Raw genomic sequence first — 49,710 nt, 5'->3', positions numbered from 1 at the left:
CATCACGGAACTGCACAGTGCCCACAGCATCAGCCGGAGTCACCGTCGCCGTCAGATCAACAGCCACATCCGTCGTCGCAGCAGCCGGAACAGCCAGCGCCAAAGACGTTTCCACATCAACCGGAGCTGAAGCGATATTGATGGTCGCGAGTGGACCGGCACCAGCATTCAGCGCGGCCGTGCCCTTTGCATCACGAGGCGTGCACCGGGTCGGGGCCCACTGCGTACCCAAAAGGCTCGCCTTTGCGAGCTGGGTACTGTAGTTCTTATCGTTACCGTAGGTAGCGGCATCACCGGCAGTTCGGATCTTCGGCTGAATCACACCGGATGTGCCCGCGACCATTGTGACGTCGATGGCCGGCATCCGAAACCAGCTGTCGCCGTTGGCATTTGTCGTTCCATCGAGATTCTTCTTCGTCTTAGGCGCGCGGATTCCACCTTCAGAGTTTGTACTGTTCGAGGCACCATTTCCGATCACCTGGTTGCCACCCGAGATTCGAAGGAACGGACCCGCAGCATCTTCGACTCCGGCATCGTTAATGCGGATCACGCTTGGCGCAACATTTTCCAGATTGAATGCGCTTCCTGGCACGATCGCTGCACTGACGAAGGTGGCATTGGTCGGCACGTCGAAGTCGTTTTTCAAGCGCGACAGGTTGGTAGTCGTGGCGCCCGAATCCGAGTTCGGATAAGACTGACCGTTGGATTGCATTCGGATGGTGAAGGTTTCACCGGGTGCAACCGATGCCGGAGCATCGACGGTGACAGAACTTGTCGTCACTTTGTCGACGGTGACCAGAGCCTTTGCTTGGCATGACGTCGAGAAGTTGAATTGGCTTTGGACTGCGGAGGCAGGGGTTCCGACCAGGAGCATTCCGGCTACCAGCGCGGTACCCGATATGGGCACCATGTAGCGGCGGAGTAACGGAGTTGGCATGAGCAATTCCTTCGAAAGGGGTGGCAGGGGGTAGCCGTGGGTCCTTATCGATCGCGCGATGGTCACACCATAATCACGATTACTGGAACTGGTATCAGTTTTAGAAAAAAATTGAACACACGACCAGGACGTTCGTCCTGCTAACTTTCAGTTTCGGCGAAATGCCGCCCGCAAATCGTGTGCAACTCACCTGTTGCCTGTAACTCCTTGTCGCACCGAAAACTTCGGGAAAGGTTAAGTTGAACCGGATGTTCACCACCAAAAGACGCCTTACACGGGAAGAACACCGGCACTCGGACTGGTGAGGGCAATCCTCACAAACGTTGAGGCGCAGCCAGGACATCGGTAACCGGATTCACTTTGGTTCGAAACAAACTTTGAGACTTCTTCAGGATCGACCCAGAAATTCACACCTGGCCGGGGCCGTGACAAAGAGGCCGGGGCCGTGACAGAAATTCCTGCCACGGCCCCGGCCGCATGTCGCTGTAATTAGTGTCGAGTATGTGTCAGCAAAGAACGTCCGTGCCCACGAAGGGCACCAACGCCGCAGGCACTCGAACGGTGCCGTCAGCCTGCTGGTGATTTTCGAGGATCGACACGATCCACCGCGTCGTAGCCAAAGTGCCGTTGAGAGTTGCGGCCGTCTGAGGCTTGCCGTTCTCGTCGCGGTACCGAACGCCGAGCCTCCGGGCCTGGAAGGTGGTGCAGTTGGACGTCGAAGTCAGCTCGCGGTAAGCCTGCTGCGTCGGAACCCACGCTTCGCAGTCGAACTTACGGGCAGCCGAGGAACCGAGATCTCCGCCGGCGACGTCGATGACGCGGTACGGAATTTCCATGGCGTCCAACATGTCCCGCTCCCAACCGAGGAGACGCTGATGCTCGGCGTCGGCATCCTCCGGTCGGCAGTAGGTGAACATTTCGACCTTGTCGAACTGGTGGACGCGGATGATGCCACGCGTGTCCTTGCCGTAGCTGCCGGCTTCGCGGCGGAAGCACGAGGACCAACCGGCGTAACGCTTCGGGCCTTCGTTCAGTTCGAGAATCTCACCCGAGTGGTAGCCGGCCATTGGAACCTCAGAGGTGCCGACGAGGTAAAGGTCGTCTTCCTCGAGGTGGTAGATCTCGTCCGCGTGAGCGCCGAGGAAGCCGGTACCGGCCATGATCTCGGGGCGCACGAGCACCGGCGGAATCATCATCGTGAAACCGTTGGCGACGGCCTTCTGCGCAGCGAGCTGCAGCAATCCGAGTTGGAGGAGAGCTCCGTAGCCGGTCATGAAGTAGAAACGCGAACCGGAAACCTTCGCGCCTCGCTCCATGTCGATGAGTTTCAGCGATTCACCGAGTTCGAGATGATCTTTGGGCTCGAAGTCGAACGTGGGGATCTCACCGACATGTTCGAGAACTATGTAATCGTCTTCGCCACCGGCCGGGGCACCGTCCTGGACGATGTTCGAGATCGCGCGATGCGCGGCGTCGAGTGCAGCCTGCGCGGCATGCTGCGTGGCTTCTGCTTCCTTGACCTTGGCGGCGAGCTCTTTGGAACCCTCGAGCAGCGCCGGACGCTCCTCCGGAGTTGCCTGCCCGACCTTCTTACCGAAGGCCTTCTGCTCGGCGCGGAGATTGTCTCCGGTCAACACAGCAGCGCGTCGGGACGCGTCGGCTTCCAGGAGGGCATCGACCAGTCCGGGATCTTCTCCACGGGTGCGCTGCGACTCGCGGACAATTTCGGGATTCTCGCGGAGGAACTTGAGGTCAATCACGACTAGGAACTTTACCCACTCTCCCCAGGTCGCCGACGGTCACGTCCACGCCGGCGCCAGGGAAAGTCAGGATTCCAGCAGGCTCAGATAGTCCTCGCGGCCAAACATGCGCGCTGCGTCGATCGCCGTCGGATGTCCACCGCGTGGGTCCGCTCCCCCGCTCACCAGCGCTTTCACCACCGCATCCTCACCTTTGAAGACGGCACCGGCGAGTGGTGTCTGGTTCTTGTCGTTGGCACGATTCACGTCCGCACCGCGCTCGATGAGAGCGACGACGGCGTCGGCGTGTCCGTGATATGCGGCCAACATCACCAGCGTGTCGCCACTCTCGTTGGTCAGATCGACCGGAATCCCGGCATCGACGTACGACGCCAAGGTGGCTGCGTCACCGGTGCGGGCCATGTCGAAAACTCGTCCGGCGAGTTCGATTGCGTCGGGATCCAGCGGGGTGTTGTCATCCATGACTACGAAAGTACAGATCACCGACACGAGCGTTTTGCGATGAAGGTTCGGAATCGCCGCGGAAGCAGGCATGATGGAATCGATGTCTGAAGACAAGTTCGAGATGCCGTCCGATCCCGCAGGCCCTTCGGGCTTGCCGGAGAAGAAAACTGTCTCCGCCAACCGAACCAGGCGCGTTCTGGCTGCGGTCGCCGTGGGTGCGGTTGTTGCTGCCATTGCGACAATCGCCATTTCCGGCGGGATGAGCCAGAACGACAAGCCCGCCGTCACCATCGGCGGGGGTGGCGCTCCGGCCACGGGTTCGGCCAACGAAAACGCCTTCACCTCGGCGGGAGCGGGCGATTGCCTGAATTGGACTCCCGCGACGGAGTCAGGCGGCGACCGCACCGACATGGCCAAGGTCGCTTGCGACAGCGTGCACCGTTTCGAAGTTGCCGGCCCTCTCGATCTGTCGGTCTTCCCGGGCGCCGAATTCGGTCCCGGATCGCGATACCCCGGGGCACTGCGGTTCGCGGAACTACGCGACGAGCACTGCACACCGATCGTCAACTCGTACCTCGGCTCGCGGTTCGACCCCAAGGGCAAGTTCAGCGTCGGCCTGATGTTCCCGAGCGAATCCGCGTGGTCGTCGGGTGACCGTTCGCTGCGATGTGGTCTCCAATTCTCGACGACGACGGGTGAGCTGCTGCCGTTCGCGGGCCGTGTCGCCGACCAGGACCAGTCGAATGTCTGGGACGTCGGCACCTGCATCGGAATCAATCTGAATCTGCCGACCGATCCCGTCGACTGCACGAGCCCACACGCCTACGAGGTCATCTCGGTCATCGACCTCGGCACGCAGTTTCCCGGCACCATGCCGTCGGTCGAAGATCAGGACCGGTACCTCGAAGGCGTCTGCACTCAGGCCGCCAACGAGTACTTGGGTTCTGCCGAAGCTTTGCGCAACAAGACACTGACCTTGTTCTGGGACAACATCGCGTTGGAAAGCTGGCTTGCCGGCAGCCGACGCGTCAACTGCTCCATCGGCAAGGAAGTCGAAACCGGCGGGTTCGCTGCCATCACCGGCAGCGCCAAGGGCGAGATTCTCATCAATGGCGTGGCTCCGGTCCCGCCTCCCGCAGCACCGGAAGGTCGGTCCTTGCCGACGCCGTTGCCCGGCGCAGCTCCTCCGTCGTAAATCATGACGGTAACCATGACAGCCGACCGGTTCGAGGACTTGGTCGGCGAAGCTCTCGATCTCATTCCGCCGGAATTGGCGAAGGCCATCGACAACGTCGTTGTGCTGGTCGAACCGCGTGACGAAGAGGAACCGGGACTGCTCGGGCTGTACCAGGGCATTGCTCTCACCGAGCGCGATTCTCAGTACGGCGGCTACCTGCCCGACACGGTCACCATCTATCGCGACGCGATTCTCGACATGTGCGAGTCCGAAGAAGAAGTGGTGCACGAGGTGGCGGTGACGGTCATTCACGAGATCGCCCACTATTTCGGAATCGAAGAGGATCGTCTGCACGAACTCGGCTGGGGCTAGGAAAAAACTCGTCCGTTTTCAAGGGAACCGATACGTGCCCGGACGCATCTAATCTGATGCGGGGCCCTTGTCTCGCACATTGGACTGTCTCGCACATTATTGGACCCGTCAACTAGGAGTTCGGCACTATGCACGTCGATCCTCACGCCCTCTTGGCAGCTGCCGCAGAACTCGAAGCGGCGTCGGAACGCTTGCGCGGAGTCGTTTCTACGACGCGTCCCGCCCGTCAGGTTCTGCCGGCCGGCTCTGAAGAGGTGTCCGCCAATGCCGCCAACTACTTCAATTCGACGTCCGAAAGCCTCACGTCGTCAGCGAGTCGTGCTGTCATCGAACTCGAGAATGCGGCCGCAACTCTTCGTAGACATGCCGCCGCCTACCAGCTCGAGGACCAGCGGACACAAGCGGATCTGGCTTCGGCACCAGTCTGAGCACACCGCGCTTCGGCAACAATTTTGCATTTGCAGTCAACTTCCTGGGGGGAAGAAAAATGGTCGGCATCACCGGTGTCATCTGGTATCCACGCGGCGCAGCGCCCAATTCGGCTGCCCTGATCGCCGGTGCTGGTCCGGTACCACTGACAGTTGCCGGCGACGCCTGGGCTGCTGTGGCAGCCGGACTCGGAGACACGGCGTCGACGGTCACGCGGGTGATGGCGAATCTACGAACCGGCTGGTCCGGTGATGCTGCTGACGCCGCGTTGACCAAGTTCGGCCCTTTTCAGGAGTGGGCCGCACAATCTGCAGCGCTCGCCCTGACAACCGGCGGTAAAGCGCAGGTTCAGGCGACGGCGTACACCGTCGCAGCCGTCATGATGCCGCCATTGCCGGAAATCATGGCAGTAGACACAGCCAAAATAGCCGCGTATTCCCTGGGTGGCGCGTTGACCGGTGCAGCTGCGGCTGCCGAGACTGCCGCGGAACTACTCAAGATACAAGCTGCGGCGGCTATGGAAACCTACGATTCCGCTTCAGCGCATCTTGCGGTTCGGCAAGAATTCAACCCTCCGCCGTCCATCGCCACCTCCGATATCGCCGCGCAAGATACCCGGCAAATTGCCATGGTGGGCCCGCCGCCGATCAGTGCCTTCATCGAGCCGGTTCGCACCGCCGCGGCGGCAATCGCATCAGTTGTGTCCAATCCGGCATTCGGCGCTGCCGTCTCTCAGGTCGGTACGGCTCTCGGTGGCACGGCTCTCGGCGGCGTCGCAGCTGCCACCAACGCTGCCGCCGCCGCTGGGACTACCGCCATTACCGCCGTCGGCGCCGTATCAGCCGGCGCGGGACTCGGGACTGGGCTGGGCACCGGCGCGGCCTCACCGCTGAGCTCACCACTGACTGCCCTCACCGGACTGGCCGGCGGTACCACCGGCAGGCATGCAGCGGCTACTACCGCCGCGGCTGCTGCGACCAGCCCCTTCGGTACAAGCTCTGCCGCCAACGGCGGAGTGGGCGCCGGCAGCTCCCCACGAGTCGATGGCGCCGCGAGCCAGATCACGCCGCGTGCCGCGTCAGCAACCCCTCCAGGCGCAGTCATGAACGCGGGCTCTGCCGACGCTCTCCGCACCGATACCGTCCGCGCCGATCCCGCACGCGCCTTGTCGGGATCCGGGTCCGCCCCGATGGGCGGCGGCCGTCATGCTGCAAAAACGGACGACGATTCCGAAGATCACGACACCCCGGACTACCTCAAACACTTCGAGCATTTCGCCGACGGCCGGACGATCATCCCATCGGTAATCGGCGCTGCCGATGAAGACGTTCAACCATGATTGACCTCGGGATATCAACCAGCACTGACGCTTTACCGCCTATCAGCGTGACGGCAGCCGAGATCGAATACACCCGCGAACGACTCGGACTCGATGTGCTACCGATCGTGCTCGGCGGGACCGCCCGCGTTCGTTCCACATCCGAACGTGAGTCGTCAATGCGCAGTGCTGCAATGTCATTGAGCGAACGCGGCCTACTTCCCGGCGGGGAGATCCATCATGACCTCGGCTCTAGACTGCAAGTGCTGACGCGACCGTCGTGGGAACTCGCAGTACGCGGTCAGGGCCCTGGAGCGATCGCCCGAGTATGCATCGCAGCAGATGAATCATTGTGCGTAGAAGCAACTTACAACGCAGTAGAAGGAATATTTACGCTCGGCAGCATCGACACCGGCCCCACCGATGCGATCGCGCGGACGGTGGGCCCGTCCAATGCCATGCCAATCGCCGTCATCAACGCACCGACGCAGGCACTGGCCGTCGCATTCGATATCGGTCCCGGTACAGAAGCAGTCGTCTCAGCACTTCTTCAGGCTGGTGTTCCGGCGACCGAGGCCGGTCAACTCGGCAGCGCCATCACCACGTGCACGGCATTTTACGAGATTGCCGGCATTCCACATGTACTCGATTCCGCGCACAGCCCGGTAGGAATCGTGACGGTCTACGACACCGCGTCTGGCCGCCTGGTCTCGTCGTTGAGCACTTCGGCCGACGGCACTGACTGGAGTTCGATCAGTTCCGGAACGCCAACTCGACTTCGCCAAGCAGTAAACATGCTGGTAGCGAATCTGGAAAGCTGCTTAGCGACCTCCCCCAGGTAACCTCGGGTAGTCCCCTCAACGCCCGGAGTTCTACCGCAGCATGCTTTCACCCAACCTCATCAGCAGTACCGTCGAGCCCCCGCACAACACACGAATAACCCAATACCGTCAGGACCTGAACGGCCTAAGGGGCCTCGCCATCGCTTTGGTGGTCGTCTTCCACGTGTGGTTCGGCAAAGTGTCCGGCGGAGTCGACGTCTTCTTGGTGCTGTCCGGCTATTTCTTTGTCGGTTCGCTGGTACGCCGGGCAGAGCGCAGTTCCCAACCGCCCCATCCCCTGCCCGTACTGCGCCGAGTCTTCGTGAGGCTGTTCCCGCCGATCGCGGCCGTTGCGCTACTGACGGCAATTGCCGGCCTGTTGCTTTTGCCGCGCACTCGATGGGCAGATCTCGCCGACCAACTGACAGCGGTACTGGGCTTCTTCCAGAACTGGCAGCTTGCACTCACCGCAAGTGACTATCTTGCCGCCGACGGTTCGGTATCACCTCTCCAGCATTTGTGGTCGATGGCCGTTCAAGGTCAGTTCTATCTGCTTGCCATCGCCGTAGTTCTCACTACTGCTTCAGTTGTTTCACGCACCAGGCCAGAACTTCTACGCGCCACTCTCACGCTTGTCTTCGCCGCATTTGCCGTCGGTTCGTTTTTCTACGCCATGGCGATGTCGTCACACGATCAAGCCTGGAACTACTACGATTCCGCGGCCCGCTTGTGGGAACCATCGGTGGGCGCTCTCGCTGCATTGATGCTTACGCGCTGGAACGTCACAAGGGTCGGGGCGTGGCCTCCGGTTCTGCGAACAATTCTCGGCACTGCCGGCCTCTTCTCCATCCTTCTGGGCGGATTCTTCCTCGATGGCGCACAACAATTCCCCGGCCCGTGGGCGCTGGTTCCCACGCTTGCTGCCATCGCACTGATCGTCAGCGGGGCTGGCAAGGGTGACAAACCTTGGACCGCAGCGGCTCTCGCGCAACCCGTCTTGGGCTGGCTGGGCTCGTTCGCCTTTGCACTGTATCTGGTCCATTGGCCGATCCTGATCTTCACCCTGGCCGTAACCGGGCGCCCCGAGGCAGGCTTCTTCAGCGGGGCATTGATCATCGCGGCATCGATTGCCGCAGCTTATGCACTGCGCCAGGCGGTCGAAGTGCCTATTGAACGCAATTATCGGGCGCGTCGACCGATCCTTCTCACGTCAGTGATCAGCGGGTTCCTCATCGTCGCCTCAATGTTCGGCTGGCAGTGGTACGTGGGAAGTCACAGCACGGGAGCGCGTGCAGCAGATACCCTCAACATCCAAAGTCACCCTGGTGCCCTCACTCTGACCGATGGTGCTAAAACTCCGCGCGCGTCCATGGTTCCGTCCATTTTTGATGCACCACTGGACCTTCCGGCCACCACCCTCGATGGATGCATCGCAGATTTCCAGCAGAGCGAGATCGTTACCTGCACGTACGGCGACGAGAATGCAAACCGCACTATCGCCTTGGTGGGCGGATCCCATTCCGAGCATTGGATCACCGCACTCGACGAACTGGGACAGAGCCACGGATTTCGTGTCGACACCTACTTGAAGATGGGGTGTCCCGTAACCGCCGGCGATGGACCGAGCGACTATCCGGATTGTGTCGACTGGTCGAACAGCGTCATCGACGAACTGGCAGCAACAACACCGCACTTCGTATTCACCACAGCCACCAGGCCCAGTCCGGACGGCCCGGGCGATGTGACGCCCGAAAGCTATGTCAACGTGTGGCGGGAACTGGAGCAGAACGGAACCCAGGTTCTTGCGATTCGTGACACACCCTGGCTGCACCACGACGGAGTGCCGTACCGGGCTGTGGACTGCCTGGCCACAGCTACGTCGTCGGATCATTGCGCACTTGCGCGGCCGGACATGCTCAGCGCCGTCAATCCCGCGTCGGCGGCAATTTCAGACCTCTCGAACGTGCGCCTACTGGACGTGAGCGATGGCGTCTGTGGCCCGGAACTGTGCCGCGTGGTCGAGGGAAATGTGTTGGTGTACCACGATTCCCATCACCTCACGGCAAGTTACGTCCGAACCTTGGTGCCGGAATTGGAACGGCAGTTGGGGTCGGCTACCGACTGGTGGTGAACCGGTTCAGCCCATCACGTCGTCGGCGCCCGGTATCAGTCTGTGCTCGAACGGCGGGTTCACCGTTCCCCACCGCAAGCAATCCCAGCCGCCGTCGGCGCGCGGAATCAGTTCGACACTTTCGGTGTTCGCCAGATGATTGTTGGCCGCAAACAGTCCGGGGATGCCCGAAAGCTGAGCGGCAACCAGCCGGATGGCGGCGCCGTGACTGACTACGACGATGTCGCCGTTGCCGGACGGATCGTCCAGGAACTCCTCGCGCAGCGAGTTAATCACGGGGACATACCGTTCCAGGACGTCATAGGCGGTCTCACCGCCGGGGATACGCTCCCCGAGGTTGCCGGTATGCCAATGATGAAAGGTCTCGACAAACAGACGGTGCGCCTCTTCGTCGGTGCGATCTTCGAGGTCGCCGGCTTGCACTTCATGCAGACCGTCACGCACGTCCAGCGAAACACCAGCCGCTTGTTCTACGGCTCCCGCTGTCTGCCTTGCCCGCAGCGCCAACGATGACACCAAAGCCAGTGGCGGCGTCGCAGCCAGGCCGACGCCCAGGGCTTCGGCCTGAGCCAACCCCGCCGGGGTCAACTTGGCACCGGGCAATGCAGTATCGAGACGCTTGGCGACATTGGCTTCCGTCTGGCCGTGCCGAACGAGGATGAGCCTGCCGGTCATCGCTCCCCCTCTCCGCGCTTGAGGTCTTCGATCCACGAAATAGCTTCTTCGTCCGAGGGAGGTTGCGGGCCTGTTGAATTCGCAGTTGCCCAGGATCCCAGGAAACGGACGCCGGACTTTCGATGCAAGGCACGCATCGCCTCGGCGACCAGCGAGTCCTCGACGTGCCCGACGCAGTCGACGAAGAATCGGTAGGTCCCCAGCTCTGTACGCATCGGCCGGGATTCGATTCGTGTCAGATCGATTCCGCGAGCGGCAAATTCGGAAAGTGCCGTAACCAGCGATCCGGGAGCGTTGTCGAGATGCAAGACCAACGCCGTGCGGTCGGCCCCGGTCCGGGCCGGCACGGGGGCAGCCTTGGTGACCAGAACGAAGCGCGTCACCGCGCCGCCCACGTCGGCGACGTTGTCGGCCAGACTGGCAAGATCGAGCATCCGGCCGGCCAGCGCGGTGGACACCCCAGCGTCGACGGTTCCGGCCTGTACGTCCAGGGCCGCACCGGCATTGGAGGACGCGAGCACGACCTCCGCGTTCGGGAGATTAGCTGCGATCCAACCTCGGACCTGGGCGCTCGCATGAGGGTAGGCGCCGATGGTGCGCACCTGATCTGCGGTGACACCGGGCCGAGTCAGGATCGAGAAGCTCACCTCGATCTCGGTCTCCGCGACAATCTGCAGGGGCGAACCCAGCGCGAGGGAATCGAGCGTCGGCGCGACTCCGCCCTCCACCGAATTCTCGAACGGTACGACGGCACCGTCCACAACACCGTCGCGAACCAGATCAAGCGTCGCCGGTGGACTGCCGGCGGGCACTCGTTCGACGGGTCCGTCGAACGTGCCCTCGGCCTCGAACTGGGCGAGCGCTATCTCCGTGAAGGTTCCCGACGGACCGAAATACGCGATTTTTGGCACGTCTCAAAGATTACGCACTCCGGTGCCACTGCTCAGCTCAAACCCGCCGCCCGAAGTGCATTTTCGACGGACTCCGGATCGGCAACTTCGATCGTGAGCAGAACTTCGCGCAATGCCGTCGCTGCTTCAGGGATCAAGCCGGCCAATTTTTCCGGCTTCGGATCGAGGATCGCCGCGCGGGCGTCGTCGCCGCGTAGAGCTGCCATGGTTCCGCACAGCAGGGCGATGACCTCGGCCGTATCCGCTGCTCGGGCTACAAATCCCACCGATTCGTGGGCCACTACCGCGAGGAAATCGGCGATCTCGGCCGGCGAGCGCCCCGACGCGAGACCCGGAATCCGTCCGCCGGCGCACAGGAGCGCCGCTGATTCGGCGGGGGACACAATCTCGTCGCCGCCGTCGACATACACCGCGAGCGGCGCGGACAAGTTCAAGGCGATGGCGTCGTCGATCTGCTCGGCGGTGCATTCCAGATCGAACCGAACAGCTTCAAGCTCGGCCGGCAGTTGCGCGGGATCGATGTCGAGAAGCACTACGACGCGTCCGACGGATTCGGCCTCGAACAGCGTCGACGCCGGTACGACGCGTGACGCGTCGAGCAGGAGTCCGTCGAGGAGTCCGCGGGATTGTTTCGGGGGCAACCCGAGAGTGAGAGGTATGGCCACCCCTCCACCGTAGTTCAGGTGGATTTTGCCGAAGTCTTGCGATTCACCTCACCACAGCTTAGGTTAGGTTTACCTCATCAACAGATGGGTTCCGGAGATTCACCCGCCGAGGGGGCAGCATGGAAACACGAACCAAAACCGGTCCGTCCACCGCCGAACGTGTGCGTAGCGCCTGCGTACGAGCACAGGACGCGGTTCTTGCGATCGAAGGCAGCGAGCCGACAGTCACGTCGGTGCACCACCTCCGGTCCAACGGCGACATCGTTGTTGCAGTGCCCGCGACGTCCACCGCCACGGCTCTGGCGTGGAGCGCCGGCAACGGCGGCCTGCCCGCAGTACTCGAACTCACCGACCACGCACCACTAGCTCTACGGGAACCCGTCCGCTCACTCGTCTGGTTGCGCGGCACGCTGCACGCCGTGCCCGACTACGAATCGCGAGTTCTCGCCGACGACGTCGCCTCCGAGCATCCGCACCCCGCGCTCCTCGACCTCGGCCACACGTCGGTTCTCCTTCGCCTCACTCTCGAGTCGGCGGTCGTCGCAGATTCCTCGGGCGCCGAACCCGTCGCCGTGGACGATCTTCTCGGCGCCCAGCCGGATCCGTTCTGCGAAATGGAAACAGCCTGGCTGCAGCACCTTGACGACGATCACAGCGACCTTGTGGACCTGCTCACACGAAAGCTGCCCGCGTACCTGCGCACCGGACGGGTACGTCCGCTGAGCGTCGATCGCTACGGACTGCGATTGCGCGTCGAAGACCACACGGGCGATCGCGATTTCGCGATGCCGTTCGCCCAACCCGTCGACGATGAAATCTCGTTGAGTCGCGCAATCCGCATCCTCGTCGGCTGCCCGTTCCTGAACGGTCTGCGCAACGGCTAGCGTTGCGCGGGTGAATGCCCGCGAAACTGTCCGCTCGTGGTTGGCTCCGCCCGCTCCTGCCGGGCCGACGCTCGATGCGTCGGCGCGCCGCGGTGTCTGGATCGAAATCACGATCGTCCTGCTGGTCACGTTCGGCCTCAGCGGTTTGTCCGGCATCTTGTCGCTTCTCGAATCTTTGGCGACGCCGGTGGCAATGTCCGATCAGACGGTGGCTCTCAATCCGTCGCGAGCGGCCATCGACTGGATCGACCTGGCACGCCAATTACTGAGCGTTGCAAGACTTTTCGCCTGGGCGGCCCTTGGCCTCTACTTACTGTGGCGCGCTGGAATCGGCCCCACCGCAGCGGGCCTCACGCCCAAACCGAAACTACGACGCGACATCGCCCCCGGTTTCGGACTGGCCGCACTGATCGGGCTTCCCGGCCTCGTCTTCTACCTCGTCGCACAAGCGCTGAACATCAATCTCACTGTTCAAGCGAGTGCACTCGACGACCACTGGTGGCGCGTCCCGATCCTGATTCTGTCGGCGATCGCGAACTCCAGCGCCGAGGAAGTTCTTGTTGTCGCGTATCTGATCAGCCGGTTGCGTGCCCTCGGCTGGAGCGAGAACTCCTCACTCCTCGCGTCGTCACTTCTGCGGGGCAGCTACCACCTGTACCAAGGTTTCGGCGGGGGTGTCGGCAACGTGATCATGGGCCTCGTTTTCGGCCGATACTGGCAGCGAACTGGTCGGCTGTGGCCGTTGATCATCGCGCACGCTCTCATCGACATGGTCGCGTTCATCGGCTACGCCCTACTGCGCGATCACGTGGGCTGGCTGCCGTGACCGGTACCGTGAACAGGTGACCGGCGACTCCGAAAATCCTCAGCGCCCGCCGCGGCCCGTCCCACCGAACCAGGGTCGGCCGCGTCAGGGCCCGCCTCCTCGTGGGCAGATGCCGCCCCGCGGTCAGGTGCCGCCGCGTCGGCCTGAACCAACGCAGGTCATCCGGCGTGACGGCCGCCCGCCCCAAAACCAAAACCGGCCACCTCAGAACACCCCACCCCAGAACCAAGCGTGGTCACAAGCCCCGGCTCAGCCGAACCGTAACGAGTGGGCTCCCACGCAGCAGCCACAGCAGTTTCGAGGGACACCTCCCCCGCAGCAACGTCGGCAGGCGCCCCCGCCGCCGCCGCGGAGAACTCCACCCAACCAGCCCCCGCCTCGTCCGCAACAAGCCCGTCCGCAACCACCCAAACCGCGTCGACGACGCCATTGGGGCCGACGCATCGGCATCACCGCATTGGTGTTGTTGCTGGCGTTTGTCGGAGCGATCTTCTACGTCGACAATTCGCTGAATCGGATCGACGCCCTGCCCGACTACTCGGGCCGAGTGGCAGATACTCCGGGAACCAACTGGTTGATCGTCGGTTCCGACAGTCGCGACGGCCTCACTCCGGAGCAGGAGCAAGAGCTCGCGACCGGCGGCGATACCGGGCCCAAGCGCACGGACACGATCATGTTGGTTCACGTCCCCAAGAGCGGGAAGACCACGATGGTCAGCATTCCGCGCGATTCGTACGTGCCGATTCCGGGTGAGGGTTCCAACAAGATCAATGCTGCATTTGCCTGGGGCGGTGCACCTTTGCTGGTGCAAACCGTCGAGCAGGCGACGGGTTTGCGGATCGACCATTACGCCGAGATCGGATTCAGCGGTTTCGCGGGCATCGTCGACGCTGTCGGCGGGGTCAACGTCTGTCTGCAATCTCCGATCGACGATCCGTTGGCCGGCATCAATTTGCCGGCCGGCTGTCAGGATCTGGCGGGCAAGGATGCGCTCGGATTCGTGCGTACCCGCGCCACTGCCATGGCCGATCTGGACCGGATGAACAATCAGCGCCAGTTCATGTCGGCGTTGTTGTCGAAGGCCACCAGTCCGACGACCTTCCTCAATCCGTTCAGGCTCTGGTCCCTCGTCACCGATGCGGCAAAATCATTGCAAGTCGACAAGAGCGATCACATCTGGAATCTGGCTTCACTGGCGTGGGCATTGCGCGGCGGAATGACAACAACGACGGTTCCCGTCGGCGGCTTCGATTACGTCGACGGTGCGGGCGATGTCCTGTTGTGGGACAAGACTCGTGCGTCCGCATTCTTCGATGCCCTTGCCAACGACCAGCAGATCCCGGCCGATCTGATCACAGTCGGCTGAGCCACGTAACTCCCGTGATCGGGCCTCCAACCAGTAACCTGATGGGATGACACAGGCGAAGAACTCGAGCGAATTCACCATCCTTCTGCGTGAGCAGATCCGCAACGAGTTCACGGCGTCGCAGCAGTACATCGCGGTTGCGGTGTACTTCGACTCGCATGATCTTCCGCAGATGGCGACGCGTTTCTACAGTCAGGCCGACGAAGAACGCGGCCACGCCATGATGATGATCCAGTACCTGCTGGACAATGACCTCGACGTCGATGTCCCCGGCATCGACGGGGTTGTCACCAAGTTCGAAAACGTCCGTGAGCCTGTCGAATTGGCGTTGAAGCAGGAAAAGACGGTCACCGAGCAGGTGACTCGTCTGGCTCGCACTGCCCGCGACACCGGAGACTACTTGGGCGAGCAGTTCATGCAGTGGTTCCTCAAGGAACAGGTCGAAGAAGTTGCCAGTATGACAACTCTGCTGTCCATCGTGGATCGGGCGGGAGACAATCTGTTCCATCTCGAAAACTTCGTTGCGCGTGAGATGAACAATCCGGTTGTCGCGGACGCTACGGCCCCGAAAATCGCGGGCGCCGGAGCCTGATTTATTAGGGGCGCTTTAGTTTGGAAACGCTTACCACAATAAGGCTGGACTTGGATGACATAGCCTCTGACCTGCCCTATTTTGGTATTCATGACTTCTGGCGATTCTCACACGACCAAATTCCATGCCCTGCTGCGAGACCAGATTCGTAACGAGTTCAACGCCTCGCACCAGTACATCGCGACGGCTGTTTATTTCGACAATGCCGATCTTCCCCAGCTTGCCAAGCACTTCTACAAGCAGGCTGTGGAAGAGCGCAATCACGCAATGATGATCGTGCAGTATTTCCTCGATCGCGACATCAATGTCGAACTCACGGGCGTCGACGCTGCCAAGTCCGATTTCAAGGATGTGCGCGAGCCGATTGCGCTTGCTGTCGTCCAAGAAAAGACCGTCACAGAGCAGATCGTTCAGCTTGCCAGCACCGCCCGTGAAGAGGGCGACTACCTGGGCGAGCAGTTCATGCAGTGGTTCCTCAAGGAGCAGGTCGAGGAAGTTGCCAGCATGTCGACGCTTCTCACCATCGCGGATCGTGCGGGTGCCAACCTGTTCGATCTCGAAGATTTTGTTTCCCGCGAGATGAGCACGGTCAGTGACACCACGGGCGCACCCGCTGTAGCCGGTGGATCCGTCTAACCCAGCGGTTCACTTCCCGCCAGCAGGATCGAGCTGATCAGTTCGGGGGCGTCTGTCATCGGAACATGCCCCAGCCCGGGCAAGATCATGAGTTTCGCTTGCGGGAAGGGCTTTTTCACGCGCTTCGCCTGGTAGACGGGCAAGATCAGATCGCGTCGACCCCACGCAACTGTCACTGGCACAGTGGGATCCACGATCGGGGGCAGCGTGAATTTCAGGTCGACACCGAGGTCCACCAGTTCGTTGGACACGAGCGAGCGGCAGTCGGCCAAAGCCGCCGCATAGTCGACGTGACTCGGGTGGGCAAAGAATGCGCCGAGAGCTGGATAACGAATCATCTTGTACCGCATTGCCTGTGGCATTCCGTCGCCCATGAGGCGGGCAGTTGCCCGGAGGCCGCGAAACATGTTGATGGCACGGACCTGATCCAGGTGATTGACAAAAAATCCGGCCGGCGAGAGCGCCGTTGCGGAAGCAACATCACCGCGCGCCGCGAGGGAGAGTGCGATCCATCCGCCGAGAGAGTTTCCGGCGACATGGGCGCGCTCTCCTTGCGGCGTGACCTCGGCAATAAACTCGCTGACGTCGTCGATCAACTGTCCCATGACGTCCGAACCGAGTTCGGGAAGCGGAGATTCACCGTGCCCGGGAAGGTCGACGGTGACGACGCGCCGATACGGCGTCAGCTGATCCAAAAGCGAATCCCACGCCTGGCGCCGATGGACTATGCCATGAACAAGAACAAGCGTGGGACCGCTACCGGAGATGTCGTGCGACAAGGTCATTCGAAAATTTTATACGTGACCTTGCGTAACGTCTAGAGAATCAGCGCAACGTGACCTGACGGCCACGCAGTCCGTCACGCGAACGCAGTTCGGCGGCCGTCAACGGCGCGTCGACAGCCAGTGCCTGAGCCAAGCGATCGCCGAATTCGACGGTTGCTGCCACCCACTCGTTGGCGTGCTTCTCGCGGTCCAGATCGAAGACCGGAACCAGCAGTCCGTGGGTACGGAAGGAGCCTGCGAAACGCGAGCCTTCACCCAGGTTCAGTCCACCGGCAGCGTGGATGCGGGCCAGTGCCAGCATCAGATCGTCTTCGCTCTCGGGGCGCACCCAGCGCAGGTGAGCCTTTTCTCCGGCGTCAACCCACCAGGCAGCAACAAGGCCGTCGCCTTCGAGGCGGGCCGACGGCATGATCGCAGCGTTTGCCTGCTCGACAGTCGCCTTGACCTGAGCGTCGGTTTCGGTTCCTTCAGGGATCCACCAGTTGAAGTCCTGGTAGACGGTGATGTCCAGGAGCGCCGTGGGATCAACGACGGCGGTGACGGCCGGGGTGTCCGTGCCGGGATCGGCAGCGGGGAGGGCGTCGCCGGGAGCAGCATCCTTGACCCAGGTTGCCGCAGCGGCGAGGTCTGCACCCAGATCATCGGAGTACGCCTGCACCTGCACGCCGACAAAGCCGGTCGCGGTGTCGCCTTCGTCGCGCACGAGCGCGGCAACTGCGCCCGGAAGCACTGTTGCGATGGTGATGGGACGGTCGGTTCCGATGACGGGCAGCGGAGCCGTAGCCGAAGGAACGAACTCACGCATCGCGACCAGGTCGCACTCGGCTGCGAGGCCTGCGAACGGGCGGCTCACCGTGCTGGTTGCTGCCTCACGCTCTGCCTGGCGGGCGGCGAGCTTCTCGGCGCGCCCACTGTCTACCTTCGGTCCACTGTTTCTTTTGCTCTTCTTAGCCACGAGGGCAAAATCTACACGCTACCTAGCCATTCTTTTGTCCGACCGGGGTGATTGGTGGCCACCCAGCTGACTCCGAGTTCGCGGCACAGGTCCACATCAGCTTTGCCGTCGACGGTCCAGCAGTACGTGGCACGTCCGGCGGCCGCAGCACGGTCCACCAGATCGGGGTGCTCTCGCAAGGATTTGATGGACGGTCCGATCGCGGTGGCGCCGACGGCCGTCGACGCTCCGCCTCCCAGGTACCGCGACGCGTCGCCGAGGAGAACCGTCGGCAGCAGCGGTGCCGCCCGGCGCACTCGCCACACCGCACTTGCCGAAAAAGACATCACGACAGCCCGGGAGTGATCGGCGGACGGCGGCGACGCAATTCCGAAACGGTGCAGCTCAGCAAGAAGTTTTGCTTCGACCAGTCCGCCGAATCGCACGGGATGCTTGGTCTCGATGAACAGTTTCACCGGACGCGAGAAGTCCAACGCCAAGGTGATGAGGTCTGCCAGCGTCAGAAGTTCAGCCGGTTCGCCGGTGGAACCGAAGTCCAGCTCGTTCAGGGAATCGAGAGTCATTTCGCTGACGATTCCGGTGCCACTGGACGTGCGGTCTACCTTGCGGTCGTGGACGCAGACGAGGTGACCGTCGCGGGTGAGCCGGACGTCGCATTCGAGCCCGTCAGCGCCTTCCTCGAGGGCGAGTTCGTACGCGGCGAGCGTGTGTTCCGGCCGGGCGGCCGACGCCCCGCGGTGGGCAACAACGAGCGGACCTCGACGATCAGGGCTCACAGCGCCGCAGTCTCTTTCTCTTTCGACTGTTCCAACACCGAGCGCGGTACCGGCACCCACCGGGTCGCAGATTCCGGTTCACCGCGCCAATCCTTGTGCTCGATACGCCTGACCACCAGAAGTGTCAGAGCGGCAGTGAGCGCGGCGATCAATGCAATGAAGGCTGACAGGAGTACACCGTCGGCCATTGCCTGCAGCCCCGGCCGCGAGCGCCAGTACGCATTAACGACCAGCAGGAGGCCACTGAACGCCCAGAACCCCCACCAGATCTTGACCAGCCTGACCCCACGAGGATCTCGGCGAACGAGTTCCAGCAGATACATCGCCGGCATCACGAGGTTGAGCACGGGCAGCGCGCAGCCGAGGATGATCTCGCCGCGCGAGCGTGGGTCCGTGCGTTTTTCACGGGCGTACTGCTCTCGGCGTTGGCGTAGCAACCAGCACACCGCCGCGACGGCAGCGAGAACAGCGCAGAGCAGTCCGCCGAGTTGTGTGAAGTACACAGCCGCATCGGACACCGTCAACAGCACTTGGGGGATCAGACGGGTCTGGTTGCGAACCAGGATTGCGTATCGGCCGATCTCCGCAAATACGGCCAGACCGTACAGAACTGTGGCAATCGTGAGCAGTGAGCCGAGGCGATCGGCCATTCGTTCAGCCCGTGACTGAAAGGCCGGCGTGGTGTCGACGACATCTGTGAGTCCCCATTGCGGGACGGCGTCGTAGTGGGGCGTCGACAAGTTCTGACGCGGGGGGCGTGGATCACCGACACCGCGCGGCGCGTTGGGCGTGCGCGCAATCCATCGGAAGCCTCGACGGCTGGGCGGGAGATAGGCGTCGGAGCGAACCGGGACGAGCAGGACGCCGCTGCAGCGCGGGCACCATTGCGCGGGCGGTCCGATGACGGGCCATCGTGCGGCGCACCGTGCGCAGACCTGGATCTGGTTCACGAGTTCGATTCTGTCACGCCGTATCGGTAACGGCAGCAAATGGTTTCGTGATGTTCTGTGACCGAATTTCCGTTATCGACGCCCAGATTGTTCCAATAATGTGACCTGCGCCACCGTAAAACTCGAGTTATCCACATTATCCACAGGTTCATCCACAGCTTGGGATGAATCTCGAGACCTTTATCCACAGGTCAGAGCTAGGCGAACGGGAGGTTACTGACAGGTGTTAGCGAACCATGCACAGGCTCGAGGATGAATTTGACAAACGTTCAAATTCCGTGTGGATTTGCGCCCGATGAGACCCGCACAGATCACGTCTGAAGCCACTTCACGGTTCGTTCTACCGTCGGCGCTCACGCTGATCGTTGTTGCGCTCGGTGTGCGGGCGTGGGTCGCGTCGCAGAACTACTTCTACTGGGACGATCTCATTCTGATCGGCCGGGGAGCACGATTCCCACTCTTCTCGAGTGAGCTACTGCTCTACGACCATGACGGACATTTCATGCCCGCCGCATTTTTTGTCACCGGACTCGTCACGCGTATCGCCCCCTATCACTGGGCACTGCCCGCCGCGCTGCTGATTCTCGGACAGGCGCTGGCATCACTCGCGTTGTTGCGCACGCTCCGATTGGTACTCGGATGGCGCCCCGCACTGTTGATTCCACTCGTCTTGTACCTGTTCATTCCGCTCACCCTGCCGGCCTTCGCGTGGTGGTCCGCAGCGCTCAATGCGATTCCGCTGCAGATCGCTCTCGCATGGGTGTGCGGTGACGCCATCCAACTCGTACGGACGGGCCGCCGACGCTATGCCGTCTCGGGTACGGCCGTTTTTGTCGTGTCGCTGCTGTTCTTCGAGAAATCGGTGCTCGTACCGTTTGTCGCTCTGGCGTTCGTGATTCTGTACTTGCGCACCCAATCCGAGGAATCCCCGATTCGCAGCGCCTTGAACAAGGCCAAGGCCCTGTGGATACCGAGCGCGGTTGTCCTTGCCGTATGGATTCCGGTGTACCTGATCGCCGTCGAATCTCCGGTCACCGGTAACGGCCGCAGCATGTCCGCCGCGCTTCTCCACCATGGCACCTCACTCGGGACGCTCCCGACGTTGCTGGGCGGGCCGTGGCAGTGGGAGCGGTGGATTCCGGGGCCGGCGTGGGCTGATCCCCCCACTTTTCTGGTGATTCTCGCGTGGGTCGCAGTGGCGGCGGTCTTCGTGTGGACCGTGCGCTCGCGCCGGGGCGCTGCCTGGATCTGGACCTGCGCCACAGCATATTTCCTGGCTTCGGTTGTTGCGATGACAGCTACTCGCACCGCCGAAGGCACCACGTACGAATTGGCACAGACGTTGCGGTACTTCACGGATTCGGCGACGGTATTCGCCCTCGCGATCGCCCTGTATCTCGCAATCCCACAACGCCCAATGCGCGTGACCGCAAGGGCAGCAACCATTGCGTTTTCAGTTCTGTTCATTGCCAGTTCCCTGTTCTCGACCGCAACCTTCGTCAATATCTGGCGTGAAAGCCCGACGCGTGTCTACATCGACAACGCACGTGTTTCGTTGGCGGACAACACCGATGCGCCGCTACTGGATCAACCGGTCTCGATCTGGGTTCTGCTTCCCATCGCGTATCCCAACAACATGGCAAGCAATCTCCTTGCGCCACTGCCGGATCGACCCGAATTTTCATCCAGCACACCAATTCTCCGGGTGATCGACGACAGCGGACGCGTCGTCGACGCCGAGGTGACCTTCACTCGCAGGATCCCCGAAGGCACGGATCCGCAGTGCGGAACGCGCGTCGAGCAGCCCACCGAATTGCCACTCGACGGACCGTTGACCGGCTGGGGATGGACTGTCCGGCTCAATTACCTTGCGAGCGCCGACGGAACGATCGACGTGTCCTTGACCACCGGCGATGCCGTCTCCGTTCCCGTGAAGCAGGGCTTGCATTCGACATTCGTGCAGGTTGTCGGCAACGGAACGACGGTCAAGGTCGTCCCGAGGACGCCCGGGTTGTCACTCTGTTTTGCCGCTGGACAGGTCGGCGTCGTCGTTCCCGTGACAAAATAGGGCGCATGGACCTGCGCATATTCACCGAACCCCAACAAGGTGCAACCTACGAACAACTTCTTACAGTCGCCCAGAGCGCCGAGCGACTCGGGTACGGAGCGTTTTTCCGTTCCGACCACTACCTGGCAATGAATTCCGACGGCCTCCCCGGACCGACCGACGCGTGGATCACTCTCGCCGGCATCGCCCGCGAGACGTCGACGATCAGGCTCGGCACCTTGGTCACGTCGGCCACGTTCCGTCATGCCGGCCCGCTCGCCATCTCCGTCGCTCAGGTGGACGAGATGAGCGGTGGCCGCGTCGACCTCGGCATCGGCGCGGGCTGGTACGAGGAAGAGCATCAGGCGTACGGCATCCCGTTCCCTTCGCTGCGCGATCGTTTCGAACTCCTCGAGGAAACCCTCGACGTGGTGACCGGATTGTGGCGCACGCCCATCGGTGACACATTCGATTACGACGGTAAGCACGTACAGATCAAGAACTCTCCGGCACTACCGAAGCCACGCCAAGCGGGTGGCCCACCCATTCTGATCGGCGGCACCGGCAAGAAGAAGACGCCGGCTTTGGCGGCTCGATTCGCGAATGAGTTCAATATTCCGTTCATGTCTCTCGACGGGACAAAAGAGGTGTTTGCGCGCGTCCGTCAGGCTTGTGTCGATATCGAACGCGATCCCGATGAACTGGTGTATTCCAACGCTCTTGTTCTGTGCTGTGGCCGCAACGAGGCAGAAATTGCCAAACGCGCCGCTGCTATCGGACGGGACGTCGGCGAGTTGCGTGAAAACGGTTTGGCGGGAACGCCGTCCGAGTTGGTAGACAAGCTCGGCACTTTTGCCGAAGCCGGTTCAGAGCGCGTGTACCTGCAGACTCTGGATCTCAGCGATCTTGATCATCTCGAACTGGTGGCCGCCGAGGTCATGCCGCACGTCGCCTGACAGAGGCGATCGGGGCCGGTGTCTACAGTGCGTTCTCGTCGAGGAACGTACGAAGATCCCGGTCCCATTGCGCCACCCGTATGCGGTCCAACCACACTCGTACAAGCATGAAACCGATGGTCAGCAGTGCCATCGCACTGAGCCAGGTGAATATCCCCGTCACGACAGCAGCGACATCGACCGCAGTCTGGGTCAGCGGCGCAATAGTTTTGTCGCCGTTGTCATCGACGTAGATGTCAACGAGTGAACCGGCGGGAGTGGACGAGTCGACGGTAACGTCGCCGCGGTGGACACTGCCGTTCCAGTTCCACTGCGCCGGCGCATTTTCTACAGCAGACGGTACGTAATCAGCAGTGACCACGTCTGATGCCGCCGAGTCGCCCGTCGTTGTGGCAGTAACGGCGTGGATGTGAACTGCTTGCTCGGCGAGCAGCGCATTCTGGCTGGCCCCCGTTGCACTACCCGCCCAGATAGCGAGCGGGAGCAGCAGGATTGCAAAAATGATCAGACCGAAGGACATGAATCCTTCGATGCGGTCACTTCGCCTGACCATCGGATCGTGACCCACATGAATGGTGCGTCGGAGCAGCGACGCCGTTGCTCGCGTACTACCGGACATGATTGCTCAGTTCTCTCGACGACACACTCTGGTATCGAGATTCCCTTTGTTTCGACCTAGTTGCAAGTATTAACGATCTAAATCACATGTGTCCTCCGGCACCGGCTATTTCTGAGGTGGAAGAATATCGGTCTGCGCTGGAACCTGATCCTGTCGCAGAAGTCCGACGGGGCAACTGACGCCGGTGGCATGTACGGGGCAATATCCGCCGGGGTTTTTTGCAAGATATTGCTGGTGATAGTCCTCGGCGTAGAAGAATTCACCCAGCGGGCCTATTTCGGTCGTAATCGCGCCATATCCGGCGTCCTTCAAGCGTTCACCGAAAGCGACGGCCGACGCGTGCGCAATCTTTTCCTGCTGCTCCGACGTCGTGAAGAGCGCGGATCGGTATTGCGAGCCCTGGTCGTTGCCCTGACGCATTCCCTGCGTCGGATCGTGGTTCTCCCAGAAATGGGCCAGAATCTGCTCGTACGAGATGACTGCCGGATCAAAAACCACCAGCACTACTTCGGTGTGTCCGGTTCGCCCGGAGCAGGTTTCCTCGTACGTGGGATTGGGGGTGAATCCACCCGCATAACCGGCGGCGGTGCTGTAGACGCCCGGTAGCTGCCAGAACTCCTTCTCCGCGCCCCAGAAACACCCCATACCGACGACGACGGACTGCATGCCTTCCGGAAACGGCGGTACGAGCGGATGCCCGTTGACGTAGTGGGCGGCCGGCACCGGCATCGCCGTCTCACGCCCGGGTAGTGCGTCCTCCGGGCTGATCAGTGTGGATTTTGCGGACGCTCGCCCGAGGATGTCGTCGTACCAGCTCATTCTTGGATTCTACGCGTGATCGGTTCTCTCGCCACGCTGTCACAGCTCGGGCTCCCGGCAGTTCCACCCATCGGTATCCGAATTCGGCGACAACACCGGTGACAACGAGGAAGAGGCCGACCGCGAGCGTCGGACCCACCGTGGGGGCAGTGTTCTCGACGACGCGATACAAAATCAACGTGTGGACGAGGTAGATGAGGTAACTACGCGTCGCCAGCCATTTCACGGCAGCCCAGCGCGTCGGGGCGCCGTCGTAGCGGCCGATGAGGACAACGGCGGCGGCCACCACGGTGATAGTCCACAGGTAATGCTCGCCCGCCCAGTAGACGCGGAACTCGGTGGCCACGAGAATCACCTGAATCTGCGCCAGAACCGCGACGATCAGCCACCGGCCCGGCGCCAACCGCGCCCACGCGAGGTACATGATCTGGCCGAGGAACACCGCCGGTAGTGTCGCGGCGATCTTCGACAGCATCGGGATCGTGTACGGCATCGGTGCGTAGATGTTGTACAGCAGAACCAGCGAACACAGCGCGGCTCCGCCGAGCGGCATGATGATCGGCCGCATCCGCAGAATCGGCCGAGCCGCAACACAGGCGAGGTAGAAGAGAAATTGGACGGTTAACGTCCAGGTCACGCCCAGTACGGCCACTTCGGGTTTGAGAAAGAATCCGCCGAGAAAGAAGCTCATCAGCGCTTCGGTATTGGAAATTCCGTCCTGTCCGCTGAACATCCCGTTGATGCCGAGGCGGACCAGCAGAATGGCGATCGCGATGGCAACCCAGAAAGCGGGTAGGAGTCGACTCAGTCTGTTGGTCAGAAACTTTCCGGGGCGATCGCGGATCGCGGATCGTGTCACCAGAGCACCGGTCAACATCATGAACGTGGCGACGCCGACAAACGACAGGTGCTGATTGAGCTGGGCCGGTTCGATCAAAGCGCCGTAGACGACGTCGATCAGCCACCAGCCGGACCCGAGGTCGTCGATGACGTAGAACGAGATGTGGGAGTAGATAACGGCCGCCACAGCGAGTGCGCGCAGCAGGTCAGCGCCCGGAAGATTCACCCGAGGCGGGGGCGCCTCCGATGACTCCGGGAGAAAAACTGGTGCAGGCATCGAGCAAGTTTAAGGTTCCGTTCACCGGTTAGACGAATTTCCGCGTGTCGGATTGCTGCAGATCACACAGTTTTCGTTTACCCGAACTTTATTTTAAGGTGAACACTACCTGCGCTGAACTGTTGCAGACCGTGTACGAATGTTATTGGGTGGATACCCGAAGAATGATCCATCCGCATTCGCGAAAGAAGCCGGGCTCACAAGCCCACAAAGAAGGGACCCTCGTGTCTGTTTACACGCTGCCGGAACTCCCCTACGACTATGCAGCCCTCGAGCCGCACATCTCGGGCAAGATCATGGAGCTGCACCACGACAAGCACCACGCGGCTTACGTCGCCGGCGCCAACGCTGCACTCGAGAAGCTGGCCGAGGCTCGTGAGAACGACACCATCGCCGCGCAGGCCAACCTGCTCGAGAAGAACCTGGCGTTCCACCTCGGTGGCCACACCAACCACACCGTTTTCTGGAACAACCTCAGCGCTGACGGTGGCGACAAGCCCGAAGGCGAACTCGCCGCAGCGATCGCGGACAACTTCGGTTCGTTCGATCTCTTCCGCGCTCACTTCTCCGCTAACGCCAACGCCATCCAGGGCTCCGGCTGGTCCATCCTCGCGTGGGATTCCATCGGCGCACGCCTCGTCATCGTCCAGCTCTACGATCAGCAGGGCAACATCTCCATGGGCCTCACACCTCTGCTGATGCTGGACATGTGGGAGCACGCTTTCTACCTCGACTACCAGAACGTCAAGGGCGACTATGTCAAGGCATTCTGGAACATCGTGAACTGGAACGACGTCACGGCACGCTTCGAGCGCGCTCGTACCCAGACCGCAGGTCTGATCGTCTAATCACGATCTTCATGCTCTAGTTCGTCCTGCTTTACGCGGCGGCGCTCCTGAACCAGGGGCGCCGCTGTTTGTATCAGTAGTGCGCCGCCCAGGAGTGCAGTCATGGTGCCGAAGATCAAAGCGATTGTGCGGGAATCCGTTCCACCGGTTGCCGTTGCCGTCTGATTGACCGCCACCGGATCCGACAGGACCGACGTCAGTTTGATCTGCTGCGGAGTTGTCATTGCCGGCAACCCGGCCTTTGCGGTGTCGAGTCCGGTCACCAACGAAGTGGCAACACTTTTCAGCGTCCCGAAGCCCTGCGTGATCTGATCCGTCACGCCGGCGAGCATCTGCGGCGCCTGATCCGCGATCGGGATCAGTCCGTCGTTCAATTGCCCGGCAGCACTGCTCAATTGGTCGCTGGCGCCCTGCAATTGGCCGACGGCATTGCGAACCAGATCACCCAGCGCCGTATCCGGCCCGACCGATCCACCCAACATGCCCGGGACAGCACTCAATTGCGCATTGAGCGCACCGAGATCCGCACTCACACCTGCGAGTTGCGTCGCAACGTCGGGCGGAACCGGCAGCCCGTTCAATGCATTCTGCAACGAGTCGATACGAGCCTTCAGATCTGCGGTCGACGACGTCGCCTCCCCCAAGGTCATGCCGAGCGAGTCTGCGCGCGTAGCCAATTCCTCCGCTGCGCCCGACGCCTCATTCACCACCCCGGAGACTTGACTGGCAACACTACTGAGCTCCAATGCTCCCGATCGCGCCGTTTCCAAGTACGGCAGCAACGTGTCTGCACTGGCCTTGACCTGGTCGATCGACTTCTCGGCCCCACTTGTTCCGGCCACCAACATCTGTGCGGTGGTCAGGTTTTGATCGAATGCGCGGCGCGCTGCCGACGTCTGTGCCATCAGCCCTTTGATGCCGTCCGCCCCGACCTGGGTGGATACCGCACGTGAAAGTTCAGCCGATTTCGCACTGTCCGATCCCTGAACTTCGAGATCGACGCTCGCCTGCCTCGGATCGGCGCCGAACATCGAGGCCACCGACTCGCTGAAGTCTTCCGGCACAGTCAATGTCGCAAAGTAGTTACCACCGGGACCGTCCACGACCTGGAAGTCGAAATCTTCGCTCTTGCCCAATGTTTCGACCAGTGTGTCACCGGCACGCAGTTCTTTGCCGTCGAGCTTGGTTCCGGCGTCGGCATTCACGATCGCGACTGTCCGCGAACTGTTCTCGCCGCCGGTGAACCACACCCAACCGGTTCCGGCGACGGCACCCAACACCACAGCAGCCAACCCGCCCACGGCCAGTCTCCGTCCCATCGACGACGGCTGGCTGTGTGCGGGTTCAGTGCTGTGCTCGGCGCTCATGGCCGAGACGGTAGATGCACAACTTGTAGAAATACTGAGAGAGCTACGGGGGATCCTTCTCGAGACTTGCCGGAAGGCCTTCCTTGTCGCTCTCCTCGGGGAGTTCCTCGGGAACTTCCTTGGGAACTTCCTTGGGACCGCTGATCAAGATGTCGGCCCATCGTGTTGCCGGGTCGATGTCGAGCAGCACCGCCTTGACCAGCAGCGACAATGGTATGGCCAGGAGCGCGCCCAATGCGCCCAGCACCCAAGACCAGAAGACCAACGACAGGAACGTCATAGTCACGGAGATTCCGACGGCGTCACCGACAAATTTGGGTTGGATGATGGATTGGATGACGAAGTTGATGACGGAGTAGACGACGATCACCCACAACATCAGCCAGGGACCGCCTTGGAGCAGTCCGAGCAGCGCCGGCGGAATGACCCCGATGACAAACCCGATGTTGGGAATGTAGTTGGTGATGAACGAGAGCAGCGCCCACAGGACAGGTAGCGGGATCCCCATCAACCACAGTGCCCCGCCGTCCAGTACCGCGACGACGAGCCCGAAGACCGTGGATACCACCAGGTATTTGCGAGTTCCCGACGCGAAAGTAGAAAGAGCGTAGGAGATTTCGGGTCGTACCTCGGCCAGTATGCCCAACCGGGAGCGAATGCTCATACCGTCGAAGGCCATGAAGAGCAGCAGCGCAAGAATGAACACGAGGTCGGAGAGCACACCGAGCAAGCTCTGCAGTGCGGTCTCGACAACTGTCAGGACCTTGGTGAGATCAACACTGCTGACTGTGTTTTGGATCTGCTGCGTATCAACTCCGAAGTCGGCCAGACTGGTTCGACCTTGGTTCAGCAACTCGCCCATCTTGTCGGAGTACTCGGGCAAAATTGTCGCCAACTGAGCCGTCGAGACGACCAACGACGCAACCAGTCCGATCAGGATCAGATACACCGTGACCAAGGCCCCGAGCATGCCGATCCATTTGGGCCAGCCGCGCTTCTGCGCCCAATCTTGTATCGGCTGAACGGCGATGGTCAGCATCAATGCCAGAAATACCGGGCCCAGAATTCCACTGAAAGACTTCATTCCGGCTACGGCAACAACGGTCGCAGCTGCGCCGAGGAGCACGATCAGGCCGCGAGGAATCGACCAATGGCCACTGTCGGAAACAGTCGGAACGAGGACGGGGTCGGCCGGGCGCTTAGAGAACACCGGCTTCCTTTGCCCGGCTCCGAATCTGGACTGCGCCCACGATCAAGAAGATGCCGAACAATATCGCGTACCAGCCCACCAGCCAGATCAATCCGAGAATGCCTTCCCCCGGCACGATCAGGAGGATGATTCCCAGGATCACGGCGAGCACCGAGGCAGCCATCAGCCATCCCCAGCTTGAACCTGGCAGTCCCTTGAGTTTGAAAGCTCCTACTACACCCACTATTCCGAAAAGAATGGCATAGAACGCGATGATGTACAGGAGAACCAGGGCCGTGATCCCCGGCCAGACCAACGCGACAACACCGGCTCCCACCGAGACGACACCGCTGAATACCCACCATCCCCAGGAACTGAGATGGGTCCGGTCACGGACCGCCCTGATGACGGTGACCAGTCCGTCGATGATGGAGTAAATACCGAACAGGTAGACCAAGGCCACGACCGTGATTCCCGGCCATACCAACGCCATGACTCCGAAAACGATCCCGAAGATTCCGCGGATCAGGATCATCCACCAGATCTCTTTGCCGTACACGAGGAACGGGCTCTGTGTGACCATCAATTGCCTCCGAGCATCAGTTCGTCGGACGAATACCCGGTGCGATCCACGATCCCGAGAGCACCGAAGCCTTGGGCCAATACAGGCGTAAGAATACGTTGAATCCGGCTGCGGGGCAGGGTAACCAATTATTCTCCTTCTCCCCGCCCGGGGACTCGTGCTGAATGTAGATGTTGAGGGAACCGTCGGCTTCATACACGAGGTCGCTTCGGTCACCGATTGCGTAGCGATCAATCGGATTGTCTACGAAGAACTGTCGCTCGTTCATCATCGTCAGTGACCAGAAACCCTCGACCGGCGGGAGTTCGTCCTCCTCGAAGTGCAGTACATAGTTCTTGACCCCGGTCAGTGCATTGCCGTCGATGTCGGTGGTCGCATGCGGGTACACGGCATCCGCATCGAGATTCGCACCGAATCCCAGCCACACGATCAAGGCGCGCTGCTCGTAGTGCGTGCCGTAATGCCCGAGGCCGCGGTGCATCGTCCACCCGTTTTTCGGGGTGCTTTCGGATTCTGCGGCGATAGTGTGCAGGACGTTCATCCCTGACCGCGCAGCTCGGTCGAGAGCGTCACGAACTTCTGCCGGCCGCACATCCCAGGCAAGCCCCGAACCGATTCCGATATCGCCCAACTGATGCATGATCTCGGTGTCCTCGGGCCGCGGCGGGTTGACGTCGAGCAGAGCGTCGAGCGCGGTGAAAAACGCTCGCCCGTCCATTGCGGCAACCTGGTCGACGGGGGGCGTACGGGAATCGATCGTCGGATCGACAGAACCTTCCGGCGGCAAATAGTCCTTCGGATTGCCCGTCCACTTCGACAACGGCGTCAACCGAGTCTGATCTTGCAATGTGTGGACTTCGGCGAGATCTGTACCTCCCGAGGTTGCATAACGCGCCACGATCCAGTTCATCATCGTCGGCGAGCGGAGCAGCGTCATGCCCTTGGGCACTTCACCTTTCCACGTCGGCCCGGCCACGACATAGGGTCCGCCGGTACGTCCCACCGTCCGCGAACCCGGCACGGTGAATACGTCGCTCCACGCATCGAGGATGGGCACCAGCCAGTACCTCGTTCCGAAATCCGGCAAGGTCAGGACCTGCGGCTCCGTCGTCAAATCCAGCCACCCGGACGAATACAACGTGTCGGCGTTGGGCGAGACGACGTCCGTGAACGACGGGTCGGGAGTTGTGCGCGCATAAGCGAACTGATTGACCGGGGCCTTCATGCCGATTGGTGACGACACCGCCGTCATCACGTCCCGTGAAACCGCCGCAATCATCAGTGGGTATCCGAATATCCAGGCTTGTGTTGCCAGATCATCCAACCGAGAGCGCTTCGAGGCAGCCATGACCTGCGGTTACCACCACGCTCACCTGGACAAACCTAGGCTGGCACTCCGATGGCCTTGTGTGCCAGCACCCGGAAGGCGCATATTTCTTCATACCCAACGGAGTGTGCCGGACCTACATGCCAATACCGGATCCAAGCCAACACCCTCCGGGAGGGACCGAGATGAAAAGAAATGAAGCGATTGGAATCTCTCCGTTCCAGTCGGCCGGGGCGCTGCAGGGTTTCGTCATTTCCGGCCGTTGGCCGGACACTACAAAAGAGTGGGCTCAACTACTCGCTCTGGCGGTCCGGGTGGCCACCTTGCCGGGTCTCTTGCCGACGACGACGGTCTTCGGCGTCCGTGAAGACGTCCCGGACGATCCACAACCGGGAACCATCGGACTGGTTGTTGCCGAAGGACCCGTGCTCGGCGACTTTGCACTACCTCCCGGACGGTTCTCCGAGCACCAACCACCCGCGTTGATCATGTTGCATCCTCCGTCGGAAACGATGTCCAGCCTGCCGGAATGCGAGGGCAGCGCCTCGGGTTGCGTCCTGCTTCCGGGCCTGCCGTACCTCGGTTTGGATCACCGCGCAGCCTGGGTCGAAGCGGAGGCCGACGGGACGGTCGTATCGATGATCAGCCGGGTCGGCATCGATCCGATCAGTGATCCCGACACTGCCGTTTTGGCGATGCTCCTCGCCTGCTGACGGCAACGGTAATGCAAAAGTTCGGAGTACCAAACTTACTGTGCGCTTTGCGAATTCGAGAAACGCAGGCTAGCCTCGGTAACGACGAAGGGGAGTAGCCCCCAATCGTCAGGTCGACATACTGGTCCCGATTGTTCGTGCGCCTCGCCGAACACGACGGACCCGGCCTGGCGAACCGAAGGTCCATGATCAGAAATCTCATGGTTGTCGGTGGGCGAGACCTTCGGCCGGACACGCGCTATCTGCGCCTGCCCAGGACCGGAGGAGTAAACCTTGCTTGCTGCAATACTTTTGAGCTTCGGCGTCATCTTTGTCGCCGAACTCGGCGACAAGTCGCAACTGATGGCAATGACCTTCGCGTTGCGTTATCGCTGGTGGGTAGTTCTCGGTGGCATTACCATCGCCACCACTCTTGTTCACTTGGTTTCCGTTGGCGTCGGCCACTATCTGGGCGTTGCAATGCCCACCGCTGCCATCAGCATCGTCGGCGGTATCGCCTTCCTCATCTTCGGCCTCTGGACTCTACGCGGTGACGACCTCACCGAAGACGAGCAGAACAAGGCCGGGCGCGTCACCCGATCCGCCTTCATTGCCGTCGCATCCGCATTCTTCCTCGCCGAACTCGGCGACAAGACCATGCTGGCCACCATCACTCTCGCCACCGATAACGACTGGGTGGGCATCTGGATCGGATCTACCATCGGCATGGTGGCTGCCGACGCACTGGCAATCATCGTGGGTTCGGTTCTCGGCAAGCATCTTCCGGAAGGCTTCATCAAGATCGGTGCGGCTGTACTGTTCTTCGTCTTCGGCGTCTGGCTGCTTCTCGAGGGCATTTTCCCAGGTTCTTCCGCCGGCATCATCGGCGGCGCGATTGTCCTCGGCACCGCAGTAACGGGCGCAATGATCCGCCTGATGTGGAAGCGCGCCCACCCGGAACAGCTGCCGAAACCCACTCCTGAAGCCGTTGAACAAACTGGTAAGACCACTTGACCACTAGCGGTTGACGGGTCTACCGTCGATGCATGTTCCATCCTGTTACCCGTACCTCCGCCTCCGGCGCGGTCTTCGACCAGATTTCGGTAAAAGTCCTGGCCGGCGAGTTGGCGGCCGGCGAGGCCCTGCCCAGCGAACGAAAGCTGGCCGAGGCGTTCGGCGTTTCCCGGCCCGCAGTGCGAGAAGCAATGCAGAAGCTCGCCCAGGCCGGATTGGTAGAAGTCCGGCAGGGAGAGTCGACGTCGGTGCGCGATTTCCGCCGGCAGGCCGGGCCGGAACTTCTGCCACAACTTCTTGTTCGGGGCGGCGTCCCGGATCTGTCGGTTGTCCGCAGCGTCCTCGAGGCCCGGGAGTTGATGGGACCGCAGATCGCTGCCTTGGCTGCTCGACGCGTTTCACCGGAACACGGCATTGAACTCCACGCTGCGGTCGACCATCTTGCCGCCACCGATGATCCCGTGGAGCAGCAGAACCGCGCACTGGCATTCTGGGAAATCATCGTGGATGGTGCCGATTCCATCGCTTTCCGTCTGATCTTCAACAGTCTCCGCACCGCTTACGAACCGGCGATGACGGCCCTGGCCGCGGTCATGGTTGCCGAGGTCGGCCAGACCGACCTGTATCGAAAACTGGCTACTGCCATCACCTCACACGACGAGCTCACCTCTGCGGCTCTAGCCGGGGAGCTTCTGCGCTCGGGTACCACGGCGATCGGTGAGGCCCTCACGTTCCTGGAAGGACTGAATCCATGAGCACACCACTGAAACTCACCGATGCCGCTCGAACCTTCCGCAAGTCACCGACCCCGTGGATGATCGCGGCAATGTTGGTCGCTGCGACAGCGTCACGAATTGCGTTGGGCAACTGGCAGATCACCGATGCCCTGGTCCCCCTCGTGATGATTGTCGTATTCCCGTTTGTGGAGTGGACCATTCACGTCTTCATCCTGCATTGGAAGCCTCGGAAGGTTGCGGGCATCACCATCGATTCGCGACTGGCACGCAGCCATCGTGAACACCACGCGTCACCACGCACGGTTCCCTTGATCTTCATTCCGTGGCAGACCCTCCTGATCGTGATCCCGGTTCTGGCGGCCATCGCCCTACTCGTATTTCCTCGCATCGAACTCGCCCTGACGTTCCTGACCTGCATTTCCGTAATCGGACTGATCTACGAGTGGACTCACTTCCTGATCCACAGCGATTACAAGCCGAAAACTGATCTCTACAAATCGGTTTGGCGAAATCACCGCAACCATCATTTCAAGAACGAGCACTACTGGTTCACCGTCACCACTGCGGGGACAGCCGACCGAATGCTGGGCACCTACCCCGACCCGAAATCTGTGGAAACCTCTCCCACTGCAAAGAACTTGCACGGCGCCACATCGAACCTGTGAACCTGGCCGCCGGCTGGCAATGATCTTGAACATGACTGTGTATCAGCATTTTTCGTTGAAACTCGCCGAAACCGCACCTAGTGTCGGTGGAGTCCGAAGCGAAGAAGCGCAATTACCAAAGGATTCAACACAGGTTCAATGATGCCTTCAATAACGTCATTCACCCGATCGTCGCCAACTTCCAGCAGTTCCATCCCCAGCAGTTCATCTCTCAGGGCATTGCCCAGCACGCACCGCAAGCAACGAACATTTTCGGTAGCTGATACTCGCATACCGGCACCCTCGGGTCGTCCGTCCAATACCCTGGACGGACGACCCTGCCGCCGTTGATCAAGGAATCCGATGTCTACGAATTTGCCTGTTCACGCATTCACCGACGATGCTTTGGGCGATCTCGACGCCACGGGTGTTGCTGCCCGAATCGCATCAGGCGAGGTGACTGCTCGGGAGGTCATGGAGGCCTCGATCGCGCGCGCCGAAGCGATGCAAGGGCAACTCAACGGCCTTGCGTGCACAGATTTCGACCGTGCTCTGGTTCGGAGCAACAGGCCGACCACGGGAATTTTTGCGGGTGTCCCCACCGCAATCAAAGACAACACAGACAGCGCCGGTCTCCCCACCCAGCAGGGAAGCAAAGCCTTCACCGCGCTCCCCGCCACGGCAGACAGTGACTTCGCGAAACAGTTCCTGTCCACCGGCGCCATTTCCATCGGAAAGTCCCGGCTGCCCGAGTTCGGGTTCAACGCGTCCACCGAGTTCATGACCGAAGAGCCGGTCCGCAATCCCTGGAACCCGGCCTACTCGTCGGGTGCGTCTTCGGGTGGCTCCGCAGCACTGGTCGCGTCGGGCGTCCTCCCCTTTGCCCATGCCAACGACGGCGGCGGTTCCATCCGCATCCCTGCCGCAGCCTGCGGACTGGTCGGCCTCAAAACCACCCGGGGCCGTACTGTCGCCGATCCATCGGATAGATCCTTGCCGATTCGGATCATCTCGCAGGGCGCTCTCACCAGAACCGTTCGCGATACCGCGCGTTGGATGTCGGCGGCCGAAAGTTACTACCGCAATCCACGACTCACCCCGGTTCGCCTGATCGAAGGACCCAGTTCCACTCGTCTACGCGTCGGCGTGATCACTGATTCCATAACGGTCACCAAGACCGATGACGAAACCCGTAAATCTGTTGCAGCCACAGCGGAACTGCTCGCCGAACTCGGCCATCATGTCGAAGACGCAGTGCATCCCGTGGGGCAAGAGTTCGTCGAGGATTTCGGGATCTACTGGGGATTCCTGTCTTTCGCAATATCTACCGGCGGTAAGCAGATGTTGGGCTCCGACTTCGACAAGTCCGCTACCGACAATCTCTCGCGCGGTCTGTACTCGCTGTACCGGAAGAATCTCGCGAAGACTCCGCGGGCGTTCTACCGCCTACGACGCGTCCAGCAGCAGTATTCGGCAATGTTCCAGAAGTACGACGTCGTGCTCTCCCCGACACTCGCCCACACCACGCCGGAACTTGGATACCTTTCCCCGGCGCAGTCTTTCGAGGAACTGTTCGACAAGCTGATCGCCTACACGTCGTTCACACCGCTCAACAACATCTCCGGTGGCCCCGCAATCTCGTTGCCGCTGCACCAAACCAGCAACGGCCTGCCGCTGGCTTCCCATTTCTCGGCAGATCTCGGCGATGAGCGCACTCTGCTCGAGCTGGCCTTCGAACTGGAAGAGGCCCAGCCCTGGAGTCGAATCCAGGACTGAGCCTCTTCAAAAGTTGCCGTCAGTCTCGGGGCAACCCGAGCATGCGCTCACCGATCACGTTGAGCTGCACCTCGGTGGTGCCGCCGTAGATGGTGGTGGCACGGCCTGAGATAAGCTGCTCCATCGCCTTGTCGCTGGGCTTACCCGGGATGCTGACCGCTCCGGCAGCACCCAGTTCCGCGACGACGAACTCGGCAATCGACTGGCTGATTTTCATGGCCAGGAGCTTGCCGACGCTCGATGTGGTGCTTACATCGATTCCCGAAAGTTGTTTGAGCACAACACGGGAACCGATGAGATCGATGGACTGACTTTCGGCAACAAGCTCGCCGACGCGGTAGTGCGCGATCGGGCTGAGGTCTGCAGACTTCGCAAACTTCAGCAGATCCGTATCCGACGCATAAGCCTCCATCTTCTGACTCAGTGCGACGCGCTCACCGGCCAGCGTTGTACGCGCGACGTTCCAGCCGTCGTTCACTTCTCCGACCACATTCTCGTCGGGAATGAAGACGTCGTCGAGGAACACTTCGTTGAACAGTGCCGAGCCTGTCATTTCACGCAACGGCCGGACGGTAATTCCTGGCGTCGACATGTCCAGCACGAAGTAGGTGATGCCTTGATGTTTCGGCTTGGTGGCATCCGTGCGGGCAATGAGCATCGCCCAGTCGGAGAACTGTGCCACCGTGGTCCAGATCTTCTGACCGGTGACCTTCCAACCGCCGTCAACCTTTTCGGCTTTGGTCGACAACGAGGCGAGGTCGGATCCGGCGCCAGGCTCACTGAACAGCTGGCACCATACCAACTCGCCCTGCAATGTGGGTACTGCCAGGTCCTGCTTCTGCTTGTCCGTGCCGTGAGCAACAACCGCCTGAACTGCCCAGCCGCCCATCAGGAGTTGCGGCATTGCGATGCCGGCCGCCTTGATCTCCTGCGAGATCACAATCTGCTCGAGCGGAGCGGCGCTGCGCCCGTACGGCTTCGGTAGATGCGGCTGGACCCAACCACCGTCACCGAGAGCGATCAGCTGATCGTCTTCGTCGAGATCGACCAGTTTCGCGAGTTCGCTTGCGATCTGGCCGCGGATACCCTCAGCCTCAGGCGGCAATTCGAGAACCGATGCCCGTCCGATGCCATCGATGGCCTGCTGCGCAACACGATTGGCACGATCCTCGCGAGTCCCGAGAATGCCACGAATCGACAGCGCGCGACGGTAGTACAGGTGTACGTCGTGCTCCCACGTGAAACCAATACCCCCGTGGACCTGGATGCAATCTTGCGCCACCTGCACCGCTGCGTCGGGGACGATGACGGCGGATATGTCAGCAGCAAAATCTGCTGTGTCGTCACCCTTGTCGAGAGCACTTGCCGCATCCCACACCACGGCACGGGCCTGCTCGAGCGCAATGCCCATCTGAGCACATGTGTGTTTGACACCCTGGAACTGCCCGATGGGGCGTCCGAACTGCACGCGGGTCTTGGCATACTCCGACGCCGAGGAAACACACCAGGACATGACGCCGACGTCCTCGGCACCCAAAACCACTGCGGCGATGGATCGTACGCGAGTTGCGGTCAGGCCATCGAGCACTCGCTCGGTGCTTATCTGCACGCTGTCGGCTTCGATGCGCGCACTGCCGCGCAGCACGTCGATACTGTCCTGCACCGTAATCGAGACTGCACTGCTGTCAAGTACGACGTACCGAACGCCCTCGGGCAACGCTGCTGGTACCAGCAGCACGTCGGCATGTTCGCCGCCAAGAACAGCGTCGAGTACACCGGTTATCCGGTAGCCGCCGTCAGCAGCTTCCGCCACCAAGGGTGTACCCAAAGCAACGGCTGCCGTGCGTGTTCCGTCGAGTAGGCCCGGCAAAAACTCCAGTCCCGCCTTCGAGTCTGCGGCACCGAGAACTGCACTTGCCAGAACAGTCGAAACAAATGGTCCGGGAGAGACAGTGCGGCCCAAGGCTTCCAGAGCCACAGCGAGGGTAAGCAGACCCGCGCCATGGCCACCCTGAGCCTCGGGAACAGCGAGCCCCAGCAGATCCTGACTGACCAGCGCCGGCCAGAATTCGGGGAACTTTTCCTCGGACCGGGACTCTACTGCCGCCCGAACCTGTTCGGCAGTGATGGTGCGCTCGGCGAACGCCCGCACCGAATCCGCGAGTGCTGTGTGTTCTTCACTGAGCCCGAGACCGAGTTCGTACGCATTGCGTGCCATGGCTTTACAGACGCTCTGCGAGGTCTGCGACAGTCCAGGGACCTTCGCTCTCGATGGTGTTAACGTCATGCCAACCGGCCAACTCGGTGATAGCCCCGCCCTGAACGGCATAGACCTTGCCGGTGAGCTTACAGTCCGGCCCCGCGAGATACGCCACCAACGGCGAGATGTTGGACGGAGCAAAAGCGTCGAACTCACCCTCGGGAACTTCGGCTGCAAAAAGCGCACCCATTCCGGGGGTTGCCAAGGTCAGTCGGGTACGCGCGATCGGGGCAATTGCGTTGACGCGCACGCCGTACCGGTCGAGTTCGTCGGCAGCAACCAGGGTCAGGGCCGCAATGCCGGCCTTCGCTGCGCCGTAGTTACCCTGACCGGCATTGGGCATGAACGTGCCTGAGGCCGAAGCAGTATTGATGACCGACGCATTGACGGTCTCCCCCGCCTTGCTCTGCGCTTTCCAGTATGCGGCAGCGTGATGCAGCGTCGCAGCATGACCTTTGAGGTGAACGGCGATGACCGAGTCCCACTGGCTTTCGTCCATGCCCGCGATAAAGGCGTCGCGAAGGATTCCGGCATTGTTGACGAGGATGTCGAGTCGACCGAACTCGCCGACGGCTTGGTTGACCAGACCTTCCGCGCCGGCCCACGTCGCGACGTTGTCTGTGTTGGCAACAGCTTTACCGCCGCCGGTAATGATTTCGTCGACTACCTGCTGGGCCGGGCCGGCATCCGCGCCGGAACCGTCGTTTGCGCCGCCGAGGTCGTTGACTACGACGCTGGCGCCTTCGCGGGCAAAGAGCAGTGCATGTTCACGGCCGATGCCGCGTCCGGCTCCGGTGATGATCGCTACGCGACCGTCGAGACTTCCCATCAGTTCAGTTCTCCCATCAGATTATCTATCGGATATGACGGCTCATTTGTCGGCGATGACCGCAAGGCCGTCTTTGATGACGAGGTCACCGGCAGCGCTGGTTTCATACGAATACGAGGTCGTTCCGTCGGCCGATCCGGACTTGTAGAAGGTGGTCTCCATGTCCTGTGTCGGGAGCACGGGCTTCGCGAATCGTACTGCGAGACGGCGCAAACGCTCGGTCTTGCCGTCGGCCAGTTCCGTGAGAGCGCCCCACGACGTGAATGCCATCGTGCACAGTCCGTGGTTGATGATTCCGGGAAGGCCGGACATGCGGGCGATTTCGTCGTCGAGGTGAATCGGCATCGGATCCCCGGAGGCCGGTGAGTACCGGAACGTCTGATCCTCGTCGACATGCTGATTCACGACTGCGGCGGAGGCCGCGCCCCGAAGTGCTTCGTCGAAGCGGTGATTCGGCGCCTTCTCACCCTGACCGGCGCCGGCGTCGACCTTGCGGAAGAATGCCGTCATCCACTGCTCATTAACCAATTCGCCCTTGTCGGTTGTGGTTTCGACGTAGATGACTACAGTCGAGCCGTTGTCGCGGCCCTCGAATCCGATGGGCTTTGCCCGCGCCACCAGGTGATCGCCGGGATAGATGGGACGGTGGAACAGGAAGTCCTGCTCGCCGTGCACCAGCTTCATCAGCAGTTCCACCGGCGCCACCGACAGTGCTGCGGGTGCCATCGACATGAAGACCGGCACCACCGCGAACACGGGCGGGGCGATTTCGCCCCGCAAGTGTCGTTCGATGGGATCGTTGGTGGCAGCGGCATATTCGGCGATACGCTCGACTGTTACCTCGAAGTGTTCTGGATCAGTCCAGACATCCAGACCGGAAGTATCGAATTGGACGGTGGGTGTTGTCATGAAGTTATCCGACCAACTCGGCGAACTTCGCCAGCGAAGCCTCGAGATCTGCCTTGGCGTTCTTGGCCACTGCCTTGCCGATCGGCCCGACAATCATGGCGCCCTTGAAACTGGCATCGACAGTTGCTTTGGATCCGGCGCCGTCAGCTTCCACTGAGAGAACGAATTCAACGGTGACACCGGCCATTCCGGTTCCCCCGATCTTGACCATCTTGGGAACCTCGACCTCTTCGACGGTCCACTCGATCTTGTTGGCCATACCCATCACGGAAACGACCTCTGTGAACTTGGCGCCCAACGAAACCGTGGTGGGGAGTTCACTCTTCCAGCCCTGGTGAATGGTGAGCCATTCTTCCCAACGTGAGAGATCAGAGAGTGTGTCCCAAGTCTTTTCGGGAGACGCGGGCAGGACGGCGGAGACGGAAACGGAAGCCATGATGAAACTCCTTGAAGGTAGTGGGTTTTCGATTCAGCGCGAGTAAGGCTTGTAGGCCGTGACGACAACTGCGCCGCCGAGCCCGATATTGTGCTGCAGAGCCACTTTCGCGCCGTCGACCTGACGCTTGTCCGCAGTTCCCCGGAGCTGCCAGGTGAGTTCGGCGCACTGCGCGAGACCGGTCGCGCCCAGCGGGTGCCCCTTGGAGATCAAGCCGCCGGACGGGTTGACTACCCAGCGTCCGCCATAGGTGGTGTCGTCGGCGTCGATGAGCTTGCCGCCGTCGCCTTCGGCGCAGAGTCCGAGCGCTTCGTAGGTGAGCAACTCGTTGGTGGAGAAGCAGTCGTGCAGTTCGATGACGTCGACGTCGGCTGCCGTGATTCCGGCTTGCGCATAGACCTTTTCGGCGGCCTTACGGGTCATATCGGAACCCACAAGGCTGATCGCGCTCTTGTCCTCGAAAGTGCTGTTCATGTCGGTGACCATTGCCTGGCCGACAATCTCGATGGCGCGGGCAGCCAGTCCGTGCTTCTCGACAAATGCTTCGCTGGCCAGAATCGCAGCGCCGGATCCGTCGGAGGTAGGTGAGCACTGAAGTTTGGTCAGCGGTCCGTGGATCTTCTTCGCTTCGAGGATCTGCTCGAGCGTGTACTCGTCCTGGAACTGAGCGTACGGGTTGTTCATCGAGTGCTTGTGGTTCTTGACTGCGATCTTCGCGAACTGCTCGGCTGTGGTGCCGAAGCGTTCCATGTGCTCGAGGCCCGCGGCGCCGAACATGTACGGGGCGGGAGGCATCGCAAATTCCTGAAGCTCAGCCAGCGCGAGTAGGTGACGCATCAGCGGCTGTTCACGGTCGTCGTACATGGTGCCCAGCGAGCCGGGGAGCATCTTCTCGAATCCCAGAGCCAACGCGCAGTCTGCCTGCCCACTCTTGACGGCCTGCGCGGCGAGGTACAGAGCGGTCGAACCCGTCGAACAGTTGTTGTTGACGTTGACTATGGGAATGCCCGTCATACCGAGCTCGTAGACAGCGCGCTGACCTGCCGTGGACTCGCCGTACACATAGCCGACAAACGCCTGCTCGACCTGGCTGTACTCGATACCCGCGTCTTCGAGCGCCTTGGTTCCGGACTCCCGTGCCATGTCGGGGTAGTCCCAGTCACGGGCTCCCGGCTTCTCGAATTTCGTCATGCCGACGCCGACGACAAAAACCCTGTTGCTCATTGCCACTCCTGAAGAGACGGTATCTGTGTGTGACACGTTGTCTCACCAAAGTATGTGAGACATCGTGTCCAGTCAATGGTTGGTAGGTATCGGGGCTCGGTAGGTATCGTTCGACAAATGACGAATACAGCTGAGTCGGCGCAGCCCGACGGGCGCAGCACTCGCTGGAATGATCACAAGGAGCAACGTAGAGCGCGGATCCTCGACGCGGCCCTCGACGCCGTGAATGAGGGCGGCGCCGACATCGGCGTTCAACAGATTGCGGAGCGCGCCGACGTACCCCGTTCGGTCGTGTATCGAATCTTCAAGGATCGTGCCGACCTCGACGAACAGTTGCGGGTCCGCATTCTCGACATGATGATGAGTGATCTGACGCCCACCCTCACCCCGGCCGGAACAGTCGGGGACACGATTTCACGGGCAGTCCACACCTACCTTCAATGGATCGTGAAATATCCACGGCTGCATCACTTCTTGGGGAAGGGTTCACCGAGCACACGGACAACGGGCTCGAAGGTAGTCGGCTCCAAAGTTGTCACCGGGACGAAGACCGCCATCGCCGTTCAGTTGGGAAATCTGTTGGGCGCAATTCTGGCGAGCCGTGGAAAACCGTCAAAGATAGCTGATCCTTTAGCTTTCGGGCTCATCGGACTGGTCGACGTCAGCGTAAATCGATGGCTCAGCCAACCGGGATCCGACGTCTCGAGCACCGAACTGGCTGACTTTCTCGAGCTTTCCATCTGGCAGGTCCTCGACGGCAATCTCCGCCGGATGGGTATCGATATCACCCTGGAGACCCCCATTTCGGAGTTGTAAATCTGCGACTCGCGATGATTGCCTGATGCGCTCGGTAGTGCCCGAGCATTTCCCGGCAATAATGCCGCAGCACAGGATCTTCCACCGTCCCGAACGCCCGCTCCGATGCCGCACGATCACCCGGCCGCATATGCCGCTCCCACCACGTTTCTTCGAACAGCGCATCTGCATCCTCGGTGTGCTTTATCCACGCGGTGCGCGTCTTCCCCGATGGCGGGTTGGCGACTTCGACACTGTCGGGCGGCGGCGCACTATGGCCACCCGGAACCGTGACAGCCGTCAACCCCCTGGTGTTGTCGGTCCAATGCACTGCCCGACCATCGAGCAGCACCGGCGTCCACAACCTGTACGTCTTGAGCTGATGGTGGTGACTACACACGGCTTGGAGATTCGCCTCGACGGTCCAACCACCCCTAACAGGATCGTCATGATCGAACTCGACAACATGATCGAGTTGGCAGCGCTGAGCGGGCACCGAGCAACCCGGATACCGGCAATGCCCATCCACCGCCCGCACATACGCGGCCAACGCCGCACCCGGCGTGTAAACCAAGGCTCCGGGCGGGGGATCTTCGAATCCGCCATGCCCGTCAGGTCTTTCGTTGATTCCCGGATCGTCCTTGACATTCTGTTGCGTTCTCCGGATCCGCTCTCCGGCACTCCGGAGTCGGGCCGGGCGGTGGAACCGTCGGGGCGGCACCGGTTTTTGTGTTCGCGAAGCGGCGACTTGGGCGTGCAGGTCCGCAAAGATCACCTGCCAACTCGCATCCCAGGCAAGTTCCCGCAGGTACTCCGAGTCGATGGGACCGTACCCGGCGACGGTGGCCGGATCTGATGACATCGCCAACAACATCGCGAGGTCACACACAATGTGCAGCAACGGCTTCCGGCGCGTCGGTATCGCCGACCCTGCTACCGAGCACTCGGGTCGCCCACATTGACAGCTCAGGCGCTGCTCGCCGTGCACCAGCGCCACCAGGGCGTCGGCGCGGCGGGTGGACGCGTCCCGCGGATCATGGTTGCAGACACTGTTCGCAACTTCGGTGATGAGCGCAGCAGCTTCGACAGCCTCGTGGGCACTGAGTGTGGCCTGGAGTTGCGCGAGGCCATGGCGGTCGGCGCGAGTACGAACGTCGCGGTGCGCCAACATCTTTTCTCGCCGCACAGCTGCTGCGCCGGGGTCGAAGGCGATGAGTTGACGGTCGATGTCGCGTTCGAGTTGCCCGGGCGGCAGCCGGTGCGCGGAGGCGAGGATCGAGCGTTCCAACGCCGCAATCGCCTCGAGGGTCGCGCCGGTAAGTCCGTCGACAATTTTGCGGACTCGGGCGTAGTCGAGTTCACCGGCTGTGAACGCGGCGAGGGTGGCGGGGAGGAATTCACGGAGGGCGTCGCCGATTTCGATGTGCACTTCCGCGGTGCGGCGTGAGCAGGTGAGCATGACGGAGATTTCGTTGCATGCGATGCGCCAGGCTCGTCCACATCCCCGGAAGCATCCAACTCGGTGTTGAACCGGGACATCGACAACATAGACGCGTTCAACACTTTTTGGCAGGCGAGCATGTTCTCCGATTGCACGGTGGCGCACAGTAAGTCGGGGAGCATGGCGGGGTCGATGACAGCCTTGCCACTGTCATCGAATCGTTCCCCCACGCTCGCCCCTTCGAACATGTTTCGACTCTAAACCAACACACCGACACGTTTTTCGAATCTCACCTACCGCGGCACATCAAGGTTCCTCAGCAGGCCGAAATTTTCCGAATCTTGATTCGGCACAGCTGCAATATATTTCGCACACAAAGCACGCAGCTCATCGATCACCGCAATATCACTGGCAATGACATCGATAAGCGCATCCCCTTCTTCGAGAACTTGTCACGAAGCGCCTGACCGGGAGGGAGGATTCCGAATCCGTCGACCCACTGGAGTGCATTAGGCAGATCTACGTCTGTGGAATAGTACGGCTGCCGCACGGGCGAGTGACTCAAGCGAGCATCGATGTCCTCGGAGAACCGTTCGATCAGACCACAGAGCTTGAGGCGATAGAGGTTCGACAGACAACTTGGTTCAGCCCGGCTGACGGTTGGGCTGAACCAAGTTGTGCGCCTTGTAAATGGCTGGGAAATCCGATCTGTCTGCTACTCGGCTTCCTTGACCCATCGTGAGGCATAGACAGTGTTCGGGCCGAAGATTCGTGGACGATCTCGTCGATCGTATCCAGTCCGTTTTGGCTGTTCGTCATGATCACAACACTCTTACCTGTCTCGGGGTAGGCGATGAAGAAGGCCTTGAACGAGCCGTTGTCACCCCAATGCCAGATCGCGTTTCCGAGTTCGTTGTTCTGCAGGCCGATGCCGAGGCCCCACTTGATGTGGTCGATCGATTCTTGGTCACTGCCGCCGTGGTCAGCGCTTCCGGCTGCGGTGAACATCATGTCGCGGGTAGCCGGCGTGAGTCCCTCTCCCTCGAGAAGTGCGCCTCGGAGGAAATTCGAGTAATCGGTGGCAGTTGTGCGCAGGGTGAAGGCGATGTTCGGGTTGGTGAGAATGCGGAGCGCTTTCGGTGTGCCGTCGGCAGCGTGCCCGACAGCACTGACTGCCGCGAAGTCCGGGTTGTAGGCCAGATTGCTGCTCGTCATCCCGAATCGGTCAAATACGCGTTTTTTGGCAAGCTCCGTGAACGGTGTCCCGGTCAGCGACTCGACGGTCTTCTGCAGGTAGTAGAAGCCCTCGCCCGAGTAGGACCACTGGGTTCCCGGCTCAAATATGGTACTGACGGGGGTGGTGTCCAGATCGGGACCCGAGGGTGCTGCCGCCCAGCCCTCCATGCCGGAGGTGTGCGTCAACGCCATTCGTGCGGTGATCTTGGCTGCGGTCGGATTGCCTGCGATACGGGGGTATTCGAAATATTCCGACAGCGGAGTATCAAGGTCGAGGACGCCCTCGTCCACCAGTTGGAGAATGACGTACGTGCCCACGACTTTGGTCAGGGAAGCTGCCTCGAAGGTGGTGAGGGAGGTCACCGGATCTCCGGTCGTCGCATTGGCGAGACCGTAGTTGAACTCTTTCTCGCTGTTGTCATCCGCGTATATCACCTGCGCCCCAGGAACGCCGTGCTCGGCAAAGATGGCGCTAAGACGTTGGGACACAGCGGCATCTGTGCCATTCCCTAGTGAACCTGCAAACGGGAGTATCGAGCCTGTGCTAGGAAAACTCGACGGTTGTGCGTATGCAACTGCCCCACTGGACAGCGTCACTGCGATCGAAAATACTGCGGACAGTGCAGGTACCAAAACCCTGCGTTGAACAGACTTCACTCGACACCTCGAAAATTGGGGCTGTTGGGGCTCTCTGAGAGTAGAGGTCACTTTTCCTGTTTCCCCAGAAGGTAAATGTCCCGTCATATTTCTCAATGAGAACGAAACATTCCGGTCACCGTGACCTCAGGACTACACCGGTTCGGCTCACTCGAGAACCCTGGCCGTACCGACTGAACCAAGACTTTGACGGACTCTGCCAACCTAGCTTAAATGCCCCGATACCCCGATTCGGCAGGTGTGAATTCTGTTGCAGCGCAACGGACTTACGCTTGAAAGCAACGTATAGCCGTCCGGTTCCCCAACCTCGAACGAACACAGCGCGAGCGCACCAGAAATCCGATCGCCTACCCCGTCATCGCATCAGCGGAATCATTGATGCTGCGGATTACTTCGACGAGTCGCAGCGATTGACCCGATTCGAAAACCTGCCCCGGACCTTGCGGCGCACTGTCCGTGAAGGGAGCCTCGAACAACAGACCGGGATCCATAGCCCCATGTTTGGTGACGTGTGCAATCACCAAATTGACGAAGTCGATCTGATTGGCCGAGGCCGTGCGCCCATCCAGGAATTCGGAAAATGCCTCAGTTGCGGCCTGCTGGTCAAGTCCAACCAAAGAGCGGATGAATCTTCCTAACCCCTTGGCGTTTTCGACTGCGCGTTCAATATCTTCGGGTGCACCGGCTCCGCTGCGGGCCAACAGTTCTTCGAGCGATTCCAGGTCCGCGGGGGTCAATGCCTTGTTGGTGCGCAACTTCCGCAGGGCCAAGTTCTCAGGTTGACGACGCAGGTAGTCCTTCACCTTCGCCTTGAAGCGTTCGACATCCGTGCCGGAATGCAGTGTGGGCATGTCGATTTCAACAATATCGCCGAGGGTGTCAGCGAAATCGGTGTAAACGATGGCTGCTTTCTTCTTCTCGAGTAGACGCACCAACGACCGAAGTTCCCGGCGCGCTTCCTCGAGCATCGGCAACGTGACGTCTTCCCACCATTCATCGCTTGCAACCTCGCGGAGAAGCTCTTCCTTCGCCTTGACCTGCGGAATGCTCAACCCTTGGTCCAATAGTCCGTCAGCGACACTGCGAATGGGTGATTCGAACTTCGGCAAAGTCCCGTCGTCGTACACGACTGCCAACTGGCCGCGCAAGATCATCAGATCGAATCGCTTCGCCATTTCGTCGCTGTCACGGACCGCCGTCGGCAGATCCGCCAGGTTCTCGACGATCTCGGTCGCCTTGTGTTCAGTCAGCGATTCCCATTCCGTACGGTTTACATACTTTTCGACGTGCCGACGCTTGTTGCGAACGATGAAGTTGTCCAGACTCATCCCCACTACAGACTTGTGCAGCGTGTCTGCAACCTCAACCCGAAGGACTGCATCGGTTCCGTTCTTGCCCAGGGCGAGAACAAGATCGGTTCGGGTCGTGAACAGTCGACTCGATAATGAACGTGTCGCCGAGGCTTCCGCAGCATCCTGGTGAGCATTGAAATAGTCGAAGTTCCCGCAGACATCGAAGATGAAGAAGTTCTCCTTGTCCTGGCCTGGACCGAATAAATCTTCCCGCAGCCTGGTGCCTCGTCCTACCATTTGCCAGAACTTCGATTTGGACCGAACCGGTTTGAAGAAAACAAGATTCACGACGTCTGGGACATCGATTCCGGTGTCGAGCATATCGACCGAAATCGCAATGTGCGGTTCCTGCAAGCGTCCTCGGCTGTGCCTTCGATGATCCGGCTGCCTACCTACGACGCTCACCGGTAATCACGTGCGCTGCTACCACCTTGTTCTGCCACACCTTGCGGACCCATGAACTGTATAGAGCGAGCCACCGACAACCGTTACCGGAGACAGCATCCATCAATGGTTGATACCTTATCCATTAACACTGGGCACTCAGATTAAGGGATACCGCGATGGCTGAAACAGTTCCGCTGTGGTGGGAACCCGCCGACGGATTGGTCGTCCGCGACCGCCGCGGTGGCCGCTACCACGCGTATACGCCCGATCTCCTGTGCACTCGGCCTCTAGCGCTACCTCAGGAACTGTCAGAGAAAGCCAGTCGAGCAGAGCGGGCGATTCGCAACCTCAGCTCAGGTCCAGGTGCTCAGCGACTGGGCGGCATCGCACGATTCCTTCTTCGGTCCGAAGCTATCGCCAGTTCCATGATCGAGGGAATCGCGCCGTCACCCGGTCAAGTCGCGCTAGCCGAATTGGCACAGGACGAGGATGTGCGTGGGTTCAGTGACCAGGCGCGCCTGGTCGCCAACAACATCACCGTCCTACGACGCGCCTCTCAAGACCTCGTCGATGCCGATCTAGTCACCGTCGACGACGTCGTCACACTGCACAGTGCACTGCTACCCGATGATCGCCATCACGGTCTCCGTGATGTCCAGAACTGGATCGGCGGGTCCAACTGGAACCCACTGGACGCAGAATTCGTGCCGCCTGCATCTGACCAGGTCCATCCCTTAATGGCCGATCTCGTCTCATACTTGAACGGATCCGCCCACGGCCCACTCATCCAAGCCGGGATTCTGCACGCCCAGTTCGAGACAATCCACCCCTTCACCGACGGAAACGGTCGCGTCGGTAGAAGCCTCATCCACACCGTTCTTGCCCGCAGAGGGCTCGCACCCGGGACAGTCTTGCCCATCAGCCTTGTTCTTTCGACGCTCAGCGACCGCTACGTCGACGGGCTGACCGCGTATCGATACATCGGGGACCCACTTTCCGACGACGCCACCGTCGGCATCACGACGTGGCTCGAAACGTTTGTCGATGCCGCCTCCATCGCCGCTGAGCACGCGGGTCGCCTTGCTACGGATCTCGAAGAGCTCCATGCGGAATGGAGCACTCGACTCCGCGCGCATCGATCAGCCCTTGGGCTCCGCGGCGAACCGCGTGCAGGCTCGGCAACGTCGAAGATTCTGCACTACCTACCGGAGGCTCCGGTGATGACGGCAAAAACCGTGCAACGGATCCTCGGAGTCTCCTTTCCACCAGCTCGCGCGGCGCTCGAAGAGCTCGCGGATGCTCACATCCTTGCTCGGAAAAGTGTGGAAAAGGGCACCACCGGATATTTGGCGCGCGAAGTTCTCGACCTCGTAGGTCTCGCGGAACGGCGACTCGCCAGCACCCGATTCGATACTCGCATCTCCCCTCCATCACGGCCGGCGCCCGCTCGTCCTGATTAGCCGCACCCGCGGGATTTTGGGCAAACCCGGCGTCGACCAGAATCTGTCGGTGGGCTATGCGAATCTATTCGGCTCTCGAAAATTTCGAGAGCCGGGGGGATGGTTCACGTAGCTGTCGTACCCTGTTCTCGACTTTCAGGAGAACAGATGAGTACCAACAACATTGAAGATGAAACGGCCGCGGCCGACGAAGTCGAAACTGTCTCCACAGCGTTCTGGAGATACGTCGCAGGGCAATATCTCGTCGGGTTCGCAATATACGCACTGATTGCCATAATTGCCCAACTTTACGTCTGGATGCAATCGCCGATCCACCCGGCGGGACCTGCGATCGAAGTCGTTCTCACAATCGATCCCGGATTCGGCGTTGGAATACTTGCCGGGCTCAGTGCAGCCGCAGGCTTCCTGCATGTAGCCGCTTGGTCGACGGCTCAGCTGAATGACGACGATGTGGTAGCTCAAACACGTAAACGATACTTCGCCCTCTCTGGCATGTCCGTTGGGCTACTCTCTGCGATCGTCGGTGTCGCAGTTCTTTTCAGTGGAGCACCTGACCGTCTCGAACTCGGTGCAATTATCATCGCGGCGTGGTCAGTTGCGGTCGTCGTCATCTCGGCAGATCTGAGCCATCTCTTGGGCAAGGACGCACCAGTTCAGAGACGCTTACCCGACGCACAGCGTGAACGAGCAATCAGAAACCTCACTGCAGTCACGAACAGATTGCGGCCGGATACTCAATTGGCAGCGGCAGGTACTCCCATCCGCGTCTTCATGGATATGACGGCCATCGCGGCAACGGCGGGCCTGTCAATTGCTGCGTACGTCATCTTTGAAGCAGTCGTTGAGACCAAAAATATCAACTGGCCACTCACTATTGGGCAAATCGTGCTTTTATCAGGCTTCACCACCGCACTCGCGCTGTACACATTTGGCTACACGACCCGACAGTTCCTCAGCCGAAACTTCGCCTTCGCCGTCTGCACTCTCGCTATCGGAATGATGGCGTACGCCATCGCGGCACTAAGCATCGTGCTCTCAGCGACGACGATCTGGCCCGATCACAGCGCCAGCGTGATGCGACTCGCGTGCGGATCAGTAGCGCTACTCCTCCCAGCCGTGTTGGTTTGCCGAGGGCTGCGCCCGCAAAACTCTCGATCGTTGCCCGGCTCGACTCTGCGGGTCGTCATGTTCCGCAGCATCTCGAACGAACTGCAGAAACTGCGCGACTTTCAGCCAGAATCAACCCAAACAACGGCCAGCTGGGCGAAACGTTTTGCCGCATGGGTTAATCGGACAACCGGGGTCGATGAGACAGATGGGCACTAACTGAGCGAAATGACGTTCGGCGCCCGATGGACCGCCAAAGAGCCTCACACGTTCGCCCTCGCATCGCCGTCCGCGTTATGGTTCTCACCACGCACCACCGCCCTACCGATCGCTAACTCGAGGAGTAAACGAAGTGGAAATCAAGGGAACCGCAGCATTGGTCACCGGCGCAGCGTCGGGCCTCGGCGCAGCTACCGCCAAACGCCTGGCCGAGGCCGGAGCCACCGTCTTCGGCTTGGACCTGCCCGCCTCC

The 49,710-nt window shown here is 60.8% G+C and carries 48 protein-coding genes and 1 pseudogene; 24 read left to right on the top strand and 25 right to left on the bottom strand.

Features of this window, described 5'->3' with window-relative positions; genetic code table 11:
- The 3 genes and pseudogenes from MTX36_RS26500 to MTX36_RS26490 form a co-directional block, all read right to left on the bottom strand.
- A pseudogene (locus MTX36_RS26500) lies at window positions 1-937 on the bottom strand (Ig-like domain repeat protein); the annotation flags it as partial.
- 506 nt (window positions 938-1,443) lie between these two features.
- Window positions 1,444-2,697 (bottom strand): serine--tRNA ligase, encoded by a 1,254-nt coding sequence (gene serS / locus MTX36_RS26495; RefSeq protein WP_243622648.1) that lies wholly within the window; start codon window positions 2,695-2,697, stop codon window positions 1,444-1,446.
- A gap of 66 nt (window positions 2,698-2,763) precedes the next feature.
- On the bottom strand, window positions 2,764-3,159 hold the full coding sequence (locus tag MTX36_RS26490) for an ankyrin repeat domain-containing protein (protein ID WP_094274692.1): 396 nt from the start codon (window positions 3,157-3,159) through the stop codon (window positions 2,764-2,766).
- Between the two features lie 82 nt (window positions 3,160-3,241).
- Between MTX36_RS26490 and MTX36_RS26485 the strand changes: the two genes are divergently transcribed.
- From MTX36_RS26485 to MTX36_RS26460, 6 genes are all read left to right on the top strand, one after another.
- On the top strand, window positions 3,242-4,336 hold the full coding sequence (locus tag MTX36_RS26485) for a septum formation family protein (RefSeq protein ID WP_243622647.1): 1,095 nt from the start codon (window positions 3,242-3,244) through the stop codon (window positions 4,334-4,336).
- 3 nt (window positions 4,337-4,339) lie between these two features.
- Entirely contained in the window at window positions 4,340-4,690 is a 351-nt protein-coding gene (locus MTX36_RS26480) for a metallopeptidase family protein (protein WP_169635257.1), read from the top strand.
- 128 nt (window positions 4,691-4,818) lie between these two features.
- The gene (locus tag MTX36_RS26475) at window positions 4,819-5,118 is read left to right on the top strand and encodes a PE domain-containing protein (protein ID WP_243622646.1); all 300 of its coding nucleotides are present in this window, start codon (window positions 4,819-4,821) and stop codon (window positions 5,116-5,118) included.
- Between the two features lie 59 nt (window positions 5,119-5,177).
- Window positions 5,178-6,458, top strand: coding sequence for a PPE domain-containing protein (locus MTX36_RS26470; RefSeq protein WP_243622645.1), 1,281 nt, complete (start codon window positions 5,178-5,180; stop codon window positions 6,456-6,458).
- A 47-nt stretch (window positions 6,459-6,505) separates the two neighbouring features.
- Entirely contained in the window at window positions 6,506-7,279 is a 774-nt protein-coding gene (locus MTX36_RS26465; RefSeq protein ID WP_243622644.1) for an ESX secretion-associated protein EspG, read from the top strand.
- Between the two features lie 40 nt (window positions 7,280-7,319).
- Window positions 7,320-9,389 carry an acyltransferase family protein gene (locus MTX36_RS26460; RefSeq protein ID WP_243622643.1) on the top strand — a complete coding sequence of 690 codons (2,070 nt, stop codon included), beginning with the start codon at window positions 7,320-7,322 and terminating at the stop codon, window positions 9,387-9,389.
- Window positions 9,390-9,395: 6 nt separating this feature from the next.
- Here the strand turns inward: MTX36_RS26460 and MTX36_RS26455 are convergent, their stop codons facing one another.
- From MTX36_RS26455 to MTX36_RS26445, 3 genes are read right to left on the bottom strand one after another with little or no spacing between them, the layout of a single operon-like run.
- Window positions 9,396-10,064, bottom strand: a complete 669-nt coding sequence (locus tag MTX36_RS26455) for a histidine phosphatase family protein (protein WP_243622642.1) — start codon at window positions 10,062-10,064, stop codon at window positions 9,396-9,398.
- Window positions 10,061-10,975 (bottom strand): prephenate dehydratase, encoded by a 915-nt coding sequence (pheA, locus tag MTX36_RS26450; RefSeq protein ID WP_243622641.1) that lies wholly within the window; start codon window positions 10,973-10,975, stop codon window positions 10,061-10,063. Before pheA ends, MTX36_RS26455 begins: the two co-directional genes overlap by 4 nt.
- A 32-nt stretch (window positions 10,976-11,007) precedes the next feature.
- Window positions 11,008-11,640, bottom strand: a complete 633-nt coding sequence (locus tag MTX36_RS26445) for a hypothetical protein (protein WP_243622640.1) — start codon at window positions 11,638-11,640, stop codon at window positions 11,008-11,010.
- A gap of 119 nt (window positions 11,641-11,759) precedes the next feature.
- Here MTX36_RS26445 and MTX36_RS26440 point away from each other — a divergent pair, with 119 nt between their 5' ends.
- The 5 genes from MTX36_RS26440 (at window position 11,760) to MTX36_RS26420 (ending at window position 15,944) form a co-directional block, all read left to right on the top strand.
- Entirely contained in the window at window positions 11,760-12,524 is a 765-nt protein-coding gene (locus MTX36_RS26440; RefSeq protein ID WP_243622639.1) for a DUF2470 domain-containing protein, read from the top strand.
- Window positions 12,525-12,534: 10 nt separating this feature from the next.
- Window positions 12,535-13,350 (top strand): CPBP family intramembrane glutamic endopeptidase, encoded by an 816-nt coding sequence (locus MTX36_RS26435; RefSeq protein ID WP_243622638.1) that lies wholly within the window; start codon window positions 12,535-12,537, stop codon window positions 13,348-13,350.
- 109 nt (window positions 13,351-13,459) lie between these two features.
- Window positions 13,460-14,716: an LCP family protein gene (locus MTX36_RS26430; RefSeq protein ID WP_243622649.1), complete on the top strand. Its 1,257-nt coding sequence runs from the start codon at window positions 13,460-13,462 to the stop codon at window positions 14,714-14,716.
- Between the two features lie 46 nt (window positions 14,717-14,762).
- The gene (locus MTX36_RS26425; RefSeq protein ID WP_243622637.1) at window positions 14,763-15,308 is read left to right on the top strand and encodes a ferritin; all 546 of its coding nucleotides are present in this window, start codon (window positions 14,763-14,765) and stop codon (window positions 15,306-15,308) included.
- A gap of 90 nt (window positions 15,309-15,398) precedes the next feature.
- Complete coding sequence (locus MTX36_RS26420; protein ID WP_243622636.1) at window positions 15,399-15,944, top strand: ferritin; 546 nt, start codon at window positions 15,399-15,401, stop codon at window positions 15,942-15,944.
- Here MTX36_RS26420 and MTX36_RS26415 read toward each other — a convergent pair.
- The 4 genes from MTX36_RS26415 to MTX36_RS26400 are packed head-to-tail and all read right to left on the bottom strand — an operon-like array spanning window position 15,941 to window position 19,410.
- Window positions 15,941-16,729 carry an alpha/beta fold hydrolase gene (locus MTX36_RS26415; RefSeq protein ID WP_243622635.1) on the bottom strand — a complete coding sequence of 263 codons (789 nt, stop codon included), beginning with the start codon at window positions 16,727-16,729 and terminating at the stop codon, window positions 15,941-15,943. The genes MTX36_RS26420 and MTX36_RS26415 overlap by 4 nt on opposite strands.
- 40 nt (window positions 16,730-16,769) lie before the next feature.
- Window positions 16,770-17,684, bottom strand: a complete 915-nt coding sequence (locus MTX36_RS26410) for a DUF5926 family protein (RefSeq protein ID WP_243622634.1) — start codon at window positions 17,682-17,684, stop codon at window positions 16,770-16,772.
- Between the two features lie 11 nt (window positions 17,685-17,695).
- The gene (locus MTX36_RS26405; RefSeq protein ID WP_094270696.1) at window positions 17,696-18,460 is read right to left on the bottom strand and encodes a glycerophosphodiester phosphodiesterase; all 765 of its coding nucleotides are present in this window, start codon (window positions 18,458-18,460) and stop codon (window positions 17,696-17,698) included.
- Window positions 18,457-19,410, bottom strand: coding sequence for a DUF4328 domain-containing protein (locus tag MTX36_RS26400; RefSeq protein WP_243622633.1), 954 nt, complete (start codon window positions 19,408-19,410; stop codon window positions 18,457-18,459). The genes MTX36_RS26405 and MTX36_RS26400 overlap by 4 nt, the downstream gene beginning before the upstream one ends.
- Before the next feature lie 295 nt (window positions 19,411-19,705).
- On the opposite strand from MTX36_RS26400, the gene MTX36_RS26395 reads away from it, so the two are divergent.
- Both MTX36_RS26395 and MTX36_RS26390 read left to right on the top strand, forming a co-directional pair.
- Entirely contained in the window at window positions 19,706-21,478 is a 1,773-nt protein-coding gene (locus MTX36_RS26395) for a hypothetical protein (RefSeq protein ID WP_243622632.1), read from the top strand.
- Window positions 21,479-21,483: 5 nt separating this feature from the next.
- Window positions 21,484-22,413: an LLM class F420-dependent oxidoreductase gene (locus tag MTX36_RS26390; protein WP_243622631.1), complete on the top strand. Its 930-nt coding sequence runs from the start codon at window positions 21,484-21,486 to the stop codon at window positions 22,411-22,413.
- 22 nt (window positions 22,414-22,435) lie between these two features.
- On the opposite strand, the gene MTX36_RS26385 is transcribed toward MTX36_RS26390, so the two are convergent.
- The 3 genes from MTX36_RS26385 to MTX36_RS26375 all read right to left on the bottom strand — a co-directional run bounded on the left by MTX36_RS26385 (window position 22,436) and on the right by MTX36_RS26375 (window position 24,968).
- A complete protein-coding gene (locus tag MTX36_RS26385; protein WP_243622630.1) occupies window positions 22,436-23,032 on the bottom strand; it encodes a hypothetical protein in 597 nt (198 codons plus the stop codon).
- A gap of 105 nt (window positions 23,033-23,137) precedes the next feature.
- Window positions 23,138-23,851, bottom strand: a complete 714-nt coding sequence (gene msrA, locus MTX36_RS26380; protein ID WP_243622629.1) for a peptide-methionine (S)-S-oxide reductase MsrA — start codon at window positions 23,849-23,851, stop codon at window positions 23,138-23,140.
- Window positions 23,769-24,968 (bottom strand): acyltransferase, encoded by a 1,200-nt coding sequence (locus MTX36_RS26375; RefSeq protein WP_243622628.1) that lies wholly within the window; start codon window positions 24,966-24,968, stop codon window positions 23,769-23,771. Before MTX36_RS26375 ends, msrA begins: the two co-directional genes overlap by 83 nt.
- Before the next feature lie 224 nt (window positions 24,969-25,192).
- On the opposite strand from MTX36_RS26375, the gene MTX36_RS26370 reads away from it, so the two are divergent.
- Complete coding sequence (locus MTX36_RS26370; protein WP_094274690.1) at window positions 25,193-25,816, top strand: superoxide dismutase; 624 nt, start codon at window positions 25,193-25,195, stop codon at window positions 25,814-25,816.
- Here the strand turns inward: MTX36_RS26370 and MTX36_RS26365 are convergent.
- From MTX36_RS26365 to MTX36_RS26350, 4 genes are read right to left on the bottom strand one after another with little or no spacing between them, the layout of a single operon-like run.
- On the bottom strand, window positions 25,813-27,183 hold the full coding sequence (locus tag MTX36_RS26365) for a hypothetical protein (protein WP_243622627.1): 1,371 nt from the start codon (window positions 27,181-27,183) through the stop codon (window positions 25,813-25,815). The two genes, MTX36_RS26370 and MTX36_RS26365, sit on opposite strands and share 4 nt — an antisense overlap.
- A 43-nt stretch (window positions 27,184-27,226) precedes the next feature.
- Window positions 27,227-28,393 carry an AI-2E family transporter gene (locus MTX36_RS26360; RefSeq protein ID WP_243622626.1) on the bottom strand — a complete coding sequence of 389 codons (1,167 nt, stop codon included), beginning with the start codon at window positions 28,391-28,393 and terminating at the stop codon, window positions 27,227-27,229.
- Window positions 28,383-28,955: an HdeD family acid-resistance protein gene (locus tag MTX36_RS26355; RefSeq protein WP_243622625.1), complete on the bottom strand. Its 573-nt coding sequence runs from the start codon at window positions 28,953-28,955 to the stop codon at window positions 28,383-28,385. Before MTX36_RS26355 ends, MTX36_RS26360 begins: the two co-directional genes overlap by 11 nt.
- A 16-nt stretch (window positions 28,956-28,971) precedes the next feature.
- Window positions 28,972-30,303, bottom strand: coding sequence for a DUF1254 domain-containing protein (locus MTX36_RS26350; RefSeq protein ID WP_243622624.1), 1,332 nt, complete (start codon window positions 30,301-30,303; stop codon window positions 28,972-28,974).
- Window positions 30,304-30,467: 164 nt separating this feature from the next.
- Between MTX36_RS26350 and MTX36_RS26345 the strand changes: the two genes are divergently transcribed.
- The 6 genes from MTX36_RS26345 to MTX36_RS26320 all read left to right on the top strand — a co-directional run bounded on the left by MTX36_RS26345 (window position 30,468) and on the right by MTX36_RS26320 (window position 35,145).
- On the top strand, window positions 30,468-30,995 hold the full coding sequence (locus tag MTX36_RS26345; RefSeq protein ID WP_243622623.1) for a peptidase: 528 nt from the start codon (window positions 30,468-30,470) through the stop codon (window positions 30,993-30,995).
- Window positions 30,996-31,268: 273 nt separating this feature from the next.
- A complete protein-coding gene (locus MTX36_RS26340; RefSeq protein WP_243622622.1) occupies window positions 31,269-31,988 on the top strand; it encodes a TMEM165/GDT1 family protein in 720 nt (239 codons plus the stop codon).
- 32 nt (window positions 31,989-32,020) lie between these two features.
- Window positions 32,021-32,743, top strand: coding sequence for a FadR/GntR family transcriptional regulator (locus tag MTX36_RS26335; protein WP_243622621.1), 723 nt, complete (start codon window positions 32,021-32,023; stop codon window positions 32,741-32,743).
- On the top strand, window positions 32,740-33,390 hold the full coding sequence (locus tag MTX36_RS26330; RefSeq protein ID WP_243622620.1) for a sterol desaturase family protein: 651 nt from the start codon (window positions 32,740-32,742) through the stop codon (window positions 33,388-33,390). Before MTX36_RS26335 ends, MTX36_RS26330 begins: the two co-directional genes overlap by 4 nt.
- Window positions 33,391-33,476: 86 nt before the next feature.
- Entirely contained in the window at window positions 33,477-33,653 is a 177-nt protein-coding gene (locus MTX36_RS26325; RefSeq protein WP_243622619.1) for a hypothetical protein, read from the top strand.
- A gap of 79 nt (window positions 33,654-33,732) precedes the next feature.
- Window positions 33,733-35,145: an amidase gene (locus MTX36_RS26320; RefSeq protein WP_243622618.1), complete on the top strand. Its 1,413-nt coding sequence runs from the start codon at window positions 33,733-33,735 to the stop codon at window positions 35,143-35,145.
- 19 nt (window positions 35,146-35,164) lie between these two features.
- On the opposite strand, the gene MTX36_RS26315 is transcribed toward MTX36_RS26320, so the two are convergent.
- From MTX36_RS26315 to MTX36_RS26295, 5 genes are read right to left on the bottom strand one after another with little or no spacing between them, the layout of a single operon-like run.
- The gene (locus MTX36_RS26315; RefSeq protein WP_243622617.1) at window positions 35,165-37,363 is read right to left on the bottom strand and encodes an acyl-CoA dehydrogenase; all 2,199 of its coding nucleotides are present in this window, start codon (window positions 37,361-37,363) and stop codon (window positions 35,165-35,167) included.
- 4 nt (window positions 37,364-37,367) lie between these two features.
- Window positions 37,368-38,234: an SDR family oxidoreductase gene (locus MTX36_RS26310; RefSeq protein ID WP_243622616.1), complete on the bottom strand. Its 867-nt coding sequence runs from the start codon at window positions 38,232-38,234 to the stop codon at window positions 37,368-37,370.
- A 42-nt stretch (window positions 38,235-38,276) separates the two neighbouring features.
- Window positions 38,277-39,143, bottom strand: coding sequence for a MaoC/PaaZ C-terminal domain-containing protein (locus MTX36_RS26305; protein WP_243622615.1), 867 nt, complete (start codon window positions 39,141-39,143; stop codon window positions 38,277-38,279).
- Between the two features lie 4 nt (window positions 39,144-39,147).
- Window positions 39,148-39,579 (bottom strand): SRPBCC family protein, encoded by a 432-nt coding sequence (locus tag MTX36_RS26300; RefSeq protein WP_243622614.1) that lies wholly within the window; start codon window positions 39,577-39,579, stop codon window positions 39,148-39,150.
- 33 nt (window positions 39,580-39,612) lie between these two features.
- Window positions 39,613-40,803 carry a lipid-transfer protein gene (locus MTX36_RS26295; RefSeq protein WP_243622613.1) on the bottom strand — a complete coding sequence of 397 codons (1,191 nt, stop codon included), beginning with the start codon at window positions 40,801-40,803 and terminating at the stop codon, window positions 39,613-39,615.
- 117 nt (window positions 40,804-40,920) lie between these two features.
- Here MTX36_RS26295 and MTX36_RS26290 point away from each other — a divergent pair, with 117 nt between their 5' ends.
- Window positions 40,921-41,619, top strand: coding sequence for a TetR/AcrR family transcriptional regulator (locus MTX36_RS26290; protein WP_243622612.1), 699 nt, complete (start codon window positions 40,921-40,923; stop codon window positions 41,617-41,619).
- Here the strand turns inward: MTX36_RS26290 and MTX36_RS26285 are convergent.
- From MTX36_RS26285 to MTX36_RS26275, 3 genes are all read right to left on the bottom strand, one after another.
- The gene (locus tag MTX36_RS26285; RefSeq protein WP_243622611.1) at window positions 41,588-43,204 is read right to left on the bottom strand and encodes an HNH endonuclease signature motif containing protein; all 1,617 of its coding nucleotides are present in this window, start codon (window positions 43,202-43,204) and stop codon (window positions 41,588-41,590) included. The two genes, MTX36_RS26290 and MTX36_RS26285, sit on opposite strands and share 32 nt — an antisense overlap.
- A gap of 432 nt (window positions 43,205-43,636) precedes the next feature.
- The gene (locus tag MTX36_RS26280) at window positions 43,637-44,764 is read right to left on the bottom strand and encodes a serine hydrolase (RefSeq protein ID WP_243622610.1); all 1,128 of its coding nucleotides are present in this window, start codon (window positions 44,762-44,764) and stop codon (window positions 43,637-43,639) included.
- A gap of 515 nt (window positions 44,765-45,279) precedes the next feature.
- Entirely contained in the window at window positions 45,280-46,521 is a 1,242-nt protein-coding gene (locus MTX36_RS26275) for a type I restriction-modification enzyme R subunit C-terminal domain-containing protein (protein ID WP_374230546.1), read from the bottom strand.
- 326 nt (window positions 46,522-46,847) lie between these two features.
- Here MTX36_RS26275 and MTX36_RS26270 point away from each other — a divergent pair, with 326 nt between their 5' ends.
- From MTX36_RS26270 to MTX36_RS26260, 3 genes are all read left to right on the top strand, one after another.
- Window positions 46,848-48,131 carry a Fic family protein gene (locus MTX36_RS26270; protein WP_243622609.1) on the top strand — a complete coding sequence of 428 codons (1,284 nt, stop codon included), beginning with the start codon at window positions 46,848-46,850 and terminating at the stop codon, window positions 48,129-48,131.
- A 147-nt stretch (window positions 48,132-48,278) separates the two neighbouring features.
- Window positions 48,279-49,457 carry a hypothetical protein gene (locus tag MTX36_RS26265; protein WP_243622608.1) on the top strand — a complete coding sequence of 393 codons (1,179 nt, stop codon included), beginning with the start codon at window positions 48,279-48,281 and terminating at the stop codon, window positions 49,455-49,457.
- Window positions 49,458-49,590: 133 nt separating this feature from the next.
- Window positions 49,591-49,710: SDR family NAD(P)-dependent oxidoreductase (locus tag MTX36_RS26260; protein ID WP_243622462.1), on the top strand; the 120-nt coding region annotated here is incomplete at its 3' end.

The sequence above is a fragment of the Rhodococcus sp. ARC_M6 genome (assembly GCF_022810305.1).
In the GTDB taxonomy this organism is placed as follows: domain Bacteria; phylum Actinomycetota; class Actinomycetes; order Mycobacteriales; family Mycobacteriaceae; genus Rhodococcus_F.
The sequence above is the reverse complement of the archived record's forward strand: the minus strand, read 5'-3'. Positions and strand labels throughout refer to the sequence as shown.

Coding starts and splice junctions, on each gene's coding strand:
- MTX36_RS26490 (WP_094274692.1), bottom strand. CDS start 3,159: ATGGATGACAACACCCCGCTGGATCCCGACGCAATCGAACTCGCCGGA.
- MTX36_RS26485 (WP_243622647.1), top strand. CDS start 3,242: ATGTCTGAAGACAAGTTCGAGATGCCGTCCGATCCCGCAGGCCCTTCG.
- MTX36_RS26480 (WP_169635257.1), top strand. CDS start 4,340: ATGACGGTAACCATGACAGCCGACCGGTTCGAGGACTTGGTCGGCGAA.
- MTX36_RS26475 (WP_243622646.1), top strand. CDS start 4,819: ATGCACGTCGATCCTCACGCCCTCTTGGCAGCTGCCGCAGAACTCGAA.
- MTX36_RS26470 (WP_243622645.1), top strand. CDS start 5,178: ATGGTCGGCATCACCGGTGTCATCTGGTATCCACGCGGCGCAGCGCCC.
- MTX36_RS26460 (WP_243622643.1), top strand. CDS start 7,320: ATGCTTTCACCCAACCTCATCAGCAGTACCGTCGAGCCCCCGCACAAC.
- MTX36_RS26455 (WP_243622642.1), bottom strand. CDS start 10,064: ATGACCGGCAGGCTCATCCTCGTTCGGCACGGCCAGACGGAAGCCAAT.
- MTX36_RS26440 (WP_243622639.1), top strand. CDS start 11,760: ATGGAAACACGAACCAAAACCGGTCCGTCCACCGCCGAACGTGTGCGT.
- MTX36_RS26430 (WP_243622649.1), top strand. CDS start 13,460: ATGCCGCCCCGCGGTCAGGTGCCGCCGCGTCGGCCTGAACCAACGCAG.
- MTX36_RS26425 (WP_243622637.1), top strand. CDS start 14,763: ATGACACAGGCGAAGAACTCGAGCGAATTCACCATCCTTCTGCGTGAG.
- MTX36_RS26420 (WP_243622636.1), top strand. CDS start 15,399: ATGACTTCTGGCGATTCTCACACGACCAAATTCCATGCCCTGCTGCGA.
- MTX36_RS26415 (WP_243622635.1), bottom strand. CDS start 16,729: ATGACCTTGTCGCACGACATCTCCGGTAGCGGTCCCACGCTTGTTCTT.
- MTX36_RS26395 (WP_243622632.1), top strand. CDS start 19,706: ATGAGACCCGCACAGATCACGTCTGAAGCCACTTCACGGTTCGTTCTA.
- MTX36_RS26390 (WP_243622631.1), top strand. CDS start 21,484: ATGGACCTGCGCATATTCACCGAACCCCAACAAGGTGCAACCTACGAA.
- MTX36_RS26385 (WP_243622630.1), bottom strand. CDS start 23,032: ATGTCCGGTAGTACGCGAGCAACGGCGTCGCTGCTCCGACGCACCATT.
- msrA (WP_243622629.1), bottom strand. CDS start 23,851: ATGAGCTGGTACGACGACATCCTCGGGCGAGCGTCCGCAAAATCCACA.
- MTX36_RS26375 (WP_243622628.1), bottom strand. CDS start 24,968: ATGCCTGCACCAGTTTTTCTCCCGGAGTCATCGGAGGCGCCCCCGCCT.
- MTX36_RS26365 (WP_243622627.1), bottom strand. CDS start 27,183: ATGAGCGCCGAGCACAGCACTGAACCCGCACACAGCCAGCCGTCGTCG.
- MTX36_RS26355 (WP_243622625.1), bottom strand. CDS start 28,955: ATGGTCACACAGAGCCCGTTCCTCGTGTACGGCAAAGAGATCTGGTGG.
- MTX36_RS26350 (WP_243622624.1), bottom strand. CDS start 30,303: ATGGCTGCCTCGAAGCGCTCTCGGTTGGATGATCTGGCAACACAAGCC.
- MTX36_RS26345 (WP_243622623.1), top strand. CDS start 30,468: ATGAAAAGAAATGAAGCGATTGGAATCTCTCCGTTCCAGTCGGCCGGG.
- MTX36_RS26335 (WP_243622621.1), top strand. CDS start 32,021: ATGTTCCATCCTGTTACCCGTACCTCCGCCTCCGGCGCGGTCTTCGAC.
- MTX36_RS26330 (WP_243622620.1), top strand. CDS start 32,740: ATGAGCACACCACTGAAACTCACCGATGCCGCTCGAACCTTCCGCAAG.
- MTX36_RS26320 (WP_243622618.1), top strand. CDS start 33,733: ATGTCTACGAATTTGCCTGTTCACGCATTCACCGACGATGCTTTGGGC.
- MTX36_RS26315 (WP_243622617.1), bottom strand. CDS start 37,363: ATGGCACGCAATGCGTACGAACTCGGTCTCGGGCTCAGTGAAGAACAC.
- MTX36_RS26310 (WP_243622616.1), bottom strand. CDS start 38,234: ATGGGAAGTCTCGACGGTCGCGTAGCGATCATCACCGGAGCCGGACGC.
- MTX36_RS26305 (WP_243622615.1), bottom strand. CDS start 39,143: ATGACAACACCCACCGTCCAATTCGATACTTCCGGTCTGGATGTCTGG.
- MTX36_RS26300 (WP_243622614.1), bottom strand. CDS start 39,579: ATGGCTTCCGTTTCCGTCTCCGCCGTCCTGCCCGCGTCTCCCGAAAAG.
- MTX36_RS26295 (WP_243622613.1), bottom strand. CDS start 40,803: ATGAGCAACAGGGTTTTTGTCGTCGGCGTCGGCATGACGAAATTCGAG.
- MTX36_RS26290 (WP_243622612.1), top strand. CDS start 40,921: ATGACGAATACAGCTGAGTCGGCGCAGCCCGACGGGCGCAGCACTCGC.
- MTX36_RS26275 (WP_374230546.1), bottom strand. CDS start 46,521: ATGGTAGGACGAGGCACCAGGCTGCGGGAAGATTTATTCGGTCCAGGC.
- MTX36_RS26270 (WP_243622609.1), top strand. CDS start 46,848: ATGGCTGAAACAGTTCCGCTGTGGTGGGAACCCGCCGACGGATTGGTC.
- MTX36_RS26265 (WP_243622608.1), top strand. CDS start 48,279: ATGAGTACCAACAACATTGAAGATGAAACGGCCGCGGCCGACGAAGTC.